Consider the following 57,671-nt stretch of genomic DNA (forward strand, 5'->3'; position numbering starts at 1 on the left):
GCCGTGCGACCCGCCCTGCTCACCGCCGTCGGTGTCTTCGCCGCCGCGAACCTCACGGCCGTGGTCGCGCCGTCGCTGCCGGTGCTGGTCGGGCTGCGCGTTCTGCAGGGTGCCGGCGGCGCGGTGCTGATGGTGCTCATGCCGGTGCTCGCGGTGGCTGCGGTCGCCCCGCAGCGTCGGGGCCGGGCGATGGCGGTGCCCGCGACGGCCGGCCCGATCGGCGGGGTGCTGGGTCCCGCGGTGGGCGGGCCGATGATCGAGCTGGCCGGCTGGCGCGTCGCGTTCGTCCCGGTGGTCGCGTTGTCGCTGGTCGCGGTCGTGCTGGTCCGCCGGTCGCGGATCCCCGCCGGGGTGCTGGCCGGGCCGGACCGGGCGGGCCTGGTCGACGCCGCACTGCTCCTCGCCGGTCTCGGACTCGTGTGTGCCGTCGCCACCGGTGTTCTCGCCGGTCCGGCGGTGGTGGCCGCGGCGATCGTGGTCGCGGTCGCCGCGCTCGCCACCTCGGCGTCGCGCCCCGGCGCTCGCGCGGTCGCCGCGGCGCTTCGGCCGCGTGGCGTCGCGCCCGCCGCCGCCGTGGCCCTGCTCGCCGGGGCGTTCGCGGCCGCCTCGTACCTGGTCGCCGTCGGGTTGCAGGCCGGGGGCTCCGGTCCCGCCGCCGCCGGGCTGGCGCTGCTGGCGTTCCCGCTGGGGATGGTCGTGGCCGGGCCGCCCGCTGGCCGGCTCGCCGACCGCTTCTCCCCGCGCGCGGTCGCGGTCGCCGGCGTCGCCCTCGCCGCGGTCGGCTTCACGCTGCTCGCCGCGCTCCCCGACGGGGCGTCCTGGACCCCGGTCGACGTCGCCTGGCGGGTGGCGCTGGCCGGACTGGGCACCGGACTCTACGGCGGCCCCACCCAGGTGCTCGTCCTCGCCGGAGCCGCGCGGGACCGGATGGCGACCGCCGGCGCCGGCGTGCAGTGCGCCCGCGCCCTCGGTTTCGCGGTCGGCCCGGCCGCCGCCGCGCTCGCCTGGAACACCGACGGCACGGTGCTCGCCACCCGTCCCGCCCTCGTCGTCACGGCGCTCACGGCCGTCGTCGCCGCGTTGCTGCTGATCGGGCACCGCGATCGTCCCACCACCGAGGAGATCCCCTGATGTGTGGCATCGCCGGCCTGGCCGAGCCCGCTCCCGCCGCCGACCCGGCGGCGCTCCGCGCGGTCGCCGAGGCCATGGCCGCGACCCAGGTCCTGCGCGGGCCCGACGCCGGCGGGGTGTGGCACGACGAACGCGCCGCGCTCGGGCACCGCCGCCTCGCGGTGATCGACCTCGACGGTGGCGTGCAGCCGATGCTCGCCGGCAGCGAGGGCACCCGCACCGTCCTGTCCTACTCCGGCGAGGTCTACAACCACCACGAGCTGCGCGCCGAGCTGCGCTCGCGCGGGCACCGGTTCGACACGCGCAGCGACACCGAGGTCGTGCTCGCCGGGTACCGGGAGTGGGGGCTCGCCGTGCTCGACCGGCTGGAGGGCATGTTCGCGTTCGCGGTGTGGGACCAGCCGACCGGCCGGCTCGTACTGGGCCGCGACCGGCTCGGCGTCAAACCGTTGTACTGGGCCCGCACCCCGACCGGTGGCGTCGCGTTCGGCTCCGAGCCCAAGGCCCTGTTCGCCCACCCCGGTATCGACCCGGTCGCCGACGTCGAGAGCCTGCGCGACGGCTACTCGCTGCTGTTCTCCACCTGGCCCGGCGTCTACGCCGGTGTCGCGGAGGTCGAGCCCGGCGGGTGGCTGCTGTTCGACGCCGACGGCGTGCGCACCGGCCGCTACTGGCAGCTGGAGCTGCGGGAGCACACCGACGGCCCCGAGGCGACCGCCGACCACGTCGCGGCGCTCGTCGAGCGGGCCGCCCGGTCCCGGCTGGAGGCCGACGTCGAGATCTGCAGCCTGCTCTCGGGCGGGCTCGACTCCTCGGTCGTGACCGCGTTCGCCGCGGCAGAACTCCGCGACCGTCACGGGCCCGACGCGGTGCTGCGCTCCTACGCCGTCGACTACACCGACCAGGCCCGCGAGTTCACCGGCGACGTCCTGCGCACCGGGCACGACACCCCCTACGCGGCCGAGGCCGGGGCGCACATCGGCACCGACCACTCGGTGACCGTCCTCGACCCGGCGGCGCTGCTCGACCTGGAGCACCGGCGCGCCGTCGTCGCGGCCCGGGACTCCCCGATCGGCGTCGGCGACATGGACACCTCGCTGTACCTGCTGTTCGGTCGGATCCGCGAGCACTCGACGGTCGCGCTGTCCGGGGAGGCCGCCGACGAGGTGTTCGGCGGCTACCCCTGGTTCCACGCCGAGCGTCCGCGGGCCGCGGCGACGTTCCCGTGGCTGCTGGTCACCGGCGACGACGCGGCGGTCCCGCTGCACCCCGACCTCGCGGCCGCCATGCGGCTCGGGGAGTTCCGCGCCGACACCTACGCCGACGCGCTCGCCGCCGTCCCGCACCACGACGACGAGTCACCCGAGCAGCACCGCTCGCGCGAGCTGCAGCACCTCTCGCTCACCCGCTGGGTGCGTCAGCTCCTGCACCGCAAGGACCGGCTGTCGATGGCGCACGGCCTGGAGGTCCGCGTGCCCTACTGCGACCACCGCCTCGTCGAGTACGCGTTCTCGGTCCCGTGGAGCGAGCAGACCCGCGACGGCCGGGAGAAGTCGCTGCTGCGCAGAGCGGGTGCGAAGCACCTGCCCGACTCGGTGCTGTGGCGGGCCAAGAACCACTATCCGGCCACCCACGACCCCGGCTACGCCACCGGGCTGCAGGAGCTGGCCCGCGACGCCCTGACCGTCGACGGCGTCACCGACGTCGTCGACCGCACCCGCATCGACCCGCTGCTCGACGCGCCCGCGGAGGGGCTCGACTGGGGCACCCGGCTGCGCCTGGAGCGGGTCGTCGACCTCGCCCTGTGGCTCGACGTCGCGCGGCCCGCGCTGCGGATCTGAGAGGACACCGATGATCTCCCACCACGAGACCGAGCCGGTCCCGCTCGTCGGCCCGGACTACAAGCGCGACCCCTACCCGCTCTACGGGGAGCTGCGCCGCCGTTGCCCGATCCACCGGGTGGCGTTCCCCAGCGGTGTGCACGCCTGGCTGGTCACGGGCTACGACGCCGCCCACGCCACCCTGAACGACCGGCGCCTGGGCAAGGACCACCGCCTGGGCAACGACCGCTGGCGGGCGCGGGCGTCGATCATGCCCGAACCGCAGCACTCCCAGCTGCAGGTCCACCTGCTGCACCAGGACCCGCCCACCCACACCGTCATGCGACGGCTGGTGACCGAGTCCTTCACCCCGCGGGCTGCCGAGGAGCTGCGCCCACGGCTGCAGGAGATCGCCGACCGGCTCCTGGACGACCTGACGGCCACCGACGGACCGGTGGACCTGGTCGCGGGGTTCGCCGCCCACTTCCCGTTCGCCGTGCTGGCCCTGGCGATCGGGCTGCCCGACGAGCTCGCGTCGGGGTTCCGGCGGGAGTGGGGCGGCGTCGTCGCCCCGGTCGGGCCCTCCGACCCGCGCCGCGCCCACTACGAGGGGCTGCTGCACGGGCTGCAGGACTACATCGCGCGGGTCGTCGACGGCGTGCGGGACCTGCCCGGCGGCGGGCTGCTCACCCGTCTGGTCGCGGCCCGCGACGCCGACGAGCTCACCGCGGAGCAGCTCGACTCCATGGTCTTCCAGCTGCTCGTGGCCGGGCAGGAGCCGGTGACGAACCAGATCACCACCGCGCTGGTCGCGCTGCTGCACCGCCCCGACGAGCTCGACCGCCTCGCCGCCGACCCGGAGCTGCTGCCGCGCGCGGTGGAGGAGCTGCTGCGCTACGACAGCGCGTTCGAGCTCACCACCTGGCGGTTCCTCGCCGAGACCGACGAGCTGCACGGCCGCGAGGTCCCCGCCGGGGACTCGGTGATCGTGTCGCTGTGCGCGGCCAACCGCGACCCGCGCCGCTTCGACCGAGCCGACGAGCTGGTGCTCGACCGCAGCCCGAACCCGCACCTCGCGTTCGGACACGGCATCCACTTCTGTCCTGGCGCCGCGCTGGCCCGCGTCGAGCTGCAGGTCGCGTTGGGCACCCTGCTCGCCCGGCTGCCCGGCATGCGGTTCGCCACCGATCCCGCCGCGCTCGACTGGACCCCGGCCGTGCTGGGCCGCGGTGTCCGCGCACTCCTCGTGACCCACGACGCGTCGTCGCACGCCCGCTGACCCGACCGACACCCACCACGCCGTCGTCACCCGTGGCGACCCGCCGATCGGAGCATCGTTGATCGCCTGTGCCCCGGACCCGGTCACCGACCGGACCCGCACCGACGCCGTCGTCGAGGACGTCCTCGACATCCTGCTGCGCCACCGGCGCGCCCCGCGCGACGAGCCGGCGCCCGAGCCCTCCGCCTTCGACCCGCAGCGCGCCCAGATCCGGGCCGCCGTCACCGCCGGTACACCACTGCGGCTGGTGCTACCGGCGTTCCCCTGCAAGTCCCCGAACCCGGCCAAGGTGCTCGGCCGGCTGCCCGACGCGGGGGAGCGGCTGTCGCTGCACCACCTGGACCGCGTCCGGGCCGAGATCGCCGCCGTGCACGAACCGGGTGCGCGGGTGCTCGTCTGCTCCGACGGGCACGTCTTCGCCGACCTCATCGGAGTGCCCGACGGGCACGTCGACGACTACGGCGCCGCACTCCGCGAGCTCGCCGCGGCGGAGCGGCTGCCGGGCTTCGAGTTCTTCGACCTGTCGGACGCCTACCCCGATCGCAGCCACTCCGAACGCCGTGCGCTGCTCGACCGGCTGTGGGCGCCGTCGGTCGAGCAGTTGCGGGAGCGCTGCCGCGCCGACCCCTCCGAACGCGCGCTCTACCTGGGGATCGTGCGGTTCCTCGTCGAGGACGCCGGCGACCACGAGGGCAGCCGCGCCGCCCTGCAGCGCCGCTCCCGGGAGCGCGGCTACCGGGTCGTGGCCCGCAGCAACGCCTGGAGCGCGCTGGTCGCCGATCGGTTCCCCGACGGCGTGCGGCTGTCCATCCACCCGCATCCGGCCGGCTCGTCGAAGCTGGGTGTGCGCCTAGTGCCGGCCGACGACGCATGGATGACCCCGTGGCACTCGTGCGCGGTGCGGGGGCGGGACGGGACCTGGTCGCTCCAGCGGGCCGACCGGGCCCGTCGTTCGGGCGGCCTGGTCAGGCGCGCGGGACGACCTGACCACGTCGCCGCTGGTCGGCCCGGTACAGGATGGTCGCCGTGATCACGCGGGCCGTCCTCCGGCGGGTGCCCGTCCCACCGCCGGACGCCGGTGGCGTGGCCCCGGCGGTTGCCGTACTGCTGGTCGCCACCGTCGATGACCCATGACGCCGTGCGGGGCCCGGCCTGATGGCCGGGCCCCGCAACTACAGAGACACTTCTACTGATCCAGATGTCCGGGGGCTTCTCTAATGATCATCCTCCCGCTCGTCTCGATCCTTCGCCGTCCCTCTGGCGTTCAGACCGTTCACGTTTTGCGCGTGCGAAGTTAACCATCGTCGGCGCTCCGGTCAAGCCCTTCTCGGTCGTCCCTCGCAGTGGCGTGGCGACTCGCGCCGTCGGGCAGCGCCTCGGTCCTCACGAGGTTCCGCAGTGAGGCAGCAGGCCCACGGTGAAGGCCTGCCGGTTGGCCCGGGTCCAACTCCACAAGTGAATCTGGATCACTTGCGCTGCCGAAGGTGACGGCCGCTTGTCGGTCTGCATGAGGCTGTGCCGCCTTCCGACGCTCGTTACGTGCCGACTACCGGCAGCATGCGTGCTCCATCACTCGATCGGTCTGCATCTGGTGGGCAGCGTGCTCGTTGTTGAGAACAGCCATTCACTAAAGAGAGGCTCGATCATGAGGAGACACGTCCGCGTCGCCATAGCCGTCGCTGCGGCCGTAGCAGCGCTGGTCGGTGTGGTCGGTGTGGCCGGGGCGGCGCCGGACACGCCCGCCGCGCCCCGTGACTACGGAACCCCGACCTCCGCGGAGAACAAGACCTGCCCCTTCGCCGGGCAGATCCCGGTGTCGATCCCGGCGGTGGCCGCTCCGGCCGGGACGTCGTTGCCCGGAACGGCGGGGCTGAACCTGAAGGAGCCTTCGGTCCCGTCCTCCATCTACGGCGAACTGTGCATGAGCCGGGAAGCTCTGGCGGACGCGAAGGCCGGTCGTCCGCCCGCAGTGCTCGTGCTGATCCACGGCATCACCTACGGCACCCACTACTGGGACTTCCCCTACCAGCCGGAGAGGTACTCGGCGGTGAACGCCCTCATCCGCCACGGCTACGCGACCCTCAACATCGACCGGATCGGGCACGGTCGCTCCGACCACCCGCTCAGCGCGCTCACCACCACGGCCGCTCAGGCCGAGACCATCCACCAGCTGATCAGCAAGCTGAAGCAGGGTGCGATCGGTGATGTCGCCTTCGATCACGTCACCACGGTCGGGCACTCGTACGGATCGGTCATCGCCTGGTTCGAGTCGAGCCTCTACAACGACACCGACGCGGTCATCGCCACCGGCTACACCGACCGCGTCGGAGCGATCAACGCGGTGCCGCTGATCCTCACCGGCGGCCCGGCCGCGTTGGACCCGGTGACCGCGGACGAGCCGTGGGCGAAGGACCCGGGCTACCTCCAGGTCCGCCAGGGCAGCCGCAACATCCCGGCGCTCTACCACGAGCCGAACGCCGACCCGGCCGTGATCGAGAAGGACAACGAGCTGGCGAACACGGTGACGGTACCGGAGCTCGCGACGTTCCCGGCGCCGGAGTACACCGGGATGCACAAGAACATCACCATCCCGACCTTCACCATCAACGGTGAGTTCGACACCCTGGTGTGCGGCGCGAACCAGCAGGAGTGCGCCACGGATGCGGGGCACGACGCCTCGCCCCAGGAGCTGGAGGCCGCGTCGACCCGGCTGCGGGAGTGGGAGGCCCCGGCACACGACTCCGCAGCCTGTTTCCGCGCGGCCGCGGTCCCGGACGCCGGGCACGACATCAACCTGCACCTCAACGCACAGCAGGCCTTCGCCCAGATCGCCTACTTCGCGGACGAGGCGTCAGGGGTCCACGGCGAGAACGTCGACGGCTACCGCGCCGGGTGCCGGACGCAGGCGCCGCAGCTGAGCGACGTCCTGCCGGAGACGACCAGGCTGGTACCACCGGTGCCCGTCGACGGCGTCGGCACGCTCGGCGACCCGAAGGGGCTCCCGATCGGCTGACCGTCGGATGACACGTCGGCCACGCCCGAACCCGGGAGTGGCCGACGTGTGTCATGGTGATTCCGGCTGGTGGAGACGGAGGTGTGCCTGTGCCCGGGGAGCGTGGTCCGAGGCGGCGTGATCCTGCCCGTAAGACGCGGATCCTGACCGCGGCCGCCGATCTGATCTCCCGCAACGGCTACCACACCGTGGGGATGGCGGACATCGGCACGGCCGCCGGCATCGTCGGCTCCGGGATCTACCGGCACTTCCCCAGCAAGTCCGCCATCCTGGCCGTGCTGCTGGACAAGGTCATGGACAACCTCCGTACCGGAGCGTCGGAGGTGGTGGAGTCGGCCGTCGACGACCGGGCGGCGGTCACCGCGTTGGTACGGAACCACGTCGAGGTGGCGATCCGTGATCGGCGGATTCTCCAGGTGTACCACCGCGAGGCGCGCAACCTCCCGGAGGAGGACCTGCGCCGGCTCCGGCGCGCGCAGCGGCACTACATCGAGGAGTGGGTCGCGGTCGCTGCACCGCTGCGCCCGGGAATGCCCGACGCCGAGGTCCGGCTGCTCGTGCACGCCGCGATCGGCAGCATCCAGAGCATCCTGTTCCACAACTCGGGTCTACCGCCTGCTCGGCTCGCCGAACTCCTGAGCGGCGCTGCGCACTCGTGTCTGGGGATTGCGCCCGCGCAGGACGTGCCCGGGCGCCGACCGGCCGTCGACGGCGCCCTCGAGGAAGGTGCCTGATCCCAGCCACTCAGAGGACCGCGGTGGCCAGGGTGTCGAGGTCGGCAGGCAGGCCCTGCACGGCGAGGGATCCGACCACCGTGCTCTCCCAGCGCCCGATCTCCTCCCGGATCTTGCCCGGCGGTCCGACGAGTGCGACCTCCTCGACCAGCGAGGTGGGGATCGCCGCCGCGGCGGCGGCCTTCTCGCCGCGCAGATAGAGGTCCTGGACCCTGGCCGCGAGCTCGGCGTGTCCCATGCGGGCGAACACGTCGTGGTGGAAGTTCGCGCCGCGGGCGCCCATGCCGCCCATGTACAGGGCGAGGTCGGGGCGGACCCGGTCGGCGGCGCGCTCGACGTCGGTGTCGACGACGACGGGCAGGGTGCAGACGACCTCGAACCGCTCCGGCCTGCCGCCGCGTCTCGCGAAGCCGGCGTCGAGGGCCTCGCGGTAGAAGCCGTCGAAGGCGGGGGAGAAGAACATCGCGTGCCAGCCGTCGGCGATCTCGGCGGCGAGCGCGACGTTGCGCGGCCCCTCGGCGCCGAGCTGGATCGGCAGGTCGGGACGCAGGATGTGCAGCGACGACTTCAGCGGCTTGCCGAGCCTGGTGCCGCCACGCAACGGGAGCTGGTGGAACTCGCCGTCGTGGTCGAGCGGTTCCGCGCGGGCAAGGACCCGGCGCACCACGTCGACGTACTCGCGGGTCCGGGCGAGCGGGCGGGGGTAGGCGACGCCGTGCCAGCCCTCGGAGACCTGTGGGCCGGACGCACCCAGCCCGAGGACGACCCGGCCGCCGGAGAGCTGGTCCAGCGTCGCCGCGGTGGTGGCGGTGGCGGTGGGGGTCCGCGCGGGGATCTGCGCGACGGCCGTCCCGAGCCGGATCCGGCTGGTCACGGCCGCGGCGTAGGCCAGCGGGGTGAAGACGTCCGAGCCGTAGGCCTCGGCGAACCACAGGCCGTCGAAGCCCAGGTCCTCGATCCGCCGGACGGTCTCGGCGAAGTCCGCGGGCACTCCCCGGAAGAAGTGCCCGACGTTGACGCCCACGGGCAGAGCCATCCGAACCTCTCTCACAGAAGGAGGCCCGCCCACCGCCAAGGGGGTGAGGCGGCGGACGGGCGGGTGGGTCACCCCGCCACCCCGGTCAGTCCGACAGCAGGGCGACGGGGATGTCGACGAGGCGGCTGCGCAGGTACTCGCCCAGGCCCTTGGCCTGCGGGTCGGGTCGGGTGGCCGAGGCGACCCCGGCGCCGAGGAGCCCGACCACGACGACGTTCAGCGCGCGCAGGTTGGGCAGGTCGAAGCGGCGGATCTCCAGCTCGGCCGCCTCCGGGAGCAGCTCGCGCACGCGTTCGACCGTGAGATGGCCGCGGAGCCACTCGTACTCGGCATCGGTCCGGGTCCAGACGCCGATGTTGGCGTTGCCGCCCTTGTCCCCGGACCGGGCCGCCGCGATCTCGCCCAGCGGGAGCCTGCGGGTGGGGCCCTCGACCGCCGCCGGCACGACGGGCGCGGCCGCCCCGGGCACCTCACCGGTGACCGGGGCGTGGGGCACGGCTCTCGTGGTGCCGTCGGGCAGCGTGACCAGATGCCGGACCTCGGAGGCGGGCACGAGGGTGGGCCAGTAGACGCCGAAGGCGCTCTCGGCCGTGGGTGGGGTCGTGGTGTGGAACCCCGGGTAGCCGCCGAGTGCGAGTTCCATCGTCGTATTGGAGAAGGCCCGGCCGACCTTGCGCCGGTCGGGGTCCTTGACCGTGACCCGCAGGTGCGCGGTGGCCTGGGCGTTGGTGGGGGCGTCCGGGTGGTCGAAGCGCAGCAGCTGCACGTCGAACTCCGCGAAGCGGTCCCGTCCGCCGAGCAGCTCCACGAGCTGCTGCTCCGCCCAGGCCGCCTTCTCCTCGATGCGGGTGCCGGTCAGGACGAGGGTCATGGTGTTGCGGTAGCCGCCCTCGTAGTTCAGGGCCACCTTCAGCTGGTCCGTGGGCGCGCTGCCCCTGACCCCGGAGATCCGGACCCGGTGCTCCCCCTCCTGGGCCAGGTACAGGGAGTCGAAGTGCGCCACCGCGTCCGGGCCGAGGTAGGCGGGCTCCCCGATCTCGTAGAGCAGCTGCGCGGTGACGGTGCCCGGCGAGACCAGGCCCCCGGTGTCGGGCTGCTTGGTGATCACGCTGGAGCCGTCGGCGGCGATCTCGGCGAGGGGGAAGCCGGGGTAGCGGCGGTCGGTGACCTCCTCGAAGAAGGAGTAGTTGCCGCCGGTGGCCTGGGGCCCGCACTCGATCACGTGTCCGGCGGCCATGGCGCCGGCGATGGCGTCGAAGTCCGTCTGCTCCCAGCCGTGCCACCAGGCTGCGGGGCCGACGACGACGGACGCGTCGGTGACCCGCCCGGTGACGACGATGTCGGCCCCGGCACGCAGGGCCTCGGTGATGCCCCAGGCACCCAGGTAGGCGTTGGCGGACACGGGGTTCACCCCGGCGTCGGCGAGCGTGGCGCCGGTGTCGAGGTGGGCCAGGGCGTGACCGGCGGCCTGGATCTCGTCGAGGCGCTCGACGAGGTCGTCACCGTGCACGTAGGCGATCCTCGGGGCGAGGCCGAGGCGTTCGGCCAGGGCGGCCAGGTCGGTGGCCAGCCCGGCGGGGTTGAGTCCGCCCGCGTTGGACACGATCCTGACGCCCCGGTCCAGACAAGTGCCCAGGACGTGCTCGACCTGGGTGAGGAAGGTCCTGGCGTAGCCGCCGTTCGGGTCCTTCTGCCGGGCCTTGTACAGGATGAGCATGGTGAGTTCGGCGAGGTAGTCGCCGGTCAGGACGTCGATCGGCCCGCCCTCGACCATCTCCCGGGCGGCGCTGATGCGGTCGCCGTAGAAGCCGGAGCAGTTGCCGATCCGTACCGGGCGGCTCGGGTCGGGGGTCATCGGAGCCCTCCAGTGCGTGCCGGTTCGGGAGCGGGTCGGGTCGGCTCGGCGACCGCGCCGGAGGCGCGGCCCGGTCCGGGCGGGTTGGCGAACGCCTGCGCGATGGAGATCCACTCTGCTGCGACCGGCCCGCTGACCTGCAGGTCGGTGTCGGAGGGGTGCCTGCGCTGGGTCACCGTGAGACAGAAGCCCAGCGCGGAGCCGGTGACCCGGTCCGTCGCGTCCTCGGGGCCCCAGGTCCAGGTGTCCCCGGAGGGGGCCGCGAGCTCGACCCGTACCGGGGTCGTCGGGATCTTGCGCCCGTTGTTGAGGTAGGTGAAGCCGAAGGTCTGCACGCCGAGGTGGGCGACGTGGCGGAGCCGGTCGGTGGGCTCGCGCCGGTAGCCGAGGGTGTCGGCGACGTCCTGGCCGTGTGCCCAGGTCTCCATCAGCCGCGCGGTCACGCAGGACAGTGCGCTCATGTCCGGCCCGTACCAGGGCAACCGCGCCTTGGGCGCCGCGTCGCGGAACGCGTCGACCAACGCGGCGCGCGCCCGCGCGAACCAGGCCCGCACCTCGTCGGCGGGCAGCGAGGCGTGCTCCGCGGCGATCCGGTCGGGGAAGGATGGGCCCTCCGCCGTGAGCACTGCCGCGTCCCGCCGGAACGCCTCGGGATCGACGACGGCCTGGGTGGCGGTCTCGTCGAAGTAGGCCAGGTGGGTCAGCTGGTCCCGGATGGTCCAGCCCGCGGCCGGGGTGGGTGCGGAGAAGCCAGCGTCGTCGAGGTCGGCGATCATCGCCGCGACCACGCGGGACTCGGCCTCCAGGTCGTCGAGCACCTGGTCGAGGAGGCCGGCCATCAGATGCCCTGCCATACGGGAGCGCGCTTCTCGCGGAAGGACAGCGGCCCCTCCTGAGCGTCCTTCGACAGGTACACCGGCTCCCAGATCTCCTCGGCCAGGTCGTAGGCCTCGGCGCGGGTGTGGCTGGCGGACAGGTACGCCGTGCGCTTGGCGGCGAGCACCGACAGCGGCGCGTTGGCGGCGATCCGCTCGGCCAGCGCCTGGGTGTGCGTGCGCAGCTCGTCGGCGGGCACGACGTCGTTGACCAGGCCGTAGCCCTGAGCCTCCGTGGCGCCGATCGGGTCGCCGGTGAGCAGGATCTTCATTGCGACGCGGGGTGGGACCAGCCAGGACAGCGGCGCCGCCCACGGGGATCCCCGGCCGATCTTGACCTCGGAGATCGCGAAGCGGGCGTGCTCGGCGGCGACGACGAGATCGCACTGTTGGGCGAGCAGGAACCCACCGCCGTAGGCGATGCCGTTGACCGCGGCGATCGTCGGCTTGGGCACGTCGATGTTGCGGCCGAGCTGGGGCAGGAAGTCCGGCGGCGGCACCTGCAGGGCGACGTCGTTCATCTTCTTCAGGTCGCCGCCCGCGCAGAAGGCCTTCTCACCGGATCCGGTGAGGACCAGGACCTTCGCCGTGTCGTCGGCGTTGAACCGGCGGACGCCGTCGAACAGACCCTCACGGACCGCCCTGCTCAGCGCGTTGCGCGCGTCCGGGCGGTCGATGGTCAGCCAGGCGACGCCGTCGGTCACCTCGTAGGTCACGTCGCTCATGTCAGGCCTCCACCTCGTCGATGACGGCGAGGACCTCGCCGGACTCCACGGTGTCGCCGACCCGGACCCCCAGCTCGGTGACGGTGCCCGCCACGGGAGCACGCACGGAGTGCTCCATCTTCATCGCCTCGAACACCACGACGACCGCACCCTGCTCGACCTGTTCCCCGACCTCGGCCGCGACCCGCAGGACGGTGCCGGGCATGGGCGCGAGCAACGAGCCGGGCGCGGCGTCGGTCCCGGGCTCGGGGAGCCGCGGTCGCTCGACGAGTGTGGTGCCGCCGAGGACGCTGTCCACGTAGGCGGTGTCGCCGACGCGGTGCACCCGCACGGCCCGGCGGATGCCGCCGACCCGGAGGTCGACGAGGTCGTCGGTGGCCTCGATGACGGCGACGTCGGCCAGGCCGGTCGCGTTGACGCTCGCCGTCAGGGCGCCGCGGACGAGCCGGTAGGTCACGTCGATCTCGTGGTCGCCCCACCGGTACTCGGCGTGCTGGGGGGCGCTGCGGACGTTCCGCCAGCCCGTCGGGACCGGTCGCTGCACCCGGGCTCCCGCGCGACGGCCGGACTGCTCGGCCAGGGCCGCCGCGAGTGCGTGGACCGCGAGGGTGTTCTCGTCCGGGGTGCCGACGAGCGCGGTGGGCTCGTGCCGGCTCAGATAGCCGGTGTCGGTCCTTCCGGCCAGGAACTCCGGCTCGCGCAGGATCGCGACGAGCAGGTCCCGGTTGGTGACCAGACCGTGCACCTCGGCCTCGGACAGCGCCCGGGCGAGCCTGCGCGCGGCCTCGGTGCGGGTGCGGCCGTGCGCGATGACCTTGGCCAGCATGGGGTCGTAGTGCGTGCCGACGACCGAGCCGTCCCGCACACCGGTGTCCACCCGTACGCCGGGCAGGGCCGGTACGTGGAAGCGGCGCAGGGTGCCCGAGCCGGGCAGGTAGTCCTGGGTCGGGTCCTCGGCGTAGAGCCGGGCCTCGATCGCGTGGCCGCTGATCGTGGCCCCCGTGACCTCCGGGGGCAGCGGCTCGCCCTCGGCGACCGCGATCTGCAGCGCCACCAGGTCCAGGCCGGTGATCTCCTCGGTGACCGGGTGCTCGACCTGCAGCCGGGTGTTGACCTCGAGGAAGAAGAACTCTCCGTTCTGCGCCATGACGAACTCGACGGTCCCGGCGCCGGTGTAGCCGATGGCCGCGCCCGCGGCGACGGCCGCGTCCCCGAGCTGGGCCCGCAGTGCCTCGTCGACCGCGGGGGAGGGGGCCTCCTCGACGATCTTCTGGTAGCGGCGCTGGATCGAGCACTCGCGTTCGAACAGGTGCACCACGGTGCCGTGGGTGTCGCCGAAGATCTGCACCTCGACGTGGCGCGGGTCCTCCACGAACCGCTCGAGGAACACCGTGCCGTCGCCGAAGGCCGACGCGGCCTCACGACGGGCGCCGAGAACGGCGTCGACCACCTCGTCGGCGGAGCGGACGATCCGCATGCCGCGACCGCCGCCGCCGAAGGCGGCCTTGACCAGCAGCGGGTAGCCGATCCCACCGGCCAGCTCGCGGACCTCGTCGGGGGCCGGGTCGGAATCGATCGTGGCGCCGGGAAGGACGGGGACGCCGGCCTTCTCCATCAGTTCCTTCGCCGCGATCTTCGACCCCATCGCCTCGATGGCCTCGACCGGCGGGCCGACGAAGGTGATCCCGGCTGCTGCGCAGGCACGGGCGAAGTCGGCGTTCTCGGACAGGAACCCGTAGCCCGGGTGGATGGCGTCGGCACCGGTGAGCCGCGCGGCCTCGATGATCAGCTCGGTCCTCAGGTAGGTCTCCGACGGGGCGGCACCGGGGAGCCGCACCGCCTCGTCGGCGGCATCGACGAACAGCGTGTCGGCGTCCGGGTCGGAGTGGACGGCGACGGTGGCGATGTCCAGTGCACGGGCGGAGCGGATGATCCGCTCGGCGATCTCCCCGCGGTTGGCCACCAGCAGTTTGTGGATGGTCATGTCCTCACTCACATCCGGAAGACGCCGTAGCCACGCTGGCCGGCGACGATGTTGGAGTGTGCGGTCGACAGGGCGATGCCGAGCACGGTGCGGGTGTCGCGGGGGTCGATCAGGCCGTCGTCGTAGAGCCGGGCGGTGACGAAGAACGAGTGCGACTCGGACTCGATCTGGGCCTCGATGGCGGCCCGGTTGCGCTCGTCGGCCTCGGCGTCGAACTCGCGGCCCGACGACGCGGCGGAGGCCTTCGCGACGATCGACATCACGCCGGCGAGCTGGGTGGCCCCCATGACCGCGAGCCGCGAGCCCGCCCAGGCGAACATCAGCCGGGGGTCGTAGGCGCGTCCCGACATCCCGTAGTTCCCGGCGCCGAACGAGGCTGCCAGGTTCATCGTGATGTGCGGGACCTTGCTGTTGGCCACCGAGTTGATCATCTTGGAGCCGTCCTTGATGATCCCGCCCTGCTCGTAGCTCTTGCCGACCATGTAGCCGGTGGTGTTCTGCAGGAAGATCAGCGGCGTGTCCGTCTGGTTGGCGAGCTGGATGAACTCGCTGGCCTTCTTGGCCTCCTCGCTGAACAGGACGCCGCGGGCGTTGGCGAGGATGCCGACGGGGTAGCCGTGGATCGAGGCCCACCCGGTCACGAGGCTGGTTCCCCACAGCGGCTTGTACTCACCGAAGCGGGAGCCGTCGACCACGCGGGCGATGACCTCGCGCGGGTCGAAGGGCACCTTGATGTCCGCCGGCGCGATGCCGAGGAGCTCGTCGGGGTCGTAGAGCGGCTCGTCGGCCGGGAGGGTGGGGCCGGGGCCCAGCTTGTGCCAGTGGAGCTCGGAGACGATCCGGCGGCCGATCCGGATGGCGTCCCGTTCGTCGACGGCGAAGTGGTCGCAGAGCCCGGAGACCTTCGCGTGCATGGCCGCGCCGCCGAGTTCCTCGTCGTCGGCGTCCTCGCCGGTGGCCATCTTGACCAGCGGGGGGCCGCTGAGGAACACCTTGGCCTGCTGGTCGACCATCACCGCGTAGTCACACATCCCCGGCACGTAGGCGCCGCCCGCGGTGGAGTTGCCGAACACCAGCGCGATCGTCGGGATCGCCATCGAGGAGAGCTCGGTGAGGTCGTGGAAGATCTTGCCCGCGTGGACGAAGAGCTCGGACTGGGTCGGCAGGTCCGCCCCGCCGGACTCCACCAGGTTGATCGTGGGGAGCCGGTTGATCCGGGCGATCTCCAGGGCACGCAACGTCTTCTTCAGCGAGTAGGGGTTCATCGCGCCGCCGCGCACGGTGGGGTCGTGGGCGATGATCATGCACTCGACGCCGGAGACGACACCGATCCCGGTCACGATCGAGGCGCCGACGGGGAACTGGGTGCCCCAGGCGGCGAGCGTGGACAGCTCGAGGAAGCTCGCGTCCCGGTCGAGGAGCAGCTCGATGCGCTCGCGCACGAGGAGGCGGCCGCGGTCGCGGTGGCGCTTCTGGTAGCGCTCACCACCTCCGGCGATGGCAGCCTGGACCTGCTCGTCGAGTTCGGCGAGAACCTGCTCGGAGTGCTTGCGGTTGGCGAGGTAGACCTCGTCGGAGGTGTTCAGCGCGGAGCGCAGGACGGTCGTCATCGGACGCTCCTTCTAGTACGAGCGGGTCAGACCCAGGCTGTGCTGGGCGACGAAGTTCAGGACCATCTCGCGGCTGACCGGCGCGATCCGCAGCAGGCGCGAGATGCCCCAGTAGGGCAGCAGGCCGTACTCGGTGGCCAGACCGTTGCCGCCGTGGGTCTGGATCGCGGCCTCGACCGCGGCGCCCGCGGCCTCGGCGGCGGCGTACTTCGCCATGTTCGAGGCCTCGCCCGCGGGGAGTCTCTCGTCGTGCAGCCAGGCGGCCTTGGACGTCATCAGGGCGGCGAGGTCGGTCTCGATGCGGGCCTTGGCCAGTGGGTGTGACACACCCTGGTGGCTCGCGATCGGGGCGTCCCAGACCGTGCGGCTCGTGGCGTAGTCCGAGGCCTGGGCGAGCACGTGGCGGGCCACACCGACACAGACCGCCGCGCCGGTGATCCGCTCCGGGTTCAGCCCGTGGAAGACCTGGTGGAAGCCCTGGCCCTCCTCGCCGACCAGCGCGCTCGCGGGCAACCGCATGTCGTCGAAGTGCAGCGTGAACTGCTTCTCCGGCAGCATCGCCGACACCGGGAGCGGGGTCCTGTGGAGGCCCGGAGTGTCGGTGGGCACGAGGAACAGCGAGAGCGTGCCCTTACCGGTGGCCTCGTCCTTGCCGGTGCGGGTGACCAGCAGGATCGCCTCGGCCTCGTCCACCCCGGAGATGTAGTACTTGGCCCCGTTGACCACCCAGTCACCGCCGTCGCGGGTGGCGACGGTGGAGAGCTTGTGGGTGTTGGATCCCGCGTCGGGCTCGGTGATCGCGAAGACCACCTTGGACTCACCGGAGGCCATGCGCGGCAGGTAGTGCTGCTTCTGCTCGGCGGTGCCGAAGTCGGCGATCATCTCCCCGGAGATGGCTGCCGAGACCAGCAGCAGCAACAGCGGACAGCCCGCCGCGGCGGTTTCCTCACAGACCATCGCGAGCTCTGCCATGCCCGCGCCCCCGCCGCCGTACTCCTCCGGCAGGTTGATGCCGAGGAACCCGCTCGCGCCGAGCTCGGACCACAGCTCGGTGGTCGGCTCACCGGCCTCGGCCCGCGGCACGTAGTACTCCGGACCGAACTTGGCGGTGATCGCCCGCACCGTCTCTCGCAGGTCCCTGTGCTCGGAGCTCTCGCGAAAGTCCACACCGACTCCTCTGTCCTCTGCGTAGGGGCGGACGACGACGTCCGCTGAGTGCATCATCGTTCACTAAGTCGGAGGTGGCAAGTCTCGGCGCCGAGTGCGCGGTGAGCTGCTGCTCATCTCGATTGATCTCGGGTGAGAGGTCGCCGGGGTGGGTGGGTGGTCCGCCGGTCACGTTGTGAATTGCTGGTGACTAGGGGGTTGTGATGTACGTCGTGTGACGCGATGCTGTGCGCCGTCAGGTGGATCGGCAAGGAGGCTGGTGTGGACCTGCAGGGACAGCTCGAGAAGATCGACGTCACCCGTCTGCGCGGACGGCGCGCGGTGAACCGGTGGGAACGGACCTTGGTCGGGGACGTGTTCGAGCGTCTGACCTGGAGCTACCCGGACAAGATCGCGATCACCGGCCGCCTCGGTGCGCACGGTGAGGAGCGGTTCGCCTCCGTCACCTACCGTGAGGCGGACGAGATCACCGGCCAGGTCGCCCACGCCCTGGCGGCTGCGGGGCTCGAGCCGGGGGCGAGGGTTCTCCTGTTCAGCGAGAACTCGGTCGAGGCCTACCTGGCGAAGATCGGTGTCGCGAAGGCGGGGATGGTGGTGGTGCCGGTCAACCCGGCCCTCGCCCCGGACGTGCTCGAGCACCTGATCCGTCAGGTCGAGCCGGGTCTGGCGATCGTCGACGCCGAGCTGTGGCCGCGCGCCGAGGCCGCCTTCGCCGCGACCGGCCTGCGGGTCGGCGCCACGATCACCATCGGCGGCGACCCGGTGGCGGGGAGTGTGGCGTTCGGGGCGTTCCTGGACGGCATGCCGACCACCGAGCCCGACGTCGAGATCCACGCCGACGACATCTGGCAGATCCTCTACACCTCGGGCACCACGGCGATGCCCAAGGGTGCGATGATCTCGCACGGCTCGAGCCATCTCGCCGCCCTGAACTTCACGGTGTCGCTGACCCGTGGGCTCGCTGTCGAGGCCGACCTCAGGGTCGCCACCCACCTGCCGATGATCTACCACGTGGGTGACCAGGTCTTCACCCTGTCCGCGTTCCTGGCGGGTGGGTCCCTCGTCCTGGGACGCCGCCCGGTGCCCGACCAGGTCGCTGCGACGGTCGCGGCCGAGCGCCCCACCGCGCTGTGGGCGGGCTCCCCGCAGTTCGTCACGGCCGTCGTCGGCGAGGCCCGCCGTTCCGGCGCGGACCTGTCCAGCCTGACCGTGCTGGTCTACGGCTGGGGTGCACTCGAGCCCGCGGTGTACGCGGCGTTGCAGGCCGAGGCCCCAGGCCTGGTGGTGCTGGGGATCTTCGGACAGACCGAGGCGATCGCCTGCCACCGGTTCTGGCCCGCGAAGTGGCACGAGATCTACGAGCGCACCGCCCCGGCCGTCAACTACGTCGGCGTCCCGAGCCCGCTGCTCGCCTCCGACGTCGTCGACGAGACGGGCGCGTCGGTGCGTCGGAGCCCGGGTGTCCCGGGGGAGGCGGTGTACCGCAGTCCGACCGTCACGGCGGGCTACTACCTCGACGAGCAGGCGACCCGGGAGGCGTTCCGCGGTGGCTGGTTCCACTCCGGGGACAGCACCTCGGTCGACGAGGACGGCCTGCGGATCATGGTCGACCGGTTCAAGGACATCGTGAAGTCCGGTGGCGAGAACGTCTCCAGCCTGCGGGTGGAGTCCGTCCTGCACGGGCACCCGGCGGTCGAGAAGGCGGCGGTGATCGGCCTGCCGCACGAGCACTGGGGCGAGGCGGTCACGGCGGTCGTGGTGCTGAGAGAGGGAGCCGAGGCAGCGGAGGAGGAGATCCTCGCGCACTGCAGGGCGAAGCTGGGGGGCTACGAGACGCCCAAGGCGGTCGTGTTCGCCGACGCCCTTCCCGAGACCGTGGGCGGCAAGATCCTCAAGTACAAGCTCCGCCGGCAGCATCACGCCCTCTTCGCGCAGGCCTGAGCGAGCACCGGGTGGAGCACACGGAGACCGGTCCGGGTCACGCCTCCGTCGCGCCCGGTCCGGTGCGTGGACGCGGTGAGGCGGTCGAGCGACGTGGGGACCTGATCGAGCTGCAGGTCGTCGACTCGGTCGCGCTGGTCCGTCTCAACCGGCCGCAGCGGCTCAACGCACTCTCCGACGGACTCCTGCACCTGCTCGAGGAGACCGTCGAGGTGGTGGAGGCGGACGAGGGTATCCGCGCCATGGTGATCACGGGGACGGGGTCGGCCTTCTGTACCGGCGCCGACCTCGGGCAGCTCCTGGAGCGGCTCGACGGACGGCAGGGCGAGATCCTGGACTTCGTCCGACGCGCCGGGCGTACCTTCCGCAGGCTCGAGACCTCCCGGCTGCCCGTCGTCGCCGCGGTCAACGGCACCGCGATCGCCGGTGGATTCGAGCTGGTCCTGGCATGCGACGTGGTGTTCGCGGCCGCGGAGGTACGCATGGGCGACGGCCACCTCCGCTACGGGGTGCTGCCTGGTGGCGGAGGAGCGGTCCGGCTGGAGCGGAAGATCCCGGCGAATGCCGCCCGGCGGCTGCTGCTCACCGGCGATCTGGAGTCCGCCGAGCGCTTCCGGGAGTGGGGTCTGGTCCAGGAGATCGTGCCGGCCGCCGGGCTGGTGGACCGGGCACTCGCGTTCTCCCGGAGGCTGGCGACCCGCAGCGCACGCGGTCTGGCCGAGGTGAAACGCGTTGCGACCACGGCCCGGGACCTCCCGACCGAGGAGGCCCTGGAGCTCGAGTACGGGACGTTCGCCGGCCACGTCGCCTCCGAGGACCTGCGCGATGGGCTGCGTGCCTTTCGCGATCGAACCCGATGATGACCGCCGTTCGGTCGGAGAAGGTCATGAGCACCGAGGCGGTTCCGGTCCCCGGTCGCTGCCACGTACCCGACGACCCCGGCTGACGTTCCTCCTCGGTGGACACGAGTCGGGCTTCCGGATCGAGGTGGTGGACAGTCGCTCCCGACGTTGGGGGAGCGGGGCTGTCGGTCCTCGCAGAGGCCGATCCGGCAGGACGGGGACCGGAGCCCGCACGTCCGCCCGCGCTCACGTCCGATCGGCGCGGTGCCTACCCGTGAGGCGCGGGTCGGCAAGTCCATGGCCCATGACGCAGTGCGGGGCCCAGCCCGACGGCTGGGCCCCGCACCTACAGAGACGGTTCGACTGGTCCCGACGTCCGGGCGCTTCTCTCATGACCACACTCCCGCCCGTCTCGATCCTTCGTCGTCCCGCGGAGCGGCGTGGCGACTGATGATCGAAGGTGCGGTCCTGTCCCTGCCGTTCTCACACAGGGTTGCCCGCGGTCTCCGTGGCGGTCACCGCCGCGGGCACCGGCTCGCGCGGCACCAGCAGCATCAGGAGGGCACCGGCGACGGCGAGGCAGGCCATCACGACGAACCCACTGGTGAAGGTGCCCGTGCCCGCGACGATGAAGCCCATCACCGAGGGGGCCACGATGCCGGACGAGGCGAACGCGGCGTCGGCGAACCCGGCTGCGCTGCCCGGCTGGTCCGGGGCGGCGTCGATCGCGGCGACCCACCAGATCCCGCCGGTGACGAAGCCGAAACCGACCCCGAGTGAGATCGAGATCAGTGCGACGGTGAGCGTCGGCGAGATCGCCAGCGGCACCAGCGAGCAGCCCGCGAGCAGCAGGGCCACGCCCATCACCGCGAACCGGCTGCGCACCCGCGGGCTGCGCCGGTAGACCCGGTCGACGATGACGCCGCCGGCCAGTGCGCCGACCATGCCGCACGCCCACGGCGCGACGGAGAACGCGCCGGCCTGCTTGACGCTGAGCCCGTAGGCGTCGGACAGGAACGAGGGCAGCCAGTACATGAAGCCCCAGGCGAAGTAGCCGCCGGCGACGACCCAGAGGTTGCGGTTGGTCAGCAGCGGGCGCCACCGCACCCGGGAGCGGCCCGGCCCCGCGTCGGGCTCCTGCCCGGCGGCGATCAGCTCCCGCTCGGCGGCGTTCACCCGCGACGACTCCTCGGGCAGGTCACGCAGCAACGCCAGCGCGAACACCGCCCAGACCGCGCCGAAGATCGCCAGGGTCCAGAACATCCCGCCGCCGTGCTGACCGCCGAGCTGGCCGAACCGGCCCTCGATCACGGTCGGCGGCCCGGTTGCCGACGATCAACCTGCTGCACCTGTCGTCGGCCAAGGCGATGGAGGCGGCGATGCTCATGGCCCGGGCGTTCCCGCACGTGGACTTTCGCCGCGAGGTGACGATCGGCCACCTGCTCGCCGACGTCACCACCGCGGACGGGGTCGGCGGCAAGGTCAACCCGCCGCTGCGGCCCCGCGCCGACGTGGAGAAGCTGTGGGAGCACCTGCTCGCCGGTGACGTCAGCTGGGTCGTGTCCGACCACGCCTGCTGCAAGGAGGAGAAGAAGTTCGGCGCGGACCGCGACGACGTGTTCGCGGCGAAGTCCGGCTTCGGTGGCACCGAGTACCTGTTGCCCGGCCTCGTCGGCGAGGGTCGCAAGCGCGGCCTGTCGATGTCCCGGGTCGCTGAGCTGGTGTCCACCAACCCGGCCCAGCGCCTCGGGCTGCCCACCAAGGGCGACATCGCGCCCGGGTTCGACGCCGACATCGTGCTCGTCGACCCCGACCGCTCGGTCGTGGTGGACCCGGCCGACTCGGAGTCCACCCAGGAGTACACGCCCTTCCGCGGGATGGAGATCGGCGCGACGGTCGAGACCACCTTCCTGCGGGGCAGGCGGATCTTCGACGGCGGCACGGTCTGTGGGCAGCCGACGGGGCGCTACCTGCACCGCCCCACCGGCCGGTGAACCGGGCGGGTCAGCCCGCCTTCAGCGCCTCGTTGCGGGTCACCGTCCACGCGACCATCGCGCTGTCGAGGTAGGCGCGGACCTCGACGATGCGGGCGTCGGGCTCGGGGGAGTCGAAACGGCAGACCCAGCAGTAGTCGTTGTCGAAGGGGGCTCGGTCGAGGGTCGTCGACGTCGCGTGCAACTCGGCGACCGTGACGTCTCCCGCGACGTGCAGGTCGACCACCTCGAGCCGGACCCCGTCCCGCATGAGCGGGCTGAGGCGGTCGAAGGTCGCGGTGGTGAAGGCGGTCTTGGACGCGTAGTGCCCGGCGAGGGGATGGGTGCCCTCGACCGTCCAGGACACGTCGTCGGCCACCCGCTCGAAGAACGCCGCGGCCGTGGCGGGGTCGGCGAGGTGGGCGAACAGCTCGGTGCGGTCGGTGATCGTTTCGGAGATCGCGTCGTTGTGCATGGATCCAGTCTGGAGTCGGGCGACGGCGCCGGACGACCTAAGAGGTCGCGCGGATTGATGGATGATCATGGGCGGCGGTGTGGTCGGCTGTCCCAGCGGTGCGTGGTCCAGGCCTGCCGGATCAGGCTACGGAGTGTGATGATGGTGTCGGCGAGGTCGAAGAACGCGTCGACGACGGTTTCGCGGCGTTCGTAGCAGCGCTGCAGCCGGTTGAAGCTGTTGTGCCAGGCGTTGGTGCGCTCGATGTGCCAGCGTTGGGTGGCCTGGATCGGTGCTTTCTCGCCCTTGCGCGCGATCTCGCTGTGCAGGCCCCGTTCGGTGAGTGTGTCGCGGGTCTTACCGGAGTCATAGCCGGCGTCGAGGTGCACGGTGATGTCGTCGGGCAGCGGGCCGAGAGCGTCGAGGTGGTCGAGAGTGGGGCCCAGTAGCGGGGAGTCGTGGCGGTGTGCCCCGGCCAGGACCCGGCCCAGTGGGATGCCATGGCCCTCGACGAGCACCGATCGCTTCATGCCCTGTTTACGCCGGTCAACCGGTGACGGTCCGGCGACCTCACCGCCGCCGGGGGCCTTGGTGATGGCGCCGTCGACGGCAACGTCGTCAAGCAACAGGCCGACGATGCGGTCGTAGGCGTCCAGGGCGATCCGGCGTAGCTGGGCGAAGACCCCGAGCCGGATCCACTCGTCACGGCGATCGCGGATGGTGGTCGCCGAGCAGGTGCTGTCGGAGACGCCCTGATACGGGCAGCCGAACCGCAGCACCTGCAGGAGCTTGTCGAACACGACCCGATCCGCGATCCGGCGGCGGTGACAGCCCCACGGATGAGTGGGATCGAACTCGACCCGGGGCGGCAGCAGCGCGGCGAACTGGTCCCACAACGGCTCGGTCAACCATGATGGCAGGGCGGGCACGCGGCCTCCAGACGATCACGAAGAGTCAACAACTTCATGATCGACAGGCCCGTGCCCGCCCCTCACCATCGACACCCGGCCGCGACCCAGCTGTGATCAATCCGCGCGACCTCTAAGAGGTCGCGCGGATTGATGGATGATCATGGGCGGCGGTGTGGTCGGCTGTCCCAGCGGTGCGTGGTCCAGGCCTGCCGGATCAGGCTACGGAGTGTGATGATGGTGTCGGCGAGGTCGAAGAACGCGTCGACGACGGTTTCGCGGCGTTCGTAGCAGCGCTGCAGCCGGTTGAAGCTGTTGTGCCAGGCGTTGGTGCGCTCGATGTGCCAGCGTTGGGTGGCCTGGATCGGTGCTTTCTCGCCCTTGCGCGCGATCTCGCTGTGCAGGCCCCGTTCGGTGAGTGTGTCGCGGGTCTTACCGGAGTCATAGCCGGCGTCGAGGTGCACGGTGATGTCGTCGGGCAGCGGGCCGAGAGCGTCGAGGTGGTCGAGAGTGGGGCCCAGTAGCGGGGAGTCGTGGCGGTGTGCCCCGGCCAGGACCCGGCCCAGTGGGATGCCATGGCCCTCGACGAGCACCGATCGCTTCATGCCCTGTTTACGCCGGTCAACCGGTGACGGTCCGGCGACCTCACCGCCGCCGGGGGCCTTGGTGATGGCGCCGTCGACGGCAACGTCGTCAAGCAACAGGCCGACGATGCGGTCGTAGGCGTCCAGGGCGATCCGGCGTAGCTGGGCGAAGACCCCGAGCCGGATCCACTCGTCACGGCGATCGCGGATGGTGGTCGCCGAGCAGGTGCTGTCGGAGACGCCCTGATACGGGCAGCCGAACCGCAGCACCTGCAGGAGCTTGTCGAACACGACCCGATCCGCGATCCGGCGGCGGTGACAGCCCCACGGATGAGTGGGATCGAACTCGACCCGGGGCGGCAGCAGCGCGGCGAACTGGTCCCACAACGGCTCGGTCAACCATGATGGCAGGGCGGGCACGCGGCCTCCAGACGATCACGAAGAGTCAACAACTTCATGATCGACAGGCCCGTGCCCGCCCCTCACCATCGACACCCGGCCGCGACCCAGCTGTGATCAATCCGCGCGACCTCTAAGTTGCACCTCGTGACAACTACGCCGACGACGTCGGTCCTCGCACGCTCGGTCGTGGTCCTGGAGACGCTGGCGGGGATGGAGCAGCCGGCGGCGCTGCCCGCCGTCGCGGAGCGGCTGGGCGCACCGGTCAGCCAGACCTACCGCGTGCTGCGGGCCCTGCAGGAGGAAGGTTTCGTCGACCACGTCGGCCGCCGGGGGTACCGGGTCGGGACCCGGGCGATCGGGCTGGGTGCGCTGCTCGGCCCCTGGCCCGAGCTCCGCGCGCTCACCTACCCGGTCCTGGTCCGGCTCGCGGGTGGTACGTCGTTGAGCGCGCGGCTGCACGTGCGCAGCGGCTACGACCGGGTCCTGCTGCTGGCTGCCGTGCCTCCGCACGACCACGACCCGTCGTGGCGGACGCGGATCGGCGAGCGGTCACCGCTGACCCGGGGGTGCAGTGGCCGGGCCATCCTCGCCCACCTTCCCGAGTCGGAGATCGAGGCCGTCCTGGGGGCCCGCGCGGGGGAGGAGGACGGCACACTGCGCACGGAGCTGCGCCGCATCCGCGGCGACGGGTTCGCCTTCTCCTCCGCCGCCAATCACGCCGGTCGGCGTGGGATCTCGGTTCCGCTGACCTCGGCGTCGGAGGTGATGGGTGCGCTGTCGCTGTCCGGGCCCCAGGCCGCCGTCGACGAGGACGGTCTCCGGAGGCTCGCGGGCACGGTGCGGGCCGCCGCCGACGACATCGCGGGTCCGCTGTCGGCGATGCTGGGCCCCGACGCGACCCGACGCCGGTACGCGCTCGACGTCCTGCCGCCGGAGCACCCGCGGCTCGACCGCTGACGCACGGGCGGCGCGGGAGTACCGTGCGCCGGTGCGTGCACATCCGGTGGTCGCGGCCCTTCTCGGGCTGGTGCTGACGGGCGCCGTCGGATGCGCGCCGTCGCCCGCGGTCCCGGTGCCGGTGACCGCTCCGGCGACACCGGCACCGCTGCTGTCACCGCTCACCGGGTTGCCCTCCGAGCCGGGGGCACGGGTGTTCGCCGTGAAGATCGACAACACCGCGGCGGCGCGCCCGTGGGACGGCGTCGAGGCGGCCGACGTCGTCTACGTCGAGCCGGTCGAGGGTGGTCTCACCCGGCTGCTCGCGGTGTTCGCCTCGCAGCTGCCGCGCTCGGTGGGGCCGGTGCGCAGCGCCCGGGAGACCGACATCGGCGTCCTCGGCGCCTACGGCCGGCCCGCCCTCGTCTTCTCCGGCGCCGCGCCACCGGTCATGGACCGGCTCCGCGCCGCCGCGGTGGTCCCGGTCGTGCCCCGCGACCTGCCGGAGGCGTTCCGGCGTGACGACCGGCGGCCGGCGCCGCTGAACGTCTACGTGGACCTGACGGCACTGCGCGGACGGGTGCCGCAGGCGGGGCCGGTCCAGGACATCGGCCTGCGCTTCGGCCCGGCGCCGGACGGGGGAGCCCCCGTCCCGCAGCGCTCCGTCCGGGTCGGGGCCACCACCGTCACCGTCACCTGGAGCGCGCAGGACGACACCTGGACGGTCGCGACCGGCGACCGGACCGCGGTCTCCGGTCCGGACCGGAGACCGGTGCGGGCGGACACGGTGGTCGTGCAACGGGTCGCCGTCGCCGAGTCGTCGGTCCGCGACAGCGCCGGCTCGGTCTCCCCGATCGCGCTCACCGTCGGGGCGGGCGAGGCCGAGGTCCTGCGTGAGGGTCGTTCCTTCCCCGCACGGTGGTCCCGTCCCGCCGTCGCCGACCCCCTCCGTCTCACGACCCCCGACGGCCGTGAGATGCCCGTGCGTCCGGGGCACACCTGGGTGCTGCTCGCCGCGCGGTGACCGGCCGGACGGGCGGCCGTCACCCCTCCCTGTCCACCGGGGCCTGTGGTGCGGGCTCGCCGCGCAGCACGGCCGCGGCGCTGCGGACGGCGTCGACGATGAACTGGTACCCCGTGCACCGGCAGATGTTCCCCGAGATCGCCGCGCGGATCTCCTCGTCGCTGGGATCGGGGTTCTCCGCGAGGAACTCGGTGACCGTCAGCAGGATGCCGGGCGTGCAGAACCCGCACTGCAGGCCGTGGTGACGCCAGAACGCCTCCTGCAACGGATCCAGCTCACCGCCCTGTGCGAGTCCTTCGACGGTGGTGACCTCGCCGCCGTCGGCCTGGACCGCGAGGGTGCAGCAGGAGCGGGCCGTGCGGCCGTCGAGCAGGACGGTGCACGCCCCGCACACCCCGTGCTCGCAGCCCAGGTGGACCCCGGTGGCGCCGCAGTCGCGGCGCAGGAAGTCGGACAGGGTGCGGCGCGGCTCGACGTGGTGGCGGACCGGCTGCCCGTTCACCGTCATGCGCACCGGACGTGCGGTGTCGGTGTGCTCCCCGGCGGTCCGGTCGGTGTCGGTCGGCGGGTGCTCGACCTGGTTACCGCGGGGGCGATCGACCCGGGCGTCGGGCTGGTCGTCGGGTGGCGCGAGATCCCGCGGGCGGCCCGGGGCGCTGCGCGGACGGACGGCGCCGGGCCGGGTCGTGGTCGACCTGACCCGGTGAGTCACCCGCACTCGGTCCCGGTGGCCGTGGGCACAGGACCGCGACACGGGCACGCGTCCCGGAGCGGTTCACGCTACTATCCCTGACGTGTCATCAGATCATGACGCTTCGGGCGGCGGCAAGGAAGCGGGCCTCGCCTTCGACGCGCTCGCCGATCCCGTCCGCCGGGAGATCCTCACGGTGCTCGCCGAGCAGGAGGAGTGCAGCGCCGGAGACCTCGCCGAGCGCATCACCTCCGTCGGGCGCACCGCGGTGTCCACCCACCTGCGGGTGCTGCGCGTCGCGGGGCTGGTCACCGAGCGACGCTCGGGCCGGTTCCGCTACTACGCGATCGATCCGCACGGTGCGGCGGCCGACGTGATCGCCCTGCTGCGGGCCTTGTTCCAGTCGACCCTCGACGAGATGGGGGCGGCGGTGGAGGATCAGGGCATGACGTATCGGGCCGACGCGACCGGATGACCGGCGTGTCGTCACACCGGCGCTGACCGTGGGGTCGATCGCGCTCGCGGTCGAGAGGTTCGCCGCCGCGGCCCCGACGGTGGTCTTCGACCGGTTCGGCACCGAGGGCGCCGGCTGGCTGTTCGACGCGGTCTGCGACCGGGTCGTCGTCGGTGCCCCGGTCGCGCTGCGCGCACCGATCGCCGGCGGGCCCCCGGTGGACGTGCTGGGCCGGATCAGCGACCTGCGTGTCTCCCGGGCCATCACCATCACCCACGACCAGCCCTGGCGGGGCCGCATCCGGCTGCGGTTCGACGACGCGCCCGGTGGGACCCGCGTCCGGCTCGACGCCGAGATCGACCGCCGTGGGCTGGAGTGGCTGATGCGCCGCCGCGGCCATCCGCTGCCCGACGGCCCCGCCGACGGACCGCGGATCGGGGTGATCACCAGCCGTTCCGGGTCGGGCAGCCTGTTCGCCTCGGCCGTGGGGAACGTGGCCGCGCTCGCCGTCGAGGAGATCGACGCCTCGGGCGGGATCGGGGGGCGACCGCTGGAGCTGCTGGAGGCCGACGACGCCACCGACCCCGGCACCGGGGCCCTGGAGGCGATGCGGCTGGTCCGGGCCGGCTGCCGCACGATCTTCCTGATGACGACCTCGGCGACCTACCACGCCGTCTCGGCCGCCCTGTCCGGGCAGGACGTGCTGGTCGTGCACACCAACATGAACGAGGGCGGCGGGGAGTCCCGTCTGCGGATCCGGCTGGGGGAGCGGCCGGCCACCCAGCTCGCGACGGCGGCCCGTCCGGTCATGCGCGCGGCCGGCGGCCGGCGCTGGTTCCTCGCGGGCAACGACTACGTGTGGCCACGCTCGGTCAACGCCGTCGCCCGCGAGATCCTCCCCGGCCAGGGGGCGGTGCTGGTCGGCGAGGGGTACGCCCCCTCGGTGGCGGTGACGTCACCCCGCTCGTCGAGCGGATCGCCGCATCGGGTGCCGACGTCGTGCTGAGCACCTTCGTCGGCGCCGACGCCGCGGCCTTCGAGCGCCGGTGCCACGCGATGGGGCTGCGGGACCGCACGGTGAGCCTGGGGCCCGCCATGGACGAGGCGACCCTCGAACGGATCGGGTCGGCCGCGGCCGAGGGGATCCACGGGGTGTCCGGCTACTTCCAGCACCTGCAGACCGAGCGCAACGGGACGCTCCTGGAGCGGTACCGGCAGCGGTTCGGGCGGTGGGCGCCGCCGTTGTCGTCGCTGTCGGAGTCGATGTTCGAGGCGATCCACGTGTGGGCCGCGGCGGCCCGGAAGGTCCGCTCGACCGACCCGGTGGCCGTCGCCGACGAGATCCGGCGCGGCCGCTACGACCTGCCCCGCGGGACCCTGGACCTGCACGGCGAGCACCACGTCGACCAGCCGCTGTACCTGGCGGAGGCCCGCGGCACGACCTTCGGCTCGATGGGCGACGGCCCCGCGCACCCCTGACCACGCCGTGTTGCCGGCGTGGGTCGCCGCGTTTCCGGATCTTGTCAATGTGTCTGCAAGCGTTGACACGATGAGGGGTCGGTCCTAGGTTTCTCGCATCCCCCGACGTGAGGAGCACCACCCCGATGGCGATACCCCCTCCCGACGCCGCCCGGTTGGCGGCGTTGAACGAGCACTACGCGTTCGGCCTGTCCGAGGCCGAGCTGGCGGAGTTCGGTCCGGCGGTCACGGCGACGCTGGCTGCGTCCGACTGGGTCGAGGAGCTCTACCGTGCTTCGGCGCCGCAGACGCCCCAGCGGGCGTGGTCGGAGCCCGCGGACAACCCGCTCGGTGGTTGGCATGTGACGGCGTCGGTGCCGGGTGCCGCCGAGGGTCCGTTGGTCGGGCGCACGGTGGCGTTGAAGGACAACATCTGTCTGGCCGGGGTGCCGATGACCAATGGGTCGGCGACGGTCGAGGGTTTCGTCCCGTCGCGGGATGCGACGGTGGCGACCCGGCTGTTGGCGGCGGGGGCGAGGATCACCGGGAAGTCGGTGTGTGAGGACCTGTGTTTCTCGGGTGCGAGTTTCACCTCGCGGCCGTGGCCGGTGCGCAATCCGTGGGACACCGGCCGTAATGCCGGTGGTTCGTCGAGTGGGAGCGCGGCACTGGTGGCCTCGGGTGCGGTGGATCTGGCCGTGGGTGGTGATCAGGGTGGTTCGATCCGGATCCCGAGTGCGTTCTGCGGGACGGTGGGGCACAAGCCCACTCACGGGCTGGTCCCCTACACCGGGGCGTTCCCGATCAAGGCCACGATCGATCACCTGGGTCCGATCACCCGCACGGTGTCCGACGCCGCACGGATGCTGACGGTCCTGGCGGGTGTCGACGGGCTCGACGCCCGTCAGCCCACCGAGCTGGACCCGGTCGACTACCTCACCGCACTGGAGACCTCGGCGGCGGGGTTGCGGGTGGGGATCGTGGTCGAGGGTTTCGGCCGCCCGGAGAGCGACCCGGCCGTCGACGAGGCCGTGCGTGCCGCGGTCGGTGCTCTGGCCGGGGCCGGGTTGGTGGCGGAGGAGGTGTCGATCCCGTGGCATCTGGACGGGATGGCGGTGTGGAACGTCATCGCGACCGAGGGTGCGGCCTACCAGATGGTCGACGGTAACGCCTACGGCATGAACTATCCGGGTCTCTACGATCCGGAGCTGATCGCGCACTACCACCGTCAGCGCCTCGCCCGGGGGGCGGAGTTGTCCAAGACGGTCAAGCTGGTCGGGCTCTCGGGTGGCTACACCTTCGGCCACGGGGGCGGCGTCTACTACGGCATGGCCCGCAACCTCGCGTTCGAGCTGCGTGCGGCCTACGACCAGGCGTTGAGTGGTTATGACGTGCTGGTCATGCCGACCCTGCCCTACACCGCGCCGGAGCTGATCGGGCTCGATGCCGGGTTGGACACCTATCTGCCGACCGCGTTGGGGATGGTCGGCAACTGTGCCCCGTTCGACGTGTCCGGTCACCCCGCTGTCTCGGTGCCGGCCGGGCTGGTCGACGGGCTCCCGGTCGGTCTGATGATCGTCGGCCGGCGTTTCGACGACGCGACCGTCCTTCGGGTCGCGCACACCTTCGAGCAGGCCGTCGGCGGCTTCCCCGCCCCACCGGCCCTCGCCACAGTAGGAGGACAGCAGTGAACGGAGTCTTCGACCTCGGCGGGACCGACGGTCTCGGACCTGTCGAGAACGACCACATGAGCGAGCCCGTGTTCCGCGCCGAGTGGGAGAAGCGGGTCTTCCCCATGTTCGCCCAGAGCGCGCGTGCCGGACTCTTCAACGTGGACCAGTTCCGCCACGGCATCGAGAAGATGGACCCGGCGGAGTACCTGCTCTCGAACTACTACGAGCACTGGATGCACACGATCGAGCACTACGCCGAGGTCGCGGGCATCCTCGACCCGGCCGATCTCGAGAAGCGCACCCAGTACTACCTGGAGAACCCGGACGCGCCGCTGCCCGAGCGCGAGACCGACCCCGAGATCGTCGAGTTCGTCGACTGGGCGGTCACCAACGGGTTCCCCGCCAACCGCGAGTCCGACAAGGAGGCCCGGTTCTCCGTCGGCGACGAGGTCGTCATCGGGAACGAGAGCCCGTACGGACACACCCGCCGCGCTCGCTACATCCGCGGGCACCGAGGCGTGATCACCGCGGCGCACGGCACCTTCCTCTACCCCGACACCGCCGGCAACGGCCTCGGTGACTGCCCCGAGCACCTCTACACCGTCAAGTTCACGGCCGCCGAGCTGTGGGGTCCCGAGGCCGCGGACCCCAACGGCGTCAACTACTTCGACGTGTGGGAGCCCTACCTCACCCCCGTCCCCGCCACCCAGGGAGCCTGACCCATGACCGCGAACCCCACCGACACCCCGCTCCGCACCCAGGAGGAGATCGCCGCACGGGTCAAGGCCCTGGAGTCGGTCCTCATCGAGAAGGGTGTCGTGACCACGAAGGCGGTCGACCGCCTCGTCGAGGTCTACGAGAACGAGGTCGGTCCGCAGCTCGGCGCGAAGGTCGTCGCGAAGGCCTGGACCGACCCGGAGTTCAAGGCGCGTCTGCTCGCCGACGCCTCCGCGGCCTGTCGCGAGCTGGGCATCGGCGGCCTGCAGGGCGAGGAGATGGTCGTCGTCGAGAACACCGACACCGTCCAGCACGTCATCGTCTGCACCCTGTGCTCCTGCTACCCGTGGCCGGTCCTGGGCCTGCCGCCGAACTGGTACAAGGCGCCGCCGTTCCGGGCGCGCATCGTCCGCGAGCCCCGCAAGGTCCTCGCCGAGGACTTCGGCTACCCCCTGCCGGACTCGGTCGAGATCCGCGTCTGGGACTCCAGCTCCGAGCTGCGCTACTGGGTGCTCCCGCAGCGCCCGGCCGGCAGCGAGCACCTGTCGGAGGAGCAGCTCGCCGCGCTCGTCACCCGGGACTCGATGATCGGGGTCGGAGCGCCGAAGCCGGTGGTCACCGAGGCGGCCGGGGCATGAGCGAGGGGGTGCGCACCGACGCCACCGAGCTGGGCGACGCCCGCAGGCGGATCGAGAAGCTGGTGTGCGACATGCCCGGCGCCGACAAGCCGTTCTCCGAGCCGTGGGAGGTGCGGGCCTTCGCGATGGCCGTCGCCGCCTACCACGAGGGCCACTACGAGTGGAGCGAGTTCCAGCTCTCGCTGATCGACTCCATCCGCTCGTGGGAGAAGGGCGACGGCGGCGAGCCGTGGAGCTACTACCTGCACTGGCTGGAGGCGCTGGAGACCACCCTGGCCTCCAGCGGCGCCCTGTCGGACTCCCTCGCCCTCGACGAGCGGACCCGCCAGGTCCTGTCCACCCCGCGCAACGCCAACCACCACGAGGCGCGGCGCGAGCCGGTCGCGATCTCGCCGGCGACGCGCTGAACCCGGTCGCCGGCCCGGTCCGTCTCCCCACGGACCGGGCCGGTGCCGTCGTCATGACGCCGCTCCCCGCATCCGCGCCCGCCGACGGCGGACCCGGCACGGTGCCGGTCTCGCGCGTGCCGCTCGGGCCCCGCTTCGTCGCCCGGTCCGGTCGTCCACAGGGCTGGTCCCCGGCCCACCGGGTCCTCGGGCCGGAGCTGGACGACACCCTCGACCGCGTCGCCGACGAGCGCGGGACCGACCGCCGTGCCGTCGCGGCGGTCCTGCTGCTCGACCGCTACGCCCTGCGCCTCACCGCCCCGGTCCTGGCCGCGTTCCACGAGCTCGACGTCCTGCTCGACGCCCGGCCGGAGGTGGTCTCCCTCGGCCCGGACCCCCACGCCCCGGGCTGGCTCGCCCTCGCCGCTCCCGGGCGCCCCGCCCGAGGGGACCGGGCGGCGCTGCGGGCGTCGCTGCTCGACGGGGCGCTGCTGCCACTCGCCGACGACCTCGCGGTACGGACCCGGGCCGGGCGTCGCACGCTGCGGGCCGCGGTCGCGCACGCGGTGGCGCTGAGCATGCTGCACCTGTCCTGGCGGCGCCCGCGTCCCGACGCACTCGTCGGGCCGACCCGGGCGCTGCTGCACGACGCCGGGCTGGGCGGTCTGGTCGTCGTCGGTGCGGTGCGCGTCGACGGCACCGACTGGATGTCGGTGCGTCGCCGGGCGTGCTGCCTCGCCTTCCGGACCACCTCCGCCGCCGGGCGGTACTGCGGCGCCTGTCCGGTACGACCTGCCGCCGCGGTCGAGTCCGACCTGGCCGCCGCCGCCCGCTCGTTCCGCGCCCGCGCGGCGCCGGACCCGCGGCCGACCCCGCCGAACGCCCTGCCGAACCCGCTGCCGAACGCCCTGCCGAACTCGCTGCCGAACCCACCGGGGAGCACACCGTGATGCTGATGGTCGATCTGGTCGGACGCGCGGTGCTGCGCCGTGGGCTCACCACCACCGAGGCCGTCGACCGCTGGTACGACCACCACGCCGACGAGGTGGGGCCCCGGACCGGGGCCCGGGCGGTGGCCCGGGTCTGGTCGGGCGCCGCGCGCGACGGTGGCGCCGGCGCGCTGGGCGACGACCTGGGCCGGTGCGCCTGCGGCCGGATCTGGCGGGCCCACCACGACACCGACACCGTGCGCAACGTCGTGCTGCCCGCCGCCCCCGGCTGCAGCGGCTGGCCGGTGCTCGGGGTGCCGCCGAGCTGGTACCGGCCGCGTTCGGAGTACCTGTTCGAGACCGTGACGCCGGACGACCCCGCGGTGCGCACCGCGATCTGGACCGACTCGTCCCGCACCCACCACCTCGTGGTCCCCCGGGTGCCGGCGGGGGAGACCCGTGGCCCGGCCGACCTCGAGTCGCAGGTCGGACGGGCTGCCCTGCGTGGCGTGCCCGTCGCGTCCGACGGCCCGGCAACGCCCGGGGACCCGGAGTGGGCGCGGGCGCTGCCGGGTTACGTGCTCGACGAACGGCTCCTCGACCACCCCTGGGAGCTCCGCGCCCTCGCCCTGGTCCTGGCGATCGGCACCGACCGACCTGGCCTGCGGTCCGTCCTCGTCGGGGCTGCGGTGACCGCCCCGGTCGACGACGTCGGCGCGGGCTGGGTGCGCGCCGCCGCCGAGGCCGTCCGGCTCACTGCCTGAGCGGGGCAGCGCCGACCGCCGCCCGACCGCCGCCCGACCAGGACGACGGCCCGCGACGACGCACGACCGGCCCCGCACGGCCGTGTGCCGGTACCCGCTGCGAGCAGGTACCGGCACACGGTGCGGGTCGGCCCGGACCCCAGGTCGCGTGGAGGGACCCGGACCGACGTTGGGGGGACCTCAGAACGCCCCGGGCAGGACCAGGACCGCCCACGCGGCGAGCGGCCCGAGGGCCACGATGCCGCAGGTGTAGGTGATGACCTGGCGGTAGAAGCGGGTCCGGTCGACGCCCCGGGCGTTGGCCAGCACCAGCGCGCCGTTGGTGGAGAACGGCGAGACGTCGACGATCGTGGTCGAGATGGCCATGGCCGCGATGACACCCGCGGCGGGCAGCGAGCCGGTGAGCAGCAGCGGGATCGCCATCGGGATCACCGCGGTCAGGATCGCGGTCGAGGAGGCGAACGCCGAGGTGATGCCGACGCCAGGCAGAGGACCAGCGCGACCAGCAGCGGCGCGCCCAGGTGGACCGCGCCCTCGGAGACCCACTCGATCGTCCCGGCGTGCTCCAGCACCCCGACGTAGGTGACCATGCCGGCGACCAGCAGGATCGTCGGCCAGCTGATGCCGTCGATCGCCTTGCCCAGGTTCTCGCGGTCGAGCAGGGCCAGGACGGCGCCGGCGGCCAGTGCGAGGAAGCCGATCTGCAGGTGGAAGGCCAGCGCGCCGACGACGAGGCCGACCAGCGCGACCAGGGTGGCGCGCTGCTGCCAGGTGATGACCTGCGGCCGGGTACGGACCAGTGTCGCGACGCCGCCGCCCCCGGTGGGCAGGTCGTCGTCGGTGTCGGTGGTCTCGGGCCGCTCGACGAAGCTCTCCTCGCCCCGGTTGCGCAGCAGCAAGTAGGTGATGGCGCCCAGCAGGGCGTTGAACGCGAGGCTGGCGAAGAAGAGCACGGCCTGGGAGACCGCGAGGCCGGAGTCGGCCACGATCCCGAAGACCAGGGCACCGGAGACGGCCATCGGGGAGAACGCGCCGGCGTGCGCACCGCAGATGACCATCATGCCGATCATCAGCGGGCTGATCCGGTACTTGAAGGCGAAGTTCATGCCGATCGGCACCAGCAGCGCGACGGCGGCCGGGGTGAAGGTGCCCAGCGCGGTGAGCACCGCGGCGACGGCGAACAGCACCCAGGGCACCAGGATCGCGCGGCCCCGGACCAGGCGGATCCCCTGGTCGACCAGCAGGTCGATCGTTCCGTTGAGCTTCGCCACCGAGAACAGGTAGGTGACGCCGACGACGGTGATGAACAACGAGACCGGGAAGCCTTCGAAGATCTCCTTCTCGTCGAGACCGAGGGCGAAGGTCCCGACCACGAACGAGGCGACGAAGGCCAGGATCCCGATGTTGATCGGCAGCATCGTCGCGACGACGAACATGCCGGCCAGGACCAGGATGGAGAGGAGTTGGGGCGACATCATTGTCCTTCGGGTGAGCGGAGCGGTCCGGTGATGGGTGGGAGCCGGTCGGCGTGCCGCTCCCGGAGGGGTCTCAGGCGGCGTGCGCCGCCGCGGCGGCCGCGGTCGCGGCATCCGGAAGGGCCAGGAGGGCGTCCGCGATCCGGCGCGCGGTGCGCCGCACCGCGACCGCGGGCAGGCCGTCCCGGCTGCCGTGCACGGTGGCGATGACGCCGGCCGGGGTGTCGATCAGCAGGTCCTCCCGCTCCGTCGCGACGAGGTCGTGCAGCACGGTACCGGGAGTGCGGGCCGCCAGGGTGAGCGCGATCGAGCCGGTCACGGCCAGCGCCGGGTGCGTACGCCCCATCGACAGCATGCGGACGGCCACGTCGGACCGGCCGGGCGCACCCTCGGCGACCAGCGCCAGCTTCGGCACGGCCCGGGCGGCCTCGCGCGGGGTGCGGGCCAGGCCCATGCGGACCGCGGCCTCCCGGCGGATCACGTCGAGCCGGTCCAGCAGCCCCGGCACCGCGTCGATCTCGGCGGGCGACTCGTGCCCGGTGATCCCCACGGCCGCCGCGGGGACGACGACGACCGGTGCCCCGGCGTCGACGAGGGTGACCGCCACCCCGTGCACGACGTCGGTCGCGTTCCCGGTGGGCAGCAGCGCACCGGTGGTCCGGCCCGCGGGGTCGACGAACCACATCCGGATGCCCAGACCGGGCCAGGGGACGCCGGGGATGTACTCGTCGCCCTCTTCGACGACCCGGCCGCCGGGGGTCGGGACGTCCAGCACGATCAGCTGGCCGGTGTTGGTGTTGCGGACCCGGACGGCGGTGACGTCACCGGTCGGGCTCACCCAGCCGCGGCGCAGCGCGTAGGGCCCGACGACGGCGGAGCAGTTGCCGCAGTTGCTGGTCCAGTCGACCGCGCCGTCGGTGATGCCGACCTGGGCGAAGGTGTAGTCGACGTCGGCGTCCTCGCCGCGGGCGGGGGAGAGCACGACGGCCTTGCTGGTGGTCGAGGTGGCACCGCCGACGCCGTCGATCTGGCGCGGGTCGGGGCTGCCGTACAGGCGCAGCAGGACCTCGTCGACCGTGTGACCGTCGACGTCCAGGTCGTCGCGGTCGAAGACCCAGCACTTGCTGGTGCCGCCGCGCATCCAGGTGGCGGAGATGTCGCGCACGAGTCGCTCCCTCGTCGGCGGTGGCGGGCACCGCGGGCCGGTGTGATGGGGCGACAGTGCGCCCGACTCGGCTGCAGCACCAGCGCGTCTTCGTCGATACCTGTGAAGCCGTGCTTCACGCTCGTACGGGCCTGGAGAGCGGATTCGGGCCGTGATCCGACGTCTCCGCAGCTCCCGGGCTCGGCTAGGGTGAAGCAGACATGCAGGCCCTGGATGAGCTCTGCGATCCACCGGGCCCGAGTTCCTCGCCCGGGAGGCCCCGTGCTCGACGTCCGACGGCTCGCGCCGCTGGCCGCCGTCCTCGACGCCGGTTCGATGACGGCCGCGGCGGAGCAGCTCGGCTACTCACCGTCGGCGGTGTCGCAGCAGCTGCGCCGGCTCGAGGCCGAGGCCGGCCAGCCGCTCGTGCAACGCCTCGCCCGCGGGGTGCTGCCGACCGAGGCCGGTGCCGTGCTCGCAGGGCACGCCCGGCACGTGCTGCGCCGGCTGGAGGCCGCCGAGGCCGCCGAGGCCGACCTGGCGGAGCTCGCGGGCCTGCGCCGCGGCACGCTGGCGATCGGCACCTTCCCGACGATCGCGAGCGCCCTGATGCCGCAGGTCGTCAGCCGGTTCCGGCGCCAGTACCCCGACATCCGGCTCGACGTGCGCAGCGCCCGTTACGACGAGCTGATCGCGATGCTGGAGAGCGGGCGGGTCGGGATCTCGCTGCTGTGGGACTACGCCTGGCAGCGGGTGGACGCCGCCCAGTTCTCGCTGACCCCGTTGCTCGACGACCCGACCGTGCTCGTCGTGTCCGAGGACCACCGGCTCGCCCGCCGTCGCACCACGTCGATGACCGAGCTCGCCGACGAGGACTGGGTGGTGCGGGCGCACGACCACCCGGTCGCGGAGGTGCTGGAGCGCAGCTGCCGGGCGGCCGGGTTCTCACCGCGGATCGCGTTCGAAGCGAACGACTACCAGGAGGCCCAGGCGATGGTCAGCGTCGGGCTGGGCGTGGCGCTGGCCCCGCGCACCGCCGTCACCACGCCGCGACCCGACGTCCGGGTGCTCGGGCTCGGCCGGGAGGCGCCGTCGCGACGGGTGCTGCTGGCCCACCGGCCGGACCGCTTGCGGGCGCCGGCCGAGCTGGCCATGCACCAGATGCTCGTCGACGTGGCCCGGGAGTACCAGACCCGGGCCTGAGCGCCGCCCGTCCTACCGGTAGCCGAGCAGCCGGGCCGCCAGGTCGGTCAACACCTCGGTGGCCCCACCGCCGATGCCGAGGATGCGGGCGTCGCGGTAGTGGCGTTCGATCTCCGACTCGCGCATGTAGCCCATCCCGCCGTGCAGCTGCACCGCGGAGTCCACCACCCACTCGACGGCCTCGACCGCGGTGTTCTTGGCCATCAGCGCGGCGAGCACCATCGCGGGGTCGGTCGGCGACGTCGTCGCCGAGCGCTCCAGGGCGGCGCGCGTCACGGTGCGCGCGGCGTCGGTGCGCCGGTGCATCTCCACCAGCGTGTGCTGCACGACCTGCCGCTTCACCAGCGGTTCGCCGAACGTGACGCGGTCGCGGGCGTGGCGCACCGCGAGGTCCAGGGCGCGCTGGGCGGTCGCGTGGGCCTGCACGGCCAGGCCGAGGCGCTCACCGACGAACTGCTGCATGACCAGGGCGAAGCCGCCGTTCTCGGGGCCGACCAGGTTCGCCGCGGGCACCCGGACGCCGTCGAAGCTCAGCTCGGCGGTGTCCGAGCAGTGCCAGCCCATCTTGCGCAGCGGGGCACTCACGGTGAACCCGGGTGTGCCCGTCTCGACCACGAGCAGGCTGAGCCCGCCGTGACCCTCGCCGCCGGTGCGCACGAGCGTCGTCACGAAGTCGGCGCGGGTGCCCGAGGTGATGAAGGTCTTGGCGCCGTCGACGACCCAGTGGTCCCCGTCGCGCACCGCGCGGGTGGTCAGCCCGGCCACGTCGCTGCCGCCGCCGGGCTCGGTGACGGCGAGCGAACCGATCGTCTCCCCGGCCAGCGTCGGACGGACGAAGCGGTCGACCAGGTCGGGCGTCCCGGCCGCGACGATGTGCGGCAGCGCGATGCCGTGGGTGAACAACGAGGCGACGACCCCGGAGCTGCCGCCCGCCCCGATCAGCGCCTCGGTCGTCACGGCGACGTCGAGCCGGTCGCCGCCCTCGCCGCCGAGCGCCTCGTCGAACCCGACGCCGAGGATGCCGGCCTTCGCCGCGGCCGCGTGCAGCTCGCGGGGCAGACGGCCCTCGTCCTCCCAGCGGGGCAGGTGCGGCACGATCTCCCGCTCGGTGAAGCGGGTGACGGTGTCGCGCAGGGCGCGGCGCTCGGGGGTGTCCCAGACGGTCATGCCGGTGATCCTCTCCTGCCGACCCGGTCCGTGGCGACCGCGTCACGCCGGATCGCGACGCCGCGCGTCGTGGTCGAGACGCGGTGCGTCAGGAACCGCGGAACCGGTCCGGACCCCTGGGGCAGGACTGGGAATCCACCCAGTGTGCCCCCGCCCGCGCCGTGCGAACTTCCTGGGGACGCTGCCCTCTCCGCGCACACCGGAGTGACCACCACGGAGGACGTCATGAGTGTGGACATCGACCGTCTCGGGGCGGTGCTCGACACCGCCGTCGTCGAGGACCGCGACGCCGGGATCTACCGCGCGAACCGTCGGATCTTCACCGACGAGGAGATCTTCGACCTCGAGATGAAGCACATCTTCGAGGGCAACTGGATCTACCTCGCCCACGAGAGCCAGCTCCCGGAGAGCGGGGACTACCTCACCGGCCACATCGGCCGGCAGCCGATCCTCATCACCCGGGACCGGCACGGTGAGCTGCACTGTCTCATCAACGCCTGCGCGCACCGCGGGGCCATGCTGTGCCGCCGCAAGACCGACAACCGGCTGACGCTCACCTGCCCGTTCCACGGCTGGACCTTCCGCAACGACGGGACGCTGCTCAAGGTCAAGGAGCCCGACGGCGCCGGCTACCCGGAGAGCTTCGCGACCGACGGCTCGCACGACCTCACGAAGGTCGCCCGCTTCGAGTCCTACCGGGGGTTCCTGTTCGGGTCGCTCAACCCGGACGTGCTGCCGTTGTCCGAGCACCTGGGTGACACCACCACGGTCATCGACATGCTCGTCGACCAGTCCCCGGACGGCCTGGAGGTGCTGCGCGGCAGCTCCACCTACACCTTCGACGGCAACTGGAAGGTGCAGGCCGAGAACGGGGCCGACGGCTACCACGTCTCGTCGGTGCACTGGAACTACGCCGCCACCACCTCCCGGCGCAGCTCGGGCGAGTCGGCGAACGACACGAAGGCCCTCGACGCCGGTGGCTGGGGCAAGTCCGGCGGTGGCTACTGGTCCTACCCGAACGGCCACCTGTGCCTGTGGACCTGGGCCGCGAACCCGCAGGACCGTCCGCTGTGGAGCGAGCTGGACGCGCTCAAGGAGCGGTTCGGCGAGGCCAAGGGCGAGTTCATGGTGAAGGGCAGCCGCAACCTGTGCCTCTACCCCAACGTCTTCATCATGGACCAGTTCTCCACCCAGATCCGGATGTTCCGCCCCCTCGCTCCGGACCGGACCGAGGTGACGATCTACTGCATCGCGCCGAAGGGGGAGAGCGACGCCGCCCGCGCGCACCGGATCCGCCAGTACGAGGACTTCTTCAACGCCTCGGGCATGGCCACCCCCGACGACCTGGAGGAGTTCCGCTCCTGCCAGCTCACCTTCCACGCGACCACCGCCCCGTGGAACGACATGTCCCGCGGTGCCGAGCACTGGCTGAGCGGCCCCGACGAGGTCGCGACCGCCCTGGGCATGCCCGGCGTCATCTCCGCCGGGATGAAGAACGAGGACGAGGGACTGTTCCCGGTCCCGCACGGCTACTGGCAGCGGATCATGCGGGCCGCCGCGGCGAAGGAGGCCTCCGGTGACGGGCACGGCGCGCACGGACACGGCTCCCTGACCGCCGAGGACCGGCGCGCCGCCAACGCGCAGGCCGGCGCGGGAAGGGCCGAGGCACGATGACCACCACCGAGAAGGGCACCGGTCCCGCGGCCCCGTCCGCGGCGCCCACGCCGATCACGCAGAACGCGATCGAGCAGTTCCTGTACCGCGAGGCGCGCTACCTCGACGACCGCGAGTTCGAGAAGTGGCTCGAGTGCTACGCCGACGACGTCGTCTACTGGATGCCGTCCTGGGACGACCACGACCTGCTCACCACCGACCCGCAGCGCGAGATCTCGCTGATCTACTACGGCAACAAGGGCGGCCTGGAGGACCGGGTCTTCCGCATCCGCACCGAGCGGTCGTCGGCGACCTCGATCCCCGAGCCCCGGACCAGTCACAACATCTCCAACGTCGAGGTGATCGAGCGTCGCGGTGACCTGGCCGACGTCCGGTTCAACTGGCACACCATGTACTTCCGGTACAAGACGGTCGACCCGTACTACGGCACGTCGTTCTACACGATCGACTTCTCCGGGGACGCCCCGCTGATCCGCCGCAAGACCGTGGTGCTGAAGAACGACTACATCCACCACGTCGTCGACATCTACCACTTCTAGCAGGGAGGACGGCGATGACCGCCACCGCTGACGCACCGTCCTCCACGAGCGCCGCGCCGGGGTCCCACCAGGTCGCGCTCTCGTTCGAGGACGGTGTCACCCGGTTCATCCGGTGCCGGGAGGACCAGAGCGTCGCCGACGCGTCCTACCGGTCCCGGATCAACATCCCGCTCGACTGCTCCGACGGCGCCTGCGGCACGTGCAAGGCCTTCTGCGAGTCCGGCAGCTACGACGCCGGCTCCTACCTCGAGGACGCCCTGTCCGACGACGAGGCCGAGCGGGGATACCTGCTCGCCTGCCAGGCCAGGCCCCGGTCGGACCTCGTCCTGCAGATCGCGACGACCTCGGACGTCGCGAAGACCGCCGCGGCGACCCACACCGGCACGGTCACCGCGGTGAACCGGCTCTCGGAGACCACCGTCGACCTGCGGATCCGGATCGAGCAGCGCGACGAGCTCGCGTTCCTGCCCGGGCAGTACGTCAACATCGCCGTCCCCGGCACCGACGTCACCCGGTCCTACTCGTTCTCCAACGGGCCCGACGAGGCCGAGCTCGGGTTCCTCGTCAAGCTCACGCCCGGTGGGCGGATGTCGGAGTACCTGGACCGGCGTGCCCGGGTGGGCGACGAGATCGAGCTGACCGGGCCGCACGGCAGCTTCTTCCTGCGTGAGTCCGACGCCCCCCTGCTGTTGCTCGCGGGCGGCACCGGACTCGCCCCGATCCTGTCCATCCTGCGCACCCTCGACGCGACCGGCAGCGACCGGCCGGTGCACCTGGTCTACGGCGCGTCGACCGACGCCGACGTCGTCGAGCTCGACACCCTGCGCGCCCTCGCCGACCGGACCGGCCTGACCTGGGAGTACTGCGTCGCGGCCGAGGAGACCACCGCGCCGAACCGGGGCTACGTCACGACGCTCGTCCGGCCGGAGCACCTGCACGACGGCGACGCCGCGGTCTACCTGTGCGGGCCGCCGCCGATGGTCGAGGCCGTCCGTTCCTTCTTCGCCGAGCAGGGCCACGAGCCGGCGGGCTTCTACTACGAGAAGTTCGCGCTCGCCGCCTCCCCGGTCGAGCAGGTGGGGGAGACGGTGTCCGCCGAACCCGTGGCCGTCGCCCCCGGGCACGACGGGGGCGGGGGGAGGGCCGACGATCCGGCGGAGCCCGGGGCCGCTCCGGTGGTCCCGCCCGGGTGCGACGGTGTGCTCCCGACCCTCGGGGGCCGGGAGGGGAGGGGGATCCACGGCCGGACCGTCACGACGTTCGGGGAACCGGAACCGCGCCACGATGGCGGTCGACCGGAGTCCGTCGGCTCGACCGACGCGGTGTGGCGCATCGCCGGCCAGCGGATCGGCACCCCGTTCGTGGCAGGCGGCGAACCCACCGGCCTGGACGACGACGCCGGACTCGTCGTCAGCCCCGACGCGCGGACGGTGCAGTCCCAGGAGCTCGGACGGTCCGACGACCTCCGCCCACTGGTCGAGCGGCCCGCCGCGGCCGCTCGGTCCGGAGCGGGCGTGGTCGCCGCCGACGGCTACGAGATCGGCGAGGAGCATCCGTCGATCCGGAAGTCCGACGCGATCTTCGACGCCCGGCAGGGCCTCGAGCTCGGGGCGCTGGAGCTCGTCATCGGGCGGCTCGACACCCGGCAGATCGCCGGGTACCGGCTCCTCGCCCAGGCGACCGTGCCCTACGTCGACCGGGACGGCGAACGCTTCACCGACGCCCACGCCTACACCGAGACCAACGCCGCGTTCCACGACCACCTGTTCACCCTGACCGGGAACGAGCACCTGCTGCGCGCCTACCAGGCGCTCGGGGTCAAGGGCGCGATGGCGGAGACGCTGCGCTCGGCGGTGTGGTGCCACCCCGACTGCGCGCAGGATCACCTCGACATCGTCGACGCGTTCGAGGCCGGCGACCGTGACGCCGCGCGGTCCCTGATCGTCGACCACGCGCGGAACTCCAAGGCGACGATGCGGCGCGCGATGCGGGACACCGACGAGCGGCGACGGCCCCGGTTCGTCACGCCGGGCCGGTTCGCCGGCAAGGTCGTGGTGGTCACCGGCGCCGCACAGGGGATCGGTGAGTGCACGGCCCGCCGGATCGTGGCCGAGGGCGGCAGCCTCGTGCTGGCCGACCGCGCCGAGCACGTCCACGAGCTGGCCGGGGAGCTGGCCGCCGACGGGGACGCGGAGTCGACGTCGATCGGCGTCACCGCCGACCTCGAGACCTGGGACGGTGCGTCCGCCGTCGTCGAGGCCGCGATCGGCAGGTTCGGCCGCGTCGACGTCGCGATCCACACCGTCGGCGGGACCATCTGGGCCAAGCCGTTCGAGCACTACCCGCCCGAGCAGATCAGGGCCGAGATCGACCGGTCGCTGTGGCCGACCCTGTGGTCCTGTCGTGCCGTCGCCCCGCACATGGTCGAGCGGGGGAGCGGGACGATCGTGAACGTCTCCTCGGTCGCCACCCGCGGGCTCAACCGGGTGCCGTACGCGGCCGCGAAGGGCGGGGTCAACGCGATCACCTCGGCTCTCGCGCTCGAGCTGGCACCGCACGGGATCCGGGTCGTCGCCACCGCACCGGGGGGAACCGACGCGCCGCCGCGACGGACCCCCCGCGGTCCGGCGCCGCAGGGCGAGCAGGAACGCGGCTGGTACGCCACGATCGTCGAGCAGACGACCGAGTCGTCGCTGATGAAGCGCTACGGCACGCTCGACGAGCAGGCCGCCGCGCTGACGTTCCTGGCCTCGGACGAGGCCTCCTACATCACCGGGACGGTCCTGCCGGTGGCAGGAGGCGACCTCGGGTGACCTCGTCGTTCGCCAGGATGGGGGCATGACGTCCCCCTCCGGCCGCGACGCCGTCGTCGACCGGCTGTCGGCGTACCGCCCGACCGCCACCGGCCCGGCGTGCACGGTCGTCCTCACCGGGCCCTCGGGCTACGGGAAGACCACCGTTCTCGACGCGCTGGTCCGCGCGACCGACGGTGTGGTCCTGCGGGCACGCGCGGCGCCCTGGGAACGGTCCCGGGCGGGCGGGGTCGTCTCCCAGCTGGCGGAGGGGATCGACGCGCGGGCCACACCGTTCGAGATCGCCGGGCAGCTCGCGGACCGGATCGGCCGCGACGGCGGCCTGGTCGTCGTCGACGACGCCCACGCGGCCGACGTGGCGTCCCTCCAGGCCCTGAGCACGCTGGTCGCCCACCATGCGCGCACGGCGATCCTGGTGGTGCTGGCCGTGGACCCCCTGCGGGCGGGGGCCGAGCAGCACGACCTCCTGGCCCGGGTCGAGCACACCGTGCGCCTGGACCCGCTCGACGCGCGCAGCATCGGCGCCATCGCCTCCGATCTCGGCCGCCCGCTCACGGCGCCGGCCGCCGAACGGCTGCGGCGCCACACCCGGGGCACGCCCCGGCACGTCGTCGCCCTGCTCACCGAGGTGGACGCCGAGGACTGGGCCGACCCGTTCCTCCGGCTCCCGCCGCCGGCGGCGACGTCGACGGCCGTGCGTGCGAGGTTGGCCGGGATCGGCGCGGGCGCCCGCGCGCTCGTCGAGGCCGTCGCGGTCCTCGGCGAGCGGGTGGAACTGCACGAGGCCGCCCGGGTCGCAGGTCTGGACGAGGTCCTGGAACCGCTGGGCGAGGCCTCCGACGCCCGTCTCGTCGTCCGCGCCGGGGGGCAGCTCGGCCCGCGGGTGAGCCCACCTGACCCGATGGTGCGGGCCGCGGTCCTGGACTCGGTGGGGCCGGCGCGCGCGGCCGCGCTCCGGCGTGCCGCCGCCGACCTCGTCGACTCCCCGGAACGCCGTCTCCGGCTCCTCGCCGCGGCGACCACCGGGCGCGACCCCGAGCTGGCCGACCGGCTCGACGCGCTGTCCGCGGACGCGGCGGCCCAGGGCCGGTGGAGCTCGGTCGCCGGTCTCCTGCTGGACGCGAGCCGTCTCGCCGACGCGCGCGTCGACCGCGAGGACCACCTCACCCGGTCGGTCGACGCGATGGTCGGCGCCGGGCAGGTCCTCGACGCGCAGGCGCTGATCCCGGCCGTCGAGGGCCAGCGGGACACACCGTTGCGCAACGCCGTGCTCGGCTATCTCGCCATCGTGCAGGGCAAGGCCGCCGAGGCGGGGGTCCGGCTCGGACGGGCGTGGGAGCTGGTCGATCCGCGCTCCGACCCGGCGACCGCGGCCCTGGTGGCTCAGCGCCACGTCCTCCACGCCCTCGCGCACTGCCGCGGAGCCGAGATCGTCGAGTGGGCCGACCGCGTCGGAGAGCACGCCGAGCCGGGGTCCCCGGCCGCGGTGGAGGCGGCGGCCATCCGGGGGCTCGGGCAGGCGGCGTCGGGCGATCCCGTGGGCGCCGCACGGTCCTACGACCGGGCCGCCGAGCAGATCCGGCACGGCGCGCAGCACCAACGGGTCACGATGGGCCGTGGCTGGCTGGCGGTCGTGACCGACGACCTGGACGAGGCGCGGCTGGAGCTCGAGGGAGCGACGCCCACCACCCTGCTGGGCGGATCGTCGCGCATCTCGCTGTGGGCATGGGGCTGGCTGGCCCGTGCCCGGTTCCTGGGTGGGGACTGGGACGGGGCGCTCGCGGCGGCCGACCGCGGCCGGGCCCTCGGCGAGCGCACGGGGATCCTGCTCACGATGCCGCTGATCGAGTGGACGGCGGCCCAGGTCCACTCGCTGCGGGGCGACACCGCGGCGGCCGACCGCGCCGCGCGGCGCAGTGAGGCGGGCGGGGCCGCCTACGAGATCATGCGGGTGCCCGCGGTCCTCGCCCGGGCCCACATCGCGGAGTCCGCCGCCGACTACGAGCGGGTCGTCCGGGTGCTCGCGCCGTTGGACAGGTCCGGCTCCGACGGGTGTCTGCGGGAGCCCGGCTGGTGGCCGTGGGCCGACGTCTACGCGAACGCCCTCGTGCTGACCGGTCGGCTCGAGGAGGCGGAGACCGTCCTCCACCGGCACGAGGCCCTCGCGGCGCGGCGCGGGCACCGGTCGACCCTGGCCCGGCTCGGCGCCGCCCGGGGCCGGTGGCACGGCGCGCACGGGGACGTCGACGCGGCCACGGAGGCCTTCGAGACAGCGGTGCGGGCGATCGACGGCATGGCGCTGCGCTACGACCTGGCCCGGATCCACCTCGCCTACGGCCAGACCCTGCGGCGTGCGGGCAAGCGGCGCGACGCCGACACGTCCCTGCTGATCGCGCGCGAGCACTTCGACGCGCTCGGAGCGACCGTCCACGTCCACCGCTGCGACCGCGAGCTCCGGGCGGGCGGGGTCGGCGCCGGTCGCGACGAGCGGGCACCGGTCGACCTGACGCCCCAGGAGTCGGCCGTCGAGGCCCTGGTCGCACGGGGGATGTCGACCCGCGACGTCGCCGCGGAGCTGCACGTGTCGCCGAAGACCGTGCAGTACCACCTGACGCGGATCTACGCGAAGTTCGGCGTGCGCTCGCGTACCGAGCTCATCGCCCGGCGCAACGACGACCGGCTCGCCCGGCCCGACCCCGGGCACGGTTCGCTCTAATCGACAACGACATCCGGTACGGTCAAGGCGTGGCTGCTCCCTCCTTCGGCGTCATGCTGTTCACCCACCGCTTCCCCGGGCAGAGTCCGGCTGGCGTCGGCCGGGTCGGGCCGGGCCGATGATGGACCATGAGGTGCTCGGCACCGGCATCGAACGGTGGCCCAGCGGGCTGCCCGACGAGCTCGGGCTGGTCCTCGCCTCCTTCACCGGGCTGGCGCCGGTGTCCGGCGCCTCGTCGACCTCGTCCGGGGGAGCGGGGCCGGGCGGGTGCTGCACGTGGAGTCCTCCGGCGAGCGCGACGCGGTGCTCGCCGCCATCGAACGCCTCGCGACCGAGGTCCTGCCCGCCGGGCCTCGGTACCAGGGTCTCCGCCGCCGCCGTCGGGCAGCCCGGCAGGCCGGGCTGCCCGACGGCGTGACACTGGTGAGCGCGGGTGCCGACCCGCTCCGGGCGCCGGGGCAGCAGCTGCTGGTGGCGGCGTAGCCGCCCCGACGGCGGGACGGCGCGGCCCGGTCACCCCTTCCGGCAGACGCACCCCTGCGAGGACCCGCCCGCGATCTTCGCCGAGCAGAACCTTCGGTCGATCGCGTCGTGGTCCTCCCAGCGGTGCGGGCAGACGGGGCAGAGGTCGCCGGGGCGGGTGTCGTCGGTGTCGGGGGCGGGTGCCGGTCGTCCATGCTGGTGGTCCTCCTCCGGAGGTTGCCCCGAGCGGACCCGGGGGCGGGTCAGGTGGCCGGCGGCCCGGCGGGGCGGCGCAGCGGGGCACCGACCGCGTGCAGGTGACGCAGGACCTCGGCGCAGGACCGCAGGGGCCCGGTGCGGGTGTAGGGCAGGCCGTGGGCGGCGCAGGACGCCTGCACGACCGGCTGGGCGCGACGCAGGTGCGGGCGCGGCATCCGCGGGAACAGGTGGTGCTCGATCTGGTAGTTCAGGCCGCCCATCGCGAGGTCGAGCACCCGACCGCCGAGCACGTTGCGCGAGGTCGACACCTGCTTGTGCAGGTGGTCCAGACGCAGGCCCGCCGGGACGACCGGCATGCCCTTGTGGTTCGGCGCGAACGCCAGCCCCATGTACACGCCCCACAGCCCCTGGTGGACGACGACGAAGGCGACCGCCTGCAGCGGGTCGAGCACCCAGAACACCGCGCCCAGGTAGCCGACCGCGTGCGCGACGAGCAGCGCCGCCTCCAGCCGCGGGCGGGGGACCTGACGACGGACGACCGCCCGGACGGCGGTGACGTGCAGGCTCCAGCCCTCCAGGAACAGCAGCGGGAGGAACAGGTAGGCCTGGTGGCCGATCATCCACCGGACCGGCCCGCGTGCGGCGGCGGCCTGCTCGGGGCTGAAGGCGAGGAACGGGATGTCGATGTCCGGGTCGTCGTCGGCGTGGTTGGGATGGGCGTGGTGGGCGGTGTGCTGGGTGACCCAGGCGCCGTAGCTCAGCCCGACCAGCCCACCGTGGAGGTGGCCGACGACGTCGTTGGCGCGCCGGCCGGCGAAGATCTGGCGGTGGCCCGCGTCGTGGCCGATGAAGGCCAGCTGCGTGGTCACGACCGCGAAGAACACCGCGGGCAGCAGCTGCCACCACGACGGCCCGAGCCATACGAACGCGGCGACGCCGCCGGCGAGCAGGACGGCGTTCGCCGCGAACAGCAGCAGGTAGGGGCGGCGGGCCTCGCGCAGCAGGCCGGCGTCGGAGACCAGGGTGGCGAGCTCACCGAACCCGCCCGCGGTCGCCGCAGGGGTGGGGTGGGCGGGCGTGCCCGCGGGTGGGGACGTCGTCATGCGTGTGCTCCGGTCGGCCCTCGGGACACGTGGCGGGCGGTCCTGACGACCGCGCGGCCGACGCGTCGGAACGAGCCGCCGGGTCGGGGCGACCACGGGACCCGGCCGGTCGCCCCAGGGGAGGAACCGCGCCACGGACGGCACGGTCACGCTCCCGTACCGTGACACACGGTGCGACCCCCGGCAATCGGTGGAGCCGCACCGTGTATCACGGTCCCGGTCAGACCAGGCCGAGCAGCCGCACGTCGGCGGCGTACTTCTCGATCAGCGCCCGGTCCAGGTGCGGGATGTCGGTCCAGCCGCCCGGCCGGGCCGCCTGCACCGCGGCCCGGAACGCCGCCGTCGGCGCCGCGCTGCCGGGCACCGCGTCGGCCGGCTTGTCGTAGGAGCGCAGCACCGGCAGCAGGGAGTGCTTGCGCTGCTGCTCGGGCAGCCCGCGCAGTGCGGTCTCGACCCGGTCGCGCCACTCCACGTAGTCGTCGAGACGGGTGATGGTGTGGCCCGCCTCCACCAGCCAGTCGACGAAGGTGTCGAGCGAGATGCCGTCGTCGTGCGGGTTGAACAGGTGGAAGGTGCGGAACCCGGCCGAGCCGTCGGTACCGATCCCGTCGACGGCGGCGGCGCTGAAGTCGACCGGCAGCCCGTCGTAGTGCGCGCGGGCCCGGCCCCCGTCGGGGCCCGGCTCGTAGAACGACGCCGGGGCCAGCCCGGTCGCGAGCAGGGTGACGATCAGCCGGGTGAACACGTCCGGCACGTTGAGCTGCCCGGCCCAGCGGGTGTGGGCCAGGATCATGTCCGACCGGAACACCGTGACCGGCAGCCCGCACAGGTCGTGCGCCTCGCGCAGCAGCACCTCGCCGGCCCATTTGCTCATGGCATAGCCGTTGGCGTAGCCGTCGTGGACGTGGCGGACCGCGCTCATCTCGCGGATGTCGGTCTCCTCGGCGAACGAGCCCGCCGGGATCTGGTCGGCGACGCCGATCGTCGACAGGTACACCACCGGCTTGAGCCGGGTGGTGAGCGCGAGGCGCACGACCTCCGCGGTGCCGACGACGTTCGGGCCGAACAGCTGGCCGTAGGGCAGCACGTGGTTGACCAGCGCACCGGGGTGCAGCACGACATCGACCTCGGAGGCGAGCCGCTCCCAGGTCGGCTCGTCGAGTCCGAGCCGCGGCGAGCCGAGGTCGCCCGCGAGGACCTCCAGGTGCTCCTCGGCGAGCGCGCGGTAGTGACGCAGCAGCTCCGGGTCGCCGGAGTCGAAGGTCTCGTCGAGCCGGCGGCGGGCGGCGGCGTCGTCGGAACCGCGGACCACGCAGACCACGGTGCCGCCGGTGCGCGCGGCCTGTTCGAGCCGGTCCAGGCACATGAAGCGGCCGAGGAAGCCGGTGGCCCCGGTGAGCAGCACGGTCCGCGGCTCGCCCGCGGCCGGCGCGGGCAGCCCGGGGGCGGCGGCGAGGGTGGCGGGGTCGAGGAAGGCGTCGAGGCGCAGGTGCTCCGCCCGGATCTCGACGGCGTCGGGTCCGTGCACGCTCGCCGGGGTCGGGACGGCGTCGCCGTCGCGCAGCCGCTCGATGTGCGCGGCGACCGACCGCAGGTCACCGGCCGGGTTGATGACGACGCCGACCGGGACCTCGACGCCGAACACGTCGTGCAGCAGGTTCGAGAAGCTCAGCGCCGACAGCGAGTCGCCGCCCAGGTCGAGGAACGTCGCGTCCGGCGTGACCTCGGTGCTGGAGGCGCCGAGCAGCGCCCGGGCGGCGCGGATCACCGTCTCCTGCACCGGCTGGTCGGCACCACTCGCCCGCAGCGCGGCCAGCTCGTCGTTCTCGGCGCGCGCCAGCTCGGCGTAGAGCTGGTCGAGCCGCTCGCCGTAGCGCTCGCGCAGCCGCGGGCGCAGCAGCTTGCGGATGTCGGAGAGCAGGCCGTTGGCCATGCTGAACGGTTCCGGCTCGACGATCAGGTCGCGCGGGATCTCGTACGGTTCGAGGCCGGCACGGCGCGCGGTGCGCTGCACCGCCGCGGTCAGCTCGCCGTGCAGCTCCTGCGGGTCGGAGACGCGGTCGAGCAGGTCCTGCGACGGGACGACGACGGCGAGCAGGTAGGGCCGGTCGCTGTTGCCGTGGACGAAGACCTGCCGGATCGCCGGGTCGTGGGTGAGGGCTGCCTCCACCTTGGACAGGGCGACGAACTCGCCCTGGGAGAGCTTCTGCACGTTGTTGCGACGGTCGACGTAGACGAGCCGGTCCGGCCCGACCTGGGCCATGATGTCGCCGGTGCGGTAGTAGCCGTCGTCGTCGAAGACCGAGGAGGTGACCTCGGGGCGGTGGTAGTAGCCGGGGAAGATGTCGTCGGTCCGCACCAGGAGCTCACCGCGCGGGTGCGGGTGGTCGTCGGTGTGGTAGCCGAGCTCGGGGACGTCGACCAGCTTCCAGGCGGTCACCGGCGGGGACTGGACGACGCCGTCGATGAGCACGACCCCGCACTCGGTGGAGCCGTAGCCCTCGTGCAGCGGCACGCCGAGCACGGCCTGGGCGAACTCCTTCATCTCCGGGGAGATGGGGGCGCTGCCGACGAGTGCGCGCAGGATCCGGCCGCCGAGCACCCGCTCGCGCAGGTCGTCGAGGACGGCCCGTTCGGCGGCGGCGGGGTCCCCGCCGTCACCGGAACGCGCGTGGAGCTCGGACTGGAAGAGCTGGAACAGCATGTCGAAGATCCGCGGCACCACGTGGAACTCGGTCGGCCGGGCGAGCGCGAGATCCTCGAACAGGGTCGACAGGTCCGACCGGGCGACGAAGTACGCGATGCCGCCGGAGCCGAGCGTGCTCAGCAGCACCGTACGGCCCATCATGTGGCTGAGCGGCATGAAGTTCAGGCTGATCGTCGGGCGGGTGGCGGGCAGGCTCATCGCGTGGCCGCTCCAGGCGCGCCACTGGGCCCGCTGCGGGTACATCGCCCCCTTCGGGGCGCCGGTGCTGCCGGAGGTGTAGATCAGGACCGCGAGGGGGTCGTCGTCGCCGTCGGGGGAGTGCAGCGGGGCGAGCGGGAGCTGCGCGGCGCCGTCCAGGACCTCGTCGAGGGTCTGCACCGTGGGCAGCGCGACGGCGGCCTCGGCGAGGGCCTCGCGCTCGTCGTCGATCTCGGGGTGGTGGTCGAACACGACCAGGCGTGGGGTCCGCTCGGCGGCGCGGGCCAGCTCGACGGCCTTGCCCAGGTACTCCTGGCTCGTGGCGAGCACGACCGGGGCGGTCTCGTCGACGATCGCCTGCAGCTGCGGCAGCGCCGAGCTGGGCTGCAGGGGTACCGCGACGGCGCCGAGGGCGACGACGGCGAGGTCCACCGTCGCGTACTCGGTGCTGGTGAACCCGATCGTCGCCACGAAATCGCCCGGCCGGACACCGGAGGCCGCCCAGGCGGTGGCGAGCCGGCGGGCCCGCTCCCAGGCCTGGGCGTAGCTGAGGGTGGAGAAGCTGGGCAGCAGCCGCAGGGCCGTCCGGCCGGTCGCGGGATCGGTGTAGGGCTCGGTGTCGCGCTGGGCGAGGGCGGGCCGGTCGCCGTAGCCGGTCATGATGCGGTCGACCGCGGCGGCGAGACCGGGTCCCGCCCCGAGTGCGGCCGCGCGGACGGTCTCGTCGGGCCTCGCGGCCCGGTACTGCGGATCGTTCTCGTCGAGGTCCGCCGCCAGGCGCTCGGCCCGGGCCTCCGGATCGGTGACGTTCACTCAGGCACCCACTTCCTCGTCCGTTCGCGTCCTCCGGCCCGTCCGGGAGGGACGGCCACCAGGGGTTAGCTTTCCTAAGTATTACTCCGCGAAACGACCTTGGGCCATGTGATCGTCGTCGCGATGTGCTTGCGCGACACAAGCATTCGTGGTTTGAGCACGCGTCGTGCGCTTTTCGTAGAGCGCTTGTCGACGGCCGTGATCAGGGCTGGAGTGGCCCCAGACCGACGAGCTCCAGGGCCCGCCGGGCGGGTCCGGGCGACACCGTGATCCGCAGGCGGTGCCCACCGGCGGCCGCGCGGTCGCCCGCCTCGGCGAGCAGCGCGGCGCCGTTGCTCGCGACGTAGGCGGCGCCGTCCACGACCAGGTCGACCGACCCGGACGCGGCGAGCTCCAGCAGCCGGTCCCGCACGTCGCCGGCACCGGCGAGGTCGAGGTCGCCGTCGAGCAGCACCTGCACGACCCCGTCGCGGCGTCCGTGTGCGCGCAGCACGGTGGTCCGCCGGTCCTCCGACTCCCGCGGCCGGTGGACCGCCGCGGAGTGCGGCGCGGTGGGACGGGCCGTCGGGGCGATCCGCATGCGCACCGCCGTCCCGCCGTCGGTGTGCTCGATCTCGCTGCTGCTCGCGATCGCCCGGATCATCGCCAGACCGAGCCCGCGGTGGCCGGGGTCGCTCGGCGGCGGCCGCCATCGGCCGTCGTCGGAGACGCACGCGCTCACCCCGCCCGACGGCGTGTAGCCCAGGTGGAGCCGGACGTCACCGGGCGGGTCGAACCCGGCGTAGCCGTGTTCGACGCTGTTGGCGGCGGCCTCGTCGATCGCGCGGACCAGGTCGTCGCCGAGGTCCTCGCCCAGACCCACCTGGTCGGCCCAGCGCCGGACCCGGCGGCGCATGCCCCTCAGCTCCCGGGCGGACCCGGGGACGGTGAGGTCGATGTCGGGCGGCAGGACGCGGACGCAGACCAGCGCCGCGTCGTCGGTGTGCGCGGCGCCGGCCAGGGCCCGGTCGATGATCTGCCCGGCGAACTGCTCCGGCGGCAGCCCGGCCACCTCGGTGGCGATCCCGGCCAGCCGGTCCAGTCCGTCGTCGACGACCTCGCCGCGGCGCTCGACGAGCCCGTCGGTGTAGAGCACCAGCGTCTGCCCGGCGGCGATGGGGGCGACCCCCTCGCGGAAGGCCGGCCGGCCGCGGATCCCCAGGACGGGGTTGTGCCCGCCCGCGAGGTAGCCGCCGCCGTCCTCGTCGACGACCAGCACGGGCAGGTGTCCGGCCCGTGCCCAGCGCAACTCCCCGCGGCCGGGGTCGACGACCACGCAGGCCGCCGTCGAGTAGCGGGCGCCGGGGATCCAGGTCGCGAACTCGTCGAGCAGCTCCAGCGCGGACGCGGGGTCGCGACCCTGGCGGACGGCGCCGGAGAGGACGGTGCGCAGCTGGGCCATCACCGCGGCCGCGGCGACGCCCTGCCCGACGACGTCGCCGACCGACAGCCCGATCCGCCCGTCGCCGAGGTCGACGACGTCGTACCAGTCGCCGCCGGCCTCGGTGCCCGCGGCGCCCGCCTGGTAGCGCACCGCGATCTCCACGGTGTCGAGGTCGGGCAGCCGGATGGGCAGCAGCGTCCGCTGCAGGGTGTGCGCGACCTCCCGCTCGGCGCGGTAGAGCCGGGCGCGTTCGAGGGCCTGCGCGGCCGGGTCGGTCAGGGCGAGCAGGGTGGCGCGCTCGCTGGGTGGCAGCGGCCGCGGCGTCATGAACGCGGTCGCGATGACACCGACGGTGCGGGCGGCGGTGACCAGCGGGAGGGTGAAGACGGTCAGGTGGCCGAGGCGGTCGAGCAGCTCGGCCGTCTGCGGGTGGCGCTCGCGCCAGTCGGTGCCCGGTTCCAGCCACAGCGCGCGGGCCTCGCGGGCGGTCACCGCGGCCGGGATCGGCGAGCTCAGCGGCACCTCCTGCCACGCCTGCGGGTCGGCGACGTCGTGCAGGGCCAGCGCCCGCAGGTGCTGGGCGGTCGGGTCGAGCTCGTAGACCGCGATGCGGCAGGGGCCGAGCAGCGCCCGCAGGTGGGTGACGACGGTCCGGGCCACCTCGGTCGGGTCGGCGGCCGCCGACAGCTCGGCGGTGGCCTGCTGCAGCAGCGCCAGCCGGTCGGCGTTGGCCCGCTCGTCCGCGAGCAGCAGCGCGTTGTCGAGTGCGAGCGCGGCGCGGTCGGCGAGGTCGGTGACGAGCTCGATGTCGTCGGGGGCGTACGGCGTGGTCTGCGGGCCCCGCACCAGGACCAGGACGGCCAGCGTCCGGCCGCGCGCGGTCAGCGGGACCCCGACCGCGGAGCGCGCCGGGATGGCCGAGCCCGGGACCGTCGCGCCGGGGGCGGTGTCGTCCCACAGGACCGCGGCGCCCGCATCGAGCACCTGCCGGCCGAACGAGGTCTCGTCGGGGCGCTCGTCGAGCAGCGCCTCGGTCGTGGTGTCCGGAGCGGCCCCGGCGGCGCGGACGAGCTGCCCGGCCTCGTCGACGCGGCGGACCGTGCACACGTCGGCCAGCCGGGTCTCGACGAGCAGGGCGGTCAGGCGCCGCAGCCGGTGGTCGACGTCCTCGGCGGTGTCCAGCTCCCGGCTGAGCCGGGCGAGCAGCGCCTGGCGTTCGGACTCGCGGTAGCGCACGGTGATGTCGGTGCCGCTGCCCACCCAGCCGGTCACGGCCCCGTCGGCGTCGGTGTGCAGCGGGACGGCGTGCTCGAGGATCCAGCGGAAGGCGCCGTCGGCGCGGCGGAGCCGGTACTCGATCTGCCAGCCCGTCCCGGACGCGACCGCGCGGGAGAACCGGTTGCGGTAGCGCTGCCGGTCGTGCGGGTGCAGCCCGTCGGTCCAGCCGTCGTCGAGGTCGGCGGAGGCCTCCCGGCCGGTGAACTCCTGCCAGCCGGAGTTGACGTAGGTCCGCGCGCCGTCCGGGTCGGCGACCCAGATCAGGGCCGGTGCCAGGTCGGCCATCGCGGTGAACCGGGCCTCGGCCTCGCGGCGGACCCGCCCCAGCTTCAGGTGGGCGTTGCCCCGGGCCACGAGCTCGGCCGCGGAGAACGGCTTGACCAGGTAGTCGTCCGCACCGGCGCCCAGGCCCTCGATCGCGGCCTCCTCACCGGCGCGGGCGGAGAGCAGCAGGACCGGCACCCCGGCCGTCCGACGGTCCCCGCGCAGCGCTGCGAGCAGCTCCATGCCGTCGAGGACGGGCATCATGATGTCGGTGACGACGAGGTCCGGCGGGCGTTCCCGGGCCGCGGTCAGCGCGGACTTCCCGTCCTCGACGAGCTGGACCTCGTACCGGTCGGCCAGCAGCCGCTGCAGGTACTCCCGCATGTCGGCGTTGTCGTCGGCGACGAGGATCCGGCCCGCGGAGGCCGGCGCGTCCGGACCCGCGACGCTCGCCGGGACGGGTGCCGGGGCCGGTGCCGGGTCGGGCAGCCAGCGCAGCGCCTCGCCGACGAACGCCTCCGACGTCGCGGTGGGTGCGCTCCCGGACGCGGTGTCGGCGACGCGGTCCGGATCGAGGTGCGCGGTGCCGGTCGGGATCCGGACGGTGAAGGTGGTGCCGGTGCCCGGTGTGCTCGCCGCGGTGATCGTCCCGCCGTGCAGGGTGACCAGCTCGCGGGTCATGGCGAGCCCGATGCCCGACCCCTCGGTCGAGCGGGCGCGGGTGCCGGCGATGCGGTGGAACCGCTCGAACAGCCGGGGCAGCTCCTCGGCGGGGATCCCGGCCCCGGTGTCGGCGACGGTCAGCTCGACCGCGCTGTCGCCGTCGGCGCGCAGGGCGACCGCGACGCGGCCGTCCAGGGTGAACTTCAGCGCGTTGGACAGCAGGTTGAGGACGACCTTCTCCCAGGACTCCCGGTCGACGTGGACCGGGCAGGGCAGCGGCGGACAGTCCACCGTGTAGTCCAGCCCGGCGCGCTCCATCGCCGACCGGAACAGGCTGCTCAGCTCGGTGGTGAAGGCGGCGAGGTCGGTGGGCTCGAACGTCGCGCGCAGCCGTCCGGCCTGCAGCCGGGAGAAGTCGAGCAGCGTGGTGACGAGCCGTCCGAGGCGCAACGCGTTGCGGTGCACGACGTCGAGCTCCGCGGCGAGCCGGTCCGGCTCCGGCGGGGCGTCGCGCAGCTGCTCGACCGGTCCCATGATCAGTGTCAGGGGCGTGCGGAACTCGTGGCTGACGTTCGAGAAGAAGTCGGTCTTGGCGCGGTCGAGCTCGGCGAGCGCCTCCGCACGCTCACGCTCTGCCTCGTAGGCGCCCGCGGCGACCAGCGCGGCCTCGACCTGGCCCGCCAGGAGGTCGACGAAGGCCCGGTAGCGCTCGTCGAACAGCCGGAACGGGTTCAGTCCGACGACCAGTGCGCCCCGGATCAGGGTCTCGCCCTGCGCCCCGGCGAGCGGGACCAGCACGGCGTGCGACGGCGGCCGGTCCCAGGCGCCGCGGGGCAGCTCCGGCAGGTGGGCGGCGAGGTCGTCGACCACGGCCGTGCCGCCCTCGCGCACCGCGGCGAGCGGCCAGCCCGCCGGTTCGGCCACGGGCGCGTCCGGCGCGACGCCGGTGGAGCCGACCAGCCCGGTCCCGCCGTCCTCGGTGAACTCGTAGACCAGGGCGAACGGCAGGTCCTGCGGGTTGCGGGCCAGCGCCCGCCCGGCCGCGGAGTACACCTGCGCCCGGGTCCGGGTCGGCCCCAGGTCGGCGGCGAGGTCGCGCAGCGTCTGCATGCGGCGTTCGCTGAGCACGCGGTCGGTGTTCTCGGTGACCACGCAGAGCATCCCCGCGACGGCGCCGTCCTCGTGCAGCGGGCTGTAGGAGAAGGTGTGGTAGGTCTCATCGAGGTAGCCGCTGCGTTCGAGGAACAGCAGGAGGTCCTCGCTCCAGGTGGCCCCTCCGCCGGCGAGCACCGACGCGATCATCGGGCCGACGTCGTCCCAGACCTCGGCCCACACCTCGCGGGCGGAGCGGCCGAGCGCCCACGGGTGCTTGTCGCGCAGCGTGTCGCGCCGGTAGGCGTCGTTGTAGGACATCGTGAGGTCAGGGCCCCACGCCATCCACATCGAGAACCGGGAGTCGAGCAGCATCCGGACGACGCTGCGCAGCTCGGGCGACCACTGCTCGGGCGGGCCGAGCGGGTGGGCGGACCAGTCGTGTGCTGCCATGGCGGCGTTGACCAGGTCCGGCGGCGGACCCGGGCGTGCGGGAGCGCGGTTCGGGCCGGGTGGGCCGTCGGTCCCCGCCGGACGCGGGCCCGGATCGTCCGCGTCGTCGTCGCCTCGCATGTGCCTCTTTCCCCGCCCCGTCGGAGCTCGACGAAATCTAGCCGACGACGGGCGGGAGCGCCCGGACCGTGCGCCCACCCGAACGCGTCGTCGGCCTACCGCCGGATGCCGGCGCGGAGCCGGTCCCAGGTGCCGGACGCGA

General features: G+C 73.2%; 45 protein-coding genes and 1 pseudogene (2 of these 46 cut by a window edge). 25 read left to right on the top strand and 21 right to left on the bottom strand.

Annotated features, from left to right (window positions below; all coding sequences use genetic code 11):
* The 6 genes from Ae717Ps2_RS07890 to Ae717Ps2_RS07915 all read left to right on the top strand — a co-directional run.
* Positions 1 to 1,131 carry the 3' portion of an MFS transporter gene (locus Ae717Ps2_RS07890; protein ID WP_083702293.1) on the top strand. It extends 243 nt beyond the left edge of the window, so the window shows 1,131 of its 1,374 coding nt (coding positions 244-1,374); its start codon lies beyond the left edge, outside the window; its stop codon occupies positions 1,129 to 1,131.
* The gene (gene asnB, locus Ae717Ps2_RS07895; RefSeq protein ID WP_075333174.1) at positions 1,131 to 2,972 is read left to right on the top strand and encodes an asparagine synthase (glutamine-hydrolyzing); all 1,842 of its coding nucleotides are present in this window, start codon (positions 1,131 to 1,133) and stop codon (positions 2,970 to 2,972) included. The genes Ae717Ps2_RS07890 and asnB overlap by 1 nt, the downstream gene beginning before the upstream one ends.
* 10 nt (positions 2,973 to 2,982) lie before the next feature.
* Positions 2,983 to 4,230, top strand: a complete 1,248-nt coding sequence (locus Ae717Ps2_RS07900) for a cytochrome P450 (RefSeq protein ID WP_075311513.1) — start codon at positions 2,983 to 2,985, stop codon at positions 4,228 to 4,230.
* Positions 4,231 to 4,288: 58 nt separating this feature from the next.
* Positions 4,289 to 5,260, top strand: coding sequence for an isocyanide synthase family protein (locus tag Ae717Ps2_RS07905; protein ID WP_233147483.1), 972 nt, complete (start codon positions 4,289 to 4,291; stop codon positions 5,258 to 5,260).
* 615 nt (positions 5,261 to 5,875) lie between these two features.
* Positions 5,876 to 7,243, top strand: a complete 1,368-nt coding sequence (locus Ae717Ps2_RS07910; protein ID WP_158071472.1) for an alpha/beta hydrolase — start codon at positions 5,876 to 5,878, stop codon at positions 7,241 to 7,243.
* Between the two features lie 89 nt (positions 7,244 to 7,332).
* Positions 7,333 to 7,977, top strand: a complete 645-nt coding sequence (locus tag Ae717Ps2_RS07915) for a TetR/AcrR family transcriptional regulator (protein ID WP_020624307.1) — start codon at positions 7,333 to 7,335, stop codon at positions 7,975 to 7,977.
* 10 nt (positions 7,978 to 7,987) lie between these two features.
* Here the strand turns inward: Ae717Ps2_RS07915 and Ae717Ps2_RS07920 are convergent, their stop codons facing one another.
* The 7 genes from Ae717Ps2_RS07920 to Ae717Ps2_RS07950 all read right to left on the bottom strand — a co-directional run bounded on the left by Ae717Ps2_RS07920 (position 7,988) and on the right by Ae717Ps2_RS07950 (position 17,229).
* On the bottom strand, positions 7,988 to 9,007 hold the full coding sequence (locus Ae717Ps2_RS07920; protein ID WP_075334202.1) for an LLM class F420-dependent oxidoreductase: 1,020 nt from the start codon (positions 9,005 to 9,007) through the stop codon (positions 7,988 to 7,990).
* 91 nt (positions 9,008 to 9,098) lie between these two features.
* Positions 9,099 to 10,868, bottom strand: coding sequence for an acyclic terpene utilization AtuA family protein (locus tag Ae717Ps2_RS07925; RefSeq protein WP_075333175.1), 1,770 nt, complete (start codon positions 10,866 to 10,868; stop codon positions 9,099 to 9,101).
* Entirely contained in the window at positions 10,865 to 11,722 is an 858-nt protein-coding gene (locus Ae717Ps2_RS07930) for a TIGR03084 family metal-binding protein (RefSeq protein WP_233147484.1), read from the bottom strand. The genes Ae717Ps2_RS07925 and Ae717Ps2_RS07930 overlap by 4 nt, the downstream gene beginning before the upstream one ends.
* Positions 11,707 to 12,468 (bottom strand): enoyl-CoA hydratase/isomerase family protein, encoded by a 762-nt coding sequence (locus tag Ae717Ps2_RS07935; protein ID WP_075333176.1) that lies wholly within the window; start codon positions 12,466 to 12,468, stop codon positions 11,707 to 11,709. Before Ae717Ps2_RS07935 ends, Ae717Ps2_RS07930 begins: the two co-directional genes overlap by 16 nt.
* Before the next feature lies 1 nt (position 12,469).
* Positions 12,470 to 14,452, bottom strand: coding sequence for a biotin carboxylase N-terminal domain-containing protein (locus Ae717Ps2_RS07940; RefSeq protein ID WP_075311521.1), 1,983 nt, complete (start codon positions 14,450 to 14,452; stop codon positions 12,470 to 12,472).
* Between the two features lie 8 nt (positions 14,453 to 14,460).
* Positions 14,461 to 16,062, bottom strand: coding sequence for an acyl-CoA carboxylase subunit beta (locus tag Ae717Ps2_RS07945; protein WP_075333177.1), 1,602 nt, complete (start codon positions 16,060 to 16,062; stop codon positions 14,461 to 14,463).
* Positions 16,063 to 16,074: 12 nt separating this feature from the next.
* Entirely contained in the window at positions 16,075 to 17,229 is a 1,155-nt protein-coding gene (locus tag Ae717Ps2_RS07950; protein WP_020624314.1) for an acyl-CoA dehydrogenase family protein, read from the bottom strand.
* Positions 17,230 to 17,490: 261 nt separating this feature from the next.
* On the opposite strand from Ae717Ps2_RS07950, the gene Ae717Ps2_RS07955 reads away from it, so the two are divergent.
* The gene (locus Ae717Ps2_RS07955) at positions 17,491 to 19,170 is read left to right on the top strand and encodes an AMP-binding protein (RefSeq protein ID WP_075333178.1); all 1,680 of its coding nucleotides are present in this window, start codon (positions 17,491 to 17,493) and stop codon (positions 19,168 to 19,170) included.
* An 11-nt stretch (positions 19,171 to 19,181) separates the two neighbouring features.
* A complete protein-coding gene (locus Ae717Ps2_RS07960) occupies positions 19,182 to 20,030 on the top strand; it encodes an enoyl-CoA hydratase/isomerase family protein (RefSeq protein ID WP_158071473.1) in 849 nt (282 codons plus the stop codon).
* A gap of 465 nt (positions 20,031 to 20,495) precedes the next feature.
* Here Ae717Ps2_RS07960 and Ae717Ps2_RS07965 read toward each other — a convergent pair whose 3' ends face one another.
* On the bottom strand, positions 20,496 to 21,323 hold the full coding sequence (locus Ae717Ps2_RS07965) for an MFS transporter (RefSeq protein WP_075333179.1): 828 nt from the start codon (positions 21,321 to 21,323) through the stop codon (positions 20,496 to 20,498).
* Between the two features lie 14 nt (positions 21,324 to 21,337).
* Between Ae717Ps2_RS07965 and Ae717Ps2_RS07970 the strand changes: the two genes are divergently transcribed.
* On the top strand, positions 21,338 to 22,006 hold the full coding sequence (locus Ae717Ps2_RS07970) for a dihydroorotase family protein (RefSeq protein WP_020627992.1): 669 nt from the start codon (positions 21,338 to 21,340) through the stop codon (positions 22,004 to 22,006).
* Positions 22,007 to 22,016: 10 nt separating this feature from the next.
* On the opposite strand, the gene Ae717Ps2_RS07975 is transcribed toward Ae717Ps2_RS07970, so the two are convergent.
* The 3 genes from Ae717Ps2_RS07975 to Ae717Ps2_RS07985 all read right to left on the bottom strand — a co-directional run bounded on the left by Ae717Ps2_RS07975 (position 22,017) and on the right by Ae717Ps2_RS07985 (position 24,351).
* Positions 22,017 to 22,460 carry a nuclear transport factor 2 family protein gene (locus Ae717Ps2_RS07975; protein ID WP_075305578.1) on the bottom strand — a complete coding sequence of 148 codons (444 nt, stop codon included), beginning with the start codon at positions 22,458 to 22,460 and terminating at the stop codon, positions 22,017 to 22,019.
* A gap of 65 nt (positions 22,461 to 22,525) precedes the next feature.
* Complete coding sequence (locus tag Ae717Ps2_RS07980) at positions 22,526 to 23,368, bottom strand: IS5 family transposase (RefSeq protein WP_075329730.1); 843 nt, start codon at positions 23,366 to 23,368, stop codon at positions 22,526 to 22,528.
* 140 nt (positions 23,369 to 23,508) lie between these two features.
* A complete protein-coding gene (locus Ae717Ps2_RS07985; RefSeq protein ID WP_075329730.1) occupies positions 23,509 to 24,351 on the bottom strand; it encodes an IS5 family transposase in 843 nt (280 codons plus the stop codon).
* A gap of 126 nt (positions 24,352 to 24,477) precedes the next feature.
* Between Ae717Ps2_RS07985 and Ae717Ps2_RS07990 the strand changes: the two genes are divergently transcribed.
* Positions 24,478 to 25,290: an IclR family transcriptional regulator gene (locus Ae717Ps2_RS07990; RefSeq protein ID WP_143510336.1), complete on the top strand. Its 813-nt coding sequence runs from the start codon at positions 24,478 to 24,480 to the stop codon at positions 25,288 to 25,290.
* A gap of 31 nt (positions 25,291 to 25,321) precedes the next feature.
* Positions 25,322 to 26,293, top strand: a complete 972-nt coding sequence (locus Ae717Ps2_RS07995) for a DUF3048 domain-containing protein (protein WP_075333180.1) — start codon at positions 25,322 to 25,324, stop codon at positions 26,291 to 26,293.
* Positions 26,294 to 26,312: 19 nt separating this feature from the next.
* Here Ae717Ps2_RS07995 and Ae717Ps2_RS08000 read toward each other — a convergent pair whose 3' ends face one another.
* Positions 26,313 to 26,801, bottom strand: a complete 489-nt coding sequence (locus Ae717Ps2_RS08000; protein ID WP_075311529.1) for a (2Fe-2S)-binding protein — start codon at positions 26,799 to 26,801, stop codon at positions 26,313 to 26,315.
* 286 nt (positions 26,802 to 27,087) lie between these two features.
* On the opposite strand from Ae717Ps2_RS08000, the gene Ae717Ps2_RS08005 reads away from it, so the two are divergent.
* The 8 genes and pseudogenes from Ae717Ps2_RS08005 to Ae717Ps2_RS08040 all read left to right on the top strand — a co-directional run bounded on the left by Ae717Ps2_RS08005 (position 27,088) and on the right by Ae717Ps2_RS08040 (position 34,003).
* The gene (locus Ae717Ps2_RS08005; RefSeq protein ID WP_075305581.1) at positions 27,088 to 27,459 is read left to right on the top strand and encodes a helix-turn-helix transcriptional regulator; all 372 of its coding nucleotides are present in this window, start codon (positions 27,088 to 27,090) and stop codon (positions 27,457 to 27,459) included.
* A gap of 361 nt (positions 27,460 to 27,820) precedes the next feature.
* Positions 27,821 to 28,917: pseudogene (locus Ae717Ps2_RS38895) on the top strand (substrate-binding protein).
* 125 nt (positions 28,918 to 29,042) lie between these two features.
* Positions 29,043 to 30,587 carry an amidase gene (locus Ae717Ps2_RS08015; RefSeq protein ID WP_075333181.1) on the top strand — a complete coding sequence of 515 codons (1,545 nt, stop codon included), beginning with the start codon at positions 29,043 to 29,045 and terminating at the stop codon, positions 30,585 to 30,587.
* Positions 30,584 to 31,288 carry a nitrile hydratase subunit beta gene (gene nthB, locus Ae717Ps2_RS08020; protein WP_020625489.1) on the top strand — a complete coding sequence of 235 codons (705 nt, stop codon included), beginning with the start codon at positions 30,584 to 30,586 and terminating at the stop codon, positions 31,286 to 31,288. The genes Ae717Ps2_RS08015 and nthB overlap by 4 nt, the downstream gene beginning before the upstream one ends.
* A gap of 3 nt (positions 31,289 to 31,291) precedes the next feature.
* A complete protein-coding gene (gene nthA, locus Ae717Ps2_RS08025) occupies positions 31,292 to 31,924 on the top strand; it encodes a nitrile hydratase subunit alpha (protein ID WP_020625488.1) in 633 nt (210 codons plus the stop codon).
* Positions 31,921 to 32,331, top strand: coding sequence for a nitrile hydratase accessory protein (locus Ae717Ps2_RS08030; RefSeq protein WP_020625487.1), 411 nt, complete (start codon positions 31,921 to 31,923; stop codon positions 32,329 to 32,331). Before nthA ends, Ae717Ps2_RS08030 begins: the two co-directional genes overlap by 4 nt.
* Before the next feature lie 53 nt (positions 32,332 to 32,384).
* Positions 32,385 to 33,260, top strand: a complete 876-nt coding sequence (locus tag Ae717Ps2_RS08035) for a hypothetical protein (RefSeq protein WP_075305584.1) — start codon at positions 32,385 to 32,387, stop codon at positions 33,258 to 33,260.
* Between the two features lie 5 nt (positions 33,261 to 33,265).
* Positions 33,266 to 34,003 (top strand): nitrile hydratase subunit alpha, encoded by a 738-nt coding sequence (locus tag Ae717Ps2_RS08040; protein ID WP_158071474.1) that lies wholly within the window; start codon positions 33,266 to 33,268, stop codon positions 34,001 to 34,003.
* Positions 34,004 to 34,183: 180 nt separating this feature from the next.
* On the opposite strand, the gene Ae717Ps2_RS38900 is transcribed toward Ae717Ps2_RS08040, so the two are convergent.
* The 3 genes from Ae717Ps2_RS38900 to Ae717Ps2_RS08050 form a co-directional block, all read right to left on the bottom strand.
* Positions 34,184 to 34,426 carry a hypothetical protein gene (locus Ae717Ps2_RS38900; RefSeq protein WP_233147485.1) on the bottom strand — a complete coding sequence of 81 codons (243 nt, stop codon included), beginning with the start codon at positions 34,424 to 34,426 and terminating at the stop codon, positions 34,184 to 34,186.
* 14 nt (positions 34,427 to 34,440) lie between these two features.
* Positions 34,441 to 35,478, bottom strand: a complete 1,038-nt coding sequence (locus tag Ae717Ps2_RS08045) for an SLC13 family permease (RefSeq protein ID WP_233147486.1) — start codon at positions 35,476 to 35,478, stop codon at positions 34,441 to 34,443.
* A gap of 73 nt (positions 35,479 to 35,551) precedes the next feature.
* Entirely contained in the window at positions 35,552 to 36,643 is a 1,092-nt protein-coding gene (locus Ae717Ps2_RS08050) for a PrpF domain-containing protein (protein ID WP_198932152.1), read from the bottom strand.
* Between the two features lie 261 nt (positions 36,644 to 36,904).
* Between Ae717Ps2_RS08050 and Ae717Ps2_RS08055 the strand changes: the two genes are divergently transcribed.
* Positions 36,905 to 37,825: a LysR family transcriptional regulator gene (locus Ae717Ps2_RS08055; RefSeq protein ID WP_075333183.1), complete on the top strand. Its 921-nt coding sequence runs from the start codon at positions 36,905 to 36,907 to the stop codon at positions 37,823 to 37,825.
* 12 nt (positions 37,826 to 37,837) lie between these two features.
* On the opposite strand, the gene Ae717Ps2_RS08060 is transcribed toward Ae717Ps2_RS08055, so the two are convergent.
* On the bottom strand, positions 37,838 to 38,992 hold the full coding sequence (locus Ae717Ps2_RS08060) for an acyl-CoA dehydrogenase family protein (protein ID WP_020623487.1): 1,155 nt from the start codon (positions 38,990 to 38,992) through the stop codon (positions 37,838 to 37,840).
* A gap of 225 nt (positions 38,993 to 39,217) precedes the next feature.
* On the opposite strand from Ae717Ps2_RS08060, the gene benA reads away from it, so the two are divergent.
* From benA to Ae717Ps2_RS08085, 5 genes are all read left to right on the top strand, one after another.
* The gene (gene benA, locus Ae717Ps2_RS08065; RefSeq protein WP_083702295.1) at positions 39,218 to 40,666 is read left to right on the top strand and encodes a benzoate 1,2-dioxygenase large subunit; all 1,449 of its coding nucleotides are present in this window, start codon (positions 39,218 to 39,220) and stop codon (positions 40,664 to 40,666) included.
* A complete protein-coding gene (gene benB / locus Ae717Ps2_RS08070) occupies positions 40,663 to 41,205 on the top strand; it encodes a benzoate 1,2-dioxygenase small subunit (protein ID WP_075305587.1) in 543 nt (180 codons plus the stop codon). The genes benA and benB overlap by 4 nt, the downstream gene beginning before the upstream one ends.
* A 14-nt stretch (positions 41,206 to 41,219) precedes the next feature.
* Positions 41,220 to 44,018 (top strand): benzoate 1,2-dioxygenase electron transfer component BenC, encoded by a 2,799-nt coding sequence (benC, locus tag Ae717Ps2_RS08075; protein WP_075333184.1) that lies wholly within the window; start codon positions 41,220 to 41,222, stop codon positions 44,016 to 44,018.
* 25 nt (positions 44,019 to 44,043) lie between these two features.
* Positions 44,044 to 46,734: a LuxR family transcriptional regulator gene (locus Ae717Ps2_RS08080; protein ID WP_075305589.1), complete on the top strand. Its 2,691-nt coding sequence runs from the start codon at positions 44,044 to 44,046 to the stop codon at positions 46,732 to 46,734.
* A 267-nt stretch (positions 46,735 to 47,001) separates the two neighbouring features.
* Positions 47,002 to 47,217, top strand: coding sequence for a hypothetical protein (locus Ae717Ps2_RS08085; RefSeq protein WP_075305590.1), 216 nt, complete (start codon positions 47,002 to 47,004; stop codon positions 47,215 to 47,217).
* Between the two features lie 30 nt (positions 47,218 to 47,247).
* Here the strand turns inward: Ae717Ps2_RS08085 and Ae717Ps2_RS38140 are convergent, their stop codons facing one another.
* From Ae717Ps2_RS38140 to Ae717Ps2_RS08105, 5 genes are all read right to left on the bottom strand, one after another.
* Entirely contained in the window at positions 47,248 to 47,535 is a 288-nt protein-coding gene (locus tag Ae717Ps2_RS38140) for an RGCVC family protein (RefSeq protein WP_233147742.1), read from the bottom strand.
* The gene (locus tag Ae717Ps2_RS08090) at positions 47,460 to 48,518 is read right to left on the bottom strand and encodes an acyl-CoA desaturase (RefSeq protein ID WP_083696118.1); all 1,059 of its coding nucleotides are present in this window, start codon (positions 48,516 to 48,518) and stop codon (positions 47,460 to 47,462) included. The genes Ae717Ps2_RS38140 and Ae717Ps2_RS08090 overlap by 76 nt, the downstream gene beginning before the upstream one ends.
* 220 nt (positions 48,519 to 48,738) lie before the next feature.
* On the bottom strand, positions 48,739 to 52,236 hold the full coding sequence (gene car / locus Ae717Ps2_RS08095) for a carboxylic acid reductase (RefSeq protein ID WP_075333185.1): 3,498 nt from the start codon (positions 52,234 to 52,236) through the stop codon (positions 48,739 to 48,741).
* A gap of 202 nt (positions 52,237 to 52,438) precedes the next feature.
* On the bottom strand, positions 52,439 to 57,529 hold the full coding sequence (locus tag Ae717Ps2_RS08100) for a SpoIIE family protein phosphatase (RefSeq protein WP_075333186.1): 5,091 nt from the start codon (positions 57,527 to 57,529) through the stop codon (positions 52,439 to 52,441).
* Positions 57,530 to 57,624: 95 nt separating this feature from the next.
* A protein-coding gene (locus tag Ae717Ps2_RS08105) for an amidohydrolase family protein (protein WP_233147487.1) crosses the window boundary here: on the bottom strand, positions 57,625 to 57,671 show its final stretch. 949 nt of this gene lie beyond the right edge of the window; 47 of the gene's 996 nt are visible here — the last part of the coding sequence; its start codon lies off the right edge, out of view; its stop codon occupies positions 57,625 to 57,627.

It is taken from the genome of Pseudonocardia sp. Ae717_Ps2, assembly GCF_001932475.1.
Classification (GTDB): domain Bacteria; phylum Actinomycetota; class Actinomycetes; order Mycobacteriales; family Pseudonocardiaceae; genus Pseudonocardia.

Excerpts from the sequence above, each read along its gene's own strand:
- benB (WP_075305587.1), top strand. The coding sequence starts at position 40,663 with ATGACCACCACCGAGAAGGGCACCGGTCCCGCGGCCCCGTCCGCGGCG.
- Ae717Ps2_RS07925 (WP_075333175.1), bottom strand. The coding sequence starts at position 10,868 with ATGACCCCCGACCCGAGCCGCCCGGTACGGATCGGCAACTGCTCCGGC.
- Ae717Ps2_RS08040 (WP_158071474.1), top strand. The coding sequence starts at position 33,266 with ATGGTCGATCTGGTCGGACGCGCGGTGCTGCGCCGTGGGCTCACCACC.
- Ae717Ps2_RS07975 (WP_075305578.1), bottom strand. The coding sequence starts at position 22,460 with ATGCACAACGACGCGATCTCCGAAACGATCACCGACCGCACCGAGCTG.
- nthA (WP_020625488.1), top strand. The coding sequence starts at position 31,292 with ATGACCGCGAACCCCACCGACACCCCGCTCCGCACCCAGGAGGAGATC.
- Ae717Ps2_RS07945 (WP_075333177.1), bottom strand. The coding sequence starts at position 16,062 with ATGACGACCGTCCTGCGCTCCGCGCTGAACACCTCCGACGAGGTCTAC.
- Ae717Ps2_RS07900 (WP_075311513.1), top strand. The coding sequence starts at position 2,983 with ATGATCTCCCACCACGAGACCGAGCCGGTCCCGCTCGTCGGCCCGGAC.
- Ae717Ps2_RS07930 (WP_233147484.1), bottom strand. The coding sequence starts at position 11,722 with ATGGCAGGGCATCTGATGGCCGGCCTCCTCGACCAGGTGCTCGACGAC.
- benA (WP_083702295.1), top strand. The coding sequence starts at position 39,218 with ATGAGTGTGGACATCGACCGTCTCGGGGCGGTGCTCGACACCGCCGTC.
- Ae717Ps2_RS08015 (WP_075333181.1), top strand. The coding sequence starts at position 29,043 with ATGGCGATACCCCCTCCCGACGCCGCCCGGTTGGCGGCGTTGAACGAG.
- Ae717Ps2_RS08080 (WP_075305589.1), top strand. The coding sequence starts at position 44,044 with ATGACGTCCCCCTCCGGCCGCGACGCCGTCGTCGACCGGCTGTCGGCG.
- Ae717Ps2_RS08100 (WP_075333186.1), bottom strand. The coding sequence starts at position 57,529 with ATGCGAGGCGACGACGACGCGGACGATCCGGGCCCGCGTCCGGCGGGG.
- Ae717Ps2_RS08090 (WP_083696118.1), bottom strand. The coding sequence starts at position 48,518 with ATGACGACGTCCCCACCCGCGGGCACGCCCGCCCACCCCACCCCTGCG.
- benC (WP_075333184.1), top strand. The coding sequence starts at position 41,220 with ATGACCGCCACCGCTGACGCACCGTCCTCCACGAGCGCCGCGCCGGGG.
- Ae717Ps2_RS07940 (WP_075311521.1), bottom strand. The coding sequence starts at position 14,452 with ATGACCATCCACAAACTGCTGGTGGCCAACCGCGGGGAGATCGCCGAG.
- Ae717Ps2_RS07935 (WP_075333176.1), bottom strand. The coding sequence starts at position 12,468 with ATGAGCGACGTGACCTACGAGGTGACCGACGGCGTCGCCTGGCTGACC.
- Ae717Ps2_RS08045 (WP_233147486.1), bottom strand. The coding sequence starts at position 35,478 with ATGTCGCCCCAACTCCTCTCCATCCTGGTCCTGGCCGGCATGTTCGTC.
- Ae717Ps2_RS07910 (WP_158071472.1), top strand. The coding sequence starts at position 5,876 with ATGAGGAGACACGTCCGCGTCGCCATAGCCGTCGCTGCGGCCGTAGCA.
- Ae717Ps2_RS08035 (WP_075305584.1), top strand. The coding sequence starts at position 32,385 with ATGACGCCGCTCCCCGCATCCGCGCCCGCCGACGGCGGACCCGGCACG.
- asnB (WP_075333174.1), top strand. The coding sequence starts at position 1,131 with ATGTGTGGCATCGCCGGCCTGGCCGAGCCCGCTCCCGCCGCCGACCCG.
- Ae717Ps2_RS08000 (WP_075311529.1), bottom strand. The coding sequence starts at position 26,801 with ATGACGGTGAACGGGCAGCCGGTCCGCCACCACGTCGAGCCGCGCCGC.
- Ae717Ps2_RS08060 (WP_020623487.1), bottom strand. The coding sequence starts at position 38,992 with ATGACCGTCTGGGACACCCCCGAGCGCCGCGCCCTGCGCGACACCGTC.
- Ae717Ps2_RS38900 (WP_233147485.1), bottom strand. The coding sequence starts at position 34,426 with ATGGCGATCCCGCTGCTGCTCACCGGCTCGCTGCCCGCCGCGGGTGTC.
- Ae717Ps2_RS08030 (WP_020625487.1), top strand. The coding sequence starts at position 31,921 with ATGAGCGAGGGGGTGCGCACCGACGCCACCGAGCTGGGCGACGCCCGC.